Origin of the sequence: Paraflavitalea pollutisoli (assembly GCF_029360705.1) — a bacterium.
GTDB lineage: Bacteria > Bacteroidota > Bacteroidia > Chitinophagales > Chitinophagaceae > Paraflavitalea > Paraflavitalea pollutisoli.
This window is the reverse complement of the sequence record NZ_JARKMX010000008.1, coordinates 2,153,545-2,211,215: the sequence shown is the minus strand read 5'-3', so window position 1 is coordinate 2,211,215 and position 57,671 is coordinate 2,153,545. Positions and strand designations below refer to the sequence as shown.

General features: G+C 50.1%; 45 protein-coding genes and 1 tRNA gene (1 of these 46 running past the window's edge). 23 read left to right on the top strand and 23 right to left on the bottom strand.

Annotated elements, in window-relative coordinates:
* Positions 1 to 143 precede the first annotated feature (143 nt).
* Positions 144 to 734 (top strand): ester cyclase, encoded by a 591-nt coding sequence (locus P2W70_RS22560; RefSeq protein WP_276483795.1) that lies wholly within the window; start codon positions 144 to 146, stop codon positions 732 to 734.
* Positions 735 to 853: 119 nt separating this feature from the next.
* Positions 854 to 1,129, top strand: a complete 276-nt coding sequence (locus tag P2W70_RS22555; protein WP_276483794.1) for a hypothetical protein — start codon at positions 854 to 856, stop codon at positions 1,127 to 1,129.
* 107 nt (positions 1,130 to 1,236) lie between these two features.
* Here the strand turns inward: P2W70_RS22555 and tamL are convergent, their stop codons facing one another.
* The 10 genes from tamL to P2W70_RS22505 all read right to left on the bottom strand — a co-directional run bounded on the left by tamL (position 1,237) and on the right by P2W70_RS22505 (position 14,759).
* Positions 1,237 to 3,534, bottom strand: coding sequence for a translocation and assembly module lipoprotein TamL (gene tamL / locus P2W70_RS22550; protein ID WP_276483793.1), 2,298 nt, complete (start codon positions 3,532 to 3,534; stop codon positions 1,237 to 1,239).
* 34 nt (positions 3,535 to 3,568) lie between these two features.
* Entirely contained in the window at positions 3,569 to 8,740 is a 5,172-nt protein-coding gene (locus tag P2W70_RS22545) for a translocation/assembly module TamB domain-containing protein (protein WP_276483792.1), read from the bottom strand.
* 281 nt (positions 8,741 to 9,021) lie between these two features.
* On the bottom strand, positions 9,022 to 9,513 hold the full coding sequence (locus P2W70_RS22540) for a CinA family protein (RefSeq protein ID WP_276483791.1): 492 nt from the start codon (positions 9,511 to 9,513) through the stop codon (positions 9,022 to 9,024).
* 211 nt (positions 9,514 to 9,724) lie between these two features.
* On the bottom strand, positions 9,725 to 9,907 hold the full coding sequence (locus P2W70_RS22535; protein WP_276483790.1) for a hypothetical protein: 183 nt from the start codon (positions 9,905 to 9,907) through the stop codon (positions 9,725 to 9,727).
* Between the two features lie 39 nt (positions 9,908 to 9,946).
* Positions 9,947 to 10,375, bottom strand: coding sequence for a response regulator (locus tag P2W70_RS22530; RefSeq protein WP_276483789.1), 429 nt, complete (start codon positions 10,373 to 10,375; stop codon positions 9,947 to 9,949).
* A gap of 31 nt (positions 10,376 to 10,406) precedes the next feature.
* On the bottom strand, positions 10,407 to 12,074 hold the full coding sequence (locus P2W70_RS22525) for a sensor histidine kinase (protein ID WP_276483788.1): 1,668 nt from the start codon (positions 12,072 to 12,074) through the stop codon (positions 10,407 to 10,409).
* A gap of 4 nt (positions 12,075 to 12,078) precedes the next feature.
* Positions 12,079 to 13,083, bottom strand: a complete 1,005-nt coding sequence (locus P2W70_RS22520) for an ATP-binding protein (RefSeq protein ID WP_276483787.1) — start codon at positions 13,081 to 13,083, stop codon at positions 12,079 to 12,081.
* A gap of 2 nt (positions 13,084 to 13,085) precedes the next feature.
* Positions 13,086 to 13,511 carry an anti-sigma regulatory factor gene (locus tag P2W70_RS22515; RefSeq protein WP_276483786.1) on the bottom strand — a complete coding sequence of 142 codons (426 nt, stop codon included), beginning with the start codon at positions 13,509 to 13,511 and terminating at the stop codon, positions 13,086 to 13,088.
* Positions 13,480 to 13,887 carry an STAS domain-containing protein gene (locus tag P2W70_RS22510; protein WP_276483785.1) on the bottom strand — a complete coding sequence of 136 codons (408 nt, stop codon included), beginning with the start codon at positions 13,885 to 13,887 and terminating at the stop codon, positions 13,480 to 13,482. The genes P2W70_RS22515 and P2W70_RS22510 overlap by 32 nt, the downstream gene beginning before the upstream one ends.
* Before the next feature lie 14 nt (positions 13,888 to 13,901).
* Positions 13,902 to 14,759 (bottom strand): STAS domain-containing protein, encoded by an 858-nt coding sequence (locus tag P2W70_RS22505; protein WP_276483784.1) that lies wholly within the window; start codon positions 14,757 to 14,759, stop codon positions 13,902 to 13,904.
* 447 nt (positions 14,760 to 15,206) lie between these two features.
* On the opposite strand from P2W70_RS22505, the gene P2W70_RS22500 reads away from it, so the two are divergent.
* The 3 genes from P2W70_RS22500 (at position 15,207) to P2W70_RS22490 (ending at position 23,666) form a co-directional block, all read left to right on the top strand.
* Positions 15,207 to 21,635: a HAMP domain-containing protein gene (locus tag P2W70_RS22500; RefSeq protein WP_276483783.1), complete on the top strand. Its 6,429-nt coding sequence runs from the start codon at positions 15,207 to 15,209 to the stop codon at positions 21,633 to 21,635.
* A 60-nt stretch (positions 21,636 to 21,695) separates the two neighbouring features.
* Positions 21,696 to 22,961 (top strand): ATP-binding protein, encoded by a 1,266-nt coding sequence (locus tag P2W70_RS22495; protein ID WP_276483782.1) that lies wholly within the window; start codon positions 21,696 to 21,698, stop codon positions 22,959 to 22,961.
* A gap of 102 nt (positions 22,962 to 23,063) precedes the next feature.
* Positions 23,064 to 23,666 carry a hypothetical protein gene (locus tag P2W70_RS22490; protein WP_276483781.1) on the top strand — a complete coding sequence of 201 codons (603 nt, stop codon included), beginning with the start codon at positions 23,064 to 23,066 and terminating at the stop codon, positions 23,664 to 23,666.
* A 14-nt stretch (positions 23,667 to 23,680) separates the two neighbouring features.
* Here P2W70_RS22490 and P2W70_RS22485 read toward each other — a convergent pair whose 3' ends face one another.
* From P2W70_RS22485 to P2W70_RS22465, 5 genes are all read right to left on the bottom strand, one after another.
* Complete coding sequence (locus P2W70_RS22485) at positions 23,681 to 24,142, bottom strand: NUDIX domain-containing protein (RefSeq protein WP_276483780.1); 462 nt, start codon at positions 24,140 to 24,142, stop codon at positions 23,681 to 23,683.
* Positions 24,143 to 24,205: 63 nt separating this feature from the next.
* Positions 24,206 to 25,144 carry a magnesium transporter CorA family protein gene (locus tag P2W70_RS22480; RefSeq protein ID WP_276483779.1) on the bottom strand — a complete coding sequence of 313 codons (939 nt, stop codon included), beginning with the start codon at positions 25,142 to 25,144 and terminating at the stop codon, positions 24,206 to 24,208.
* A gap of 146 nt (positions 25,145 to 25,290) precedes the next feature.
* Positions 25,291 to 25,839 carry a DinB family protein gene (locus tag P2W70_RS22475; protein WP_276483778.1) on the bottom strand — a complete coding sequence of 183 codons (549 nt, stop codon included), beginning with the start codon at positions 25,837 to 25,839 and terminating at the stop codon, positions 25,291 to 25,293.
* Positions 25,839 to 26,621: a diaminopimelate epimerase gene (gene dapF / locus P2W70_RS22470; RefSeq protein ID WP_276483777.1), complete on the bottom strand. Its 783-nt coding sequence runs from the start codon at positions 26,619 to 26,621 to the stop codon at positions 25,839 to 25,841. Before dapF ends, P2W70_RS22475 begins: the two co-directional genes overlap by 1 nt.
* A 65-nt stretch (positions 26,622 to 26,686) precedes the next feature.
* The gene (locus P2W70_RS22465; RefSeq protein WP_276483776.1) at positions 26,687 to 27,565 is read right to left on the bottom strand and encodes a nucleoside phosphorylase; all 879 of its coding nucleotides are present in this window, start codon (positions 27,563 to 27,565) and stop codon (positions 26,687 to 26,689) included.
* A 93-nt stretch (positions 27,566 to 27,658) separates the two neighbouring features.
* Between P2W70_RS22465 and P2W70_RS22460 the strand changes: the two genes are divergently transcribed.
* Positions 27,659 to 27,729 (top strand) — tRNA-Cys (locus P2W70_RS22460).
* Positions 27,730 to 27,770: 41 nt separating this feature from the next.
* Here the strand turns inward: P2W70_RS22460 and P2W70_RS22455 are convergent.
* The 3 genes from P2W70_RS22455 to P2W70_RS22445 are packed head-to-tail and all read right to left on the bottom strand — an operon-like array spanning position 27,771 to position 30,499.
* A complete protein-coding gene (locus P2W70_RS22455) occupies positions 27,771 to 28,430 on the bottom strand; it encodes an SEC-C domain-containing protein (protein WP_276483775.1) in 660 nt (219 codons plus the stop codon).
* On the bottom strand, positions 28,423 to 29,481 hold the full coding sequence (locus tag P2W70_RS22450; protein ID WP_276483774.1) for a cyclic GMP-AMP synthase DncV-like nucleotidyltransferase: 1,059 nt from the start codon (positions 29,479 to 29,481) through the stop codon (positions 28,423 to 28,425). The genes P2W70_RS22455 and P2W70_RS22450 overlap by 8 nt, the downstream gene beginning before the upstream one ends.
* Before the next feature lie 4 nt (positions 29,482 to 29,485).
* On the bottom strand, positions 29,486 to 30,499 hold the full coding sequence (locus P2W70_RS22445) for a CBASS cGAMP-activated phospholipase (protein ID WP_276483773.1): 1,014 nt from the start codon (positions 30,497 to 30,499) through the stop codon (positions 29,486 to 29,488).
* Positions 30,500 to 30,593: 94 nt separating this feature from the next.
* Between P2W70_RS22445 and P2W70_RS22440 the strand changes: the two genes are divergently transcribed.
* The 3 genes from P2W70_RS22440 to P2W70_RS22430 are packed head-to-tail and all read left to right on the top strand — an operon-like array spanning position 30,594 to position 32,389.
* Positions 30,594 to 31,244, top strand: coding sequence for a hypothetical protein (locus P2W70_RS22440; protein WP_276483772.1), 651 nt, complete (start codon positions 30,594 to 30,596; stop codon positions 31,242 to 31,244).
* The gene (locus P2W70_RS22435) at positions 31,225 to 31,644 is read left to right on the top strand and encodes a hypothetical protein (protein WP_276483771.1); all 420 of its coding nucleotides are present in this window, start codon (positions 31,225 to 31,227) and stop codon (positions 31,642 to 31,644) included. Before P2W70_RS22440 ends, P2W70_RS22435 begins: the two co-directional genes overlap by 20 nt.
* Positions 31,625 to 32,389, top strand: a complete 765-nt coding sequence (locus tag P2W70_RS22430) for an ImmA/IrrE family metallo-endopeptidase (RefSeq protein WP_276483770.1) — start codon at positions 31,625 to 31,627, stop codon at positions 32,387 to 32,389. Before P2W70_RS22435 ends, P2W70_RS22430 begins: the two co-directional genes overlap by 20 nt.
* Positions 32,390 to 32,596: 207 nt before the next feature.
* On the opposite strand, the gene P2W70_RS22425 is transcribed toward P2W70_RS22430, so the two are convergent.
* Positions 32,597 to 32,917, bottom strand: a complete 321-nt coding sequence (locus tag P2W70_RS22425; RefSeq protein ID WP_276483769.1) for a LytR/AlgR family response regulator transcription factor — start codon at positions 32,915 to 32,917, stop codon at positions 32,597 to 32,599.
* Positions 32,918 to 33,401: 484 nt separating this feature from the next.
* Between P2W70_RS22425 and P2W70_RS22420 the strand changes: the two genes are divergently transcribed.
* The 4 genes from P2W70_RS22420 (at position 33,402) to P2W70_RS22405 (ending at position 36,454) form a co-directional block, all read left to right on the top strand.
* Positions 33,402 to 33,968: a hypothetical protein gene (locus tag P2W70_RS22420; protein ID WP_276483768.1), complete on the top strand. Its 567-nt coding sequence runs from the start codon at positions 33,402 to 33,404 to the stop codon at positions 33,966 to 33,968.
* A 73-nt stretch (positions 33,969 to 34,041) separates the two neighbouring features.
* A complete protein-coding gene (locus P2W70_RS22415; protein ID WP_276483767.1) occupies positions 34,042 to 34,680 on the top strand; it encodes a hypothetical protein in 639 nt (212 codons plus the stop codon).
* A 201-nt stretch (positions 34,681 to 34,881) separates the two neighbouring features.
* Positions 34,882 to 35,463 carry a Crp/Fnr family transcriptional regulator gene (locus tag P2W70_RS22410; RefSeq protein WP_276483766.1) on the top strand — a complete coding sequence of 194 codons (582 nt, stop codon included), beginning with the start codon at positions 34,882 to 34,884 and terminating at the stop codon, positions 35,461 to 35,463.
* A gap of 133 nt (positions 35,464 to 35,596) precedes the next feature.
* Positions 35,597 to 36,454 carry an SDR family oxidoreductase gene (locus P2W70_RS22405; protein ID WP_276483765.1) on the top strand — a complete coding sequence of 286 codons (858 nt, stop codon included), beginning with the start codon at positions 35,597 to 35,599 and terminating at the stop codon, positions 36,452 to 36,454.
* Between the two features lie 225 nt (positions 36,455 to 36,679).
* Here P2W70_RS22405 and P2W70_RS22400 read toward each other — a convergent pair whose 3' ends face one another.
* Together P2W70_RS22400 and P2W70_RS22395 are read right to left on the bottom strand one after the other, a co-directional pair.
* A complete protein-coding gene (locus tag P2W70_RS22400; protein WP_276483764.1) occupies positions 36,680 to 36,865 on the bottom strand; it encodes a hypothetical protein in 186 nt (61 codons plus the stop codon).
* Positions 36,866 to 36,994: 129 nt separating this feature from the next.
* Positions 36,995 to 37,537 carry an RNA polymerase sigma-70 factor gene (locus P2W70_RS22395; RefSeq protein WP_276485385.1) on the bottom strand — a complete coding sequence of 181 codons (543 nt, stop codon included), beginning with the start codon at positions 37,535 to 37,537 and terminating at the stop codon, positions 36,995 to 36,997.
* Positions 37,538 to 37,737: 200 nt separating this feature from the next.
* On the opposite strand from P2W70_RS22395, the gene P2W70_RS22390 reads away from it, so the two are divergent.
* The 8 genes from P2W70_RS22390 to P2W70_RS22355 all read left to right on the top strand — a co-directional run bounded on the left by P2W70_RS22390 (position 37,738) and on the right by P2W70_RS22355 (position 53,878).
* Positions 37,738 to 38,955: a FecR family protein gene (locus P2W70_RS22390; protein WP_276483763.1), complete on the top strand. Its 1,218-nt coding sequence runs from the start codon at positions 37,738 to 37,740 to the stop codon at positions 38,953 to 38,955.
* A 193-nt stretch (positions 38,956 to 39,148) separates the two neighbouring features.
* Positions 39,149 to 42,448, top strand: a complete 3,300-nt coding sequence (locus P2W70_RS22385; RefSeq protein WP_276483762.1) for a TonB-dependent receptor — start codon at positions 39,149 to 39,151, stop codon at positions 42,446 to 42,448.
* A gap of 24 nt (positions 42,449 to 42,472) precedes the next feature.
* Complete coding sequence (locus tag P2W70_RS22380; RefSeq protein WP_276483761.1) at positions 42,473 to 44,263, top strand: RagB/SusD family nutrient uptake outer membrane protein; 1,791 nt, start codon at positions 42,473 to 42,475, stop codon at positions 44,261 to 44,263.
* A 31-nt stretch (positions 44,264 to 44,294) separates the two neighbouring features.
* Positions 44,295 to 45,272 (top strand): BT_3987 domain-containing protein, encoded by a 978-nt coding sequence (locus P2W70_RS22375; protein ID WP_276483760.1) that lies wholly within the window; start codon positions 44,295 to 44,297, stop codon positions 45,270 to 45,272.
* 67 nt (positions 45,273 to 45,339) lie between these two features.
* On the top strand, positions 45,340 to 48,528 hold the full coding sequence (locus P2W70_RS22370) for a glycoside hydrolase family 2 TIM barrel-domain containing protein (protein WP_276483759.1): 3,189 nt from the start codon (positions 45,340 to 45,342) through the stop codon (positions 48,526 to 48,528).
* Positions 48,529 to 48,695: 167 nt separating this feature from the next.
* Complete coding sequence (locus P2W70_RS22365; RefSeq protein WP_276483758.1) at positions 48,696 to 50,771, top strand: glycoside hydrolase family 76 protein; 2,076 nt, start codon at positions 48,696 to 48,698, stop codon at positions 50,769 to 50,771.
* 224 nt (positions 50,772 to 50,995) lie between these two features.
* Positions 50,996 to 52,228, top strand: a complete 1,233-nt coding sequence (locus P2W70_RS22360; protein WP_276483757.1) for a M14 family metallopeptidase — start codon at positions 50,996 to 50,998, stop codon at positions 52,226 to 52,228.
* Positions 52,229 to 52,417: 189 nt separating this feature from the next.
* Positions 52,418 to 53,878 (top strand): alpha/beta hydrolase-fold protein, encoded by a 1,461-nt coding sequence (locus tag P2W70_RS22355; RefSeq protein ID WP_276483756.1) that lies wholly within the window; start codon positions 52,418 to 52,420, stop codon positions 53,876 to 53,878.
* Here P2W70_RS22355 and P2W70_RS22350 read toward each other — a convergent pair.
* Positions 53,871 to 55,043, bottom strand: coding sequence for an MFS transporter (locus P2W70_RS22350; RefSeq protein WP_276483755.1), 1,173 nt, complete (start codon positions 55,041 to 55,043; stop codon positions 53,871 to 53,873). The genes P2W70_RS22355 and P2W70_RS22350 overlap by 8 nt on opposite strands.
* Positions 55,044 to 55,276: 233 nt before the next feature.
* On the opposite strand from P2W70_RS22350, the gene P2W70_RS22345 reads away from it, so the two are divergent.
* Entirely contained in the window at positions 55,277 to 56,461 is a 1,185-nt protein-coding gene (locus P2W70_RS22345) for an MFS transporter (RefSeq protein WP_276483754.1), read from the top strand.
* A gap of 2 nt (positions 56,462 to 56,463) precedes the next feature.
* Positions 56,464 to 56,973 carry a GNAT family N-acetyltransferase gene (locus tag P2W70_RS22340; RefSeq protein WP_276483753.1) on the top strand — a complete coding sequence of 170 codons (510 nt, stop codon included), beginning with the start codon at positions 56,464 to 56,466 and terminating at the stop codon, positions 56,971 to 56,973.
* 27 nt (positions 56,974 to 57,000) lie between these two features.
* Here P2W70_RS22340 and P2W70_RS22335 read toward each other — a convergent pair whose 3' ends face one another.
* Positions 57,001 to 57,671, bottom strand: partial view of a LysR family transcriptional regulator gene (locus P2W70_RS22335; RefSeq protein WP_276483752.1) — the 3' portion only. It continues 214 nt past the right edge of the window; the window shows 671 of its 885 coding nt (coding positions 215-885); its start codon lies beyond the right edge, outside the window; the stop codon is at positions 57,001 to 57,003.

The window sequence follows — 57,671 nt, the reverse complement described above, 5'->3', positions numbered from 1 at the left end:
TCATGGAATTGGTGTACGGTATATTGTGTATAATCAATGACACGGCAGGTATAGCTGTTCCGCCAGGGAGTACAAAGTCAATGATTTTTTACAAGGACGAGAAGCTGGTAGTAGTGAGATTTGCGATTCAAAGTAAAGCAATAATGAAACCAGGTATTACTTCGATCTTTTGGGTGCTTACGCTGCTGGGCGCGGCTATTGGCAGCGATGCACAACCGAATACACCAAATCTATTGACTAAAAAAAGCAAGGAGGATTCCATGAACCCTGTTGAAGCCAACAAGCAAGTTATTCGCAACCTGTATGAAACAACCCTGAACAAACATCAGCTGAACAAGTTAGATCAGTTCGTCGCCGAGGACTATGCCGGCGTTAACGGCGCCCGGGGACCGGCTGGCTTTGCCTCCACATTACAGCCCTTGATCAATGCCTTCCCAGACGTCGAATGGCATATTGAAGAGATAATCGCTGAAAGAGACAACGTAATGATCCGGTGGACCTTCCGGGGAACGCACCTGGCAACCTACCAGGAGCTGGCAGCTACGGGTAGAAAGGTCAGCATTTATGGCATCGGCATCTTCACCTTGAGGAATGGGAAAGCGGTCAGCGGAACATCGTATACCGACAGGCTGGGTTTTCTGCAGGGCCTGGGGGTATTGCCGGCGGATATCGGTGCGCCCGTCCGCGCGCCAGGGGAGCTTAAAAAGTTGCCCGATCCGGCTCCGCAGCAGTAGAGAACTAGAAGAAAAGTTAGCATTTATCACTTTAAAAGTTAGTAATGCTGCTTTTAAAAGTGCGATACTGAATGGGTCGTGGTGTAGCAAAGCTGTTACTTTGGAGATTGTTGACAGCTATGGACCATCGCTATGATGTTGTAAAAGATTTTATAGAACGGGGGAAGATCGTCGAGTTCAAGGAGATATTTACCTATCTGCCTAAAACTGTGCTGATCAAGGACTGGCGCTCCAATAATTACCGGTTGACCCGGTTGATCGATCATCCGCAGCAATTGTCTGTGGAAGAGATCTATGAGATTGCCGCACTGATCAAGGTCGATCCCGCCTTGGTGCTTACGTTGGTGGTCCGGCAGTTCAACAACAATGGAGGCCATGTCTTTTTAACCGCATAAATTGTCTATACCATAACCGATCCTTATCTGGTGATCAAGTACAGCGACCTTTATTGGCATCACCATAATGTCTAAGCCACCCATGCTCCCGGGTGGCTTTTTGTTGGCTAGAACGGATAGCCAATGCCCAGGTTCCAGATCAGGTTGTTCTTGCGCCAGGTGCTATTGCCGAAATCTACCTTGTCGATCACCCAACGCTGTCCGTCGGGCAACCAGGGTTTACGCAGCGGGAAGGCTACGTCGAGGCGGATGATCAGGATACTGACATCAGCCCGTAGACCAAGACCCGCACCCACGGCGATCTCCTTGAGAAAGTTTTTGCTGAACTGGGCGCCTTTCTTCAGTGTGTCATTGTTGTACAACCAGATATTGCCGGCATCGATGAAGGCGGCGCCTTCTATGATGCTGAATAACTTAGCGCGCAACTCCGTGTTGAACTCCAGCTTGATATCACCGGTCTGGTCGGGAACGCCCGATGTGGTAGAGTCGTAATAAGTACCCGGTCCTACGTTCCGGTTCCGGAAGGCGCGGATACTGTTGCTACCGCCGCTAAAGAATTGTTTGATATAAGGTAGTGACTTCGAATTGCCGTGGGGTAAGCTGGCTCCGATGATCAACCTGTTGGCCAGGCTGCTGTTGGTGCCGGTTTGCAGATAGTAGCGTATGTCCAATTCCCCTTTTACATATTGGGAGAAGGTGGCGCCGAAGATCTGGCCCGATTTGCCATTGGCACTGTCGCCGAAGATGAGACCGGCCAGGTTGCCCGATACATCCGCCGTTCCACTGAAATAGAACCCGGAAGCATGTTTTTGTTTATCGACCCGGTTATCGTAGGTGAAATTGTACGTGCTGCCGAGAATGAACTGCTTTTCGATGGCCTTGGCGAGCGTAGGATCTTTCTGCATCAGCGTATCGTATTCGTAGGTCACATTCATGGGTTGCACGTAATTGATCGCGATGGGGTTGAACTGGTGTTCTTTGTACAGGCTTTCCTTCCAGGCATAACCGTAGGAGGCACGGAAGGAATTGAGTGTATAGAGTTTTCGTTTGTTGAGCAGGTCATAGCCCAGCAGGATATTCGTTTTGGGTACAAATGCACCCCGGGTATCCAGCCGGAAGAAAGGGATCAGGAAACGGGGGAAGGTGAGCGCGCCTTCCAGCCCCAGGCGGTACACATTGTATCCACGTTGCGCACTGCTGTACTGTACTTCCGCACCACCGGAAGCGGTAATGCGCAACAGTTCGCCGGCACGGAAGGTGTTGCGGTTGCGCCAGGATACGGCGATATTGCTACCGACCAGGTTGTTGCTTTTGGAAGTTCCATTGATCTCGGCCCTTAGTGATTTCTTGGCGTAGGGGGTCAGGTAATAGTAGGTGTTCAGCTGTGCAAAAGGGGAGTTAGGCACTTTTTCGAACCGGTTCTTTACGAATTTGAATACGCCCATATTGATCAGGCGGGTCAGCGACAGATTGTGGTCGCGGCGGTTATAGATGTCGTTAGGTTCAAATTGCATGGCTGTCTCAAACAGGTAAGGCTTGTATTGTTTATTGCGGTCCACCACCGTATAACCCTTGTGTAGAGTGCCTCCGCGTTTGCTGGTGTCGGATTCCGCATTCAGCCGGAAATTGGTATAGATGACCACATCCTTGATGGTGTACATCTCTGAGGCGGTTTTGGGAATGCCATTCTTCAGGATCACATACATGTTTACCTTGTTGTTACCAATGGTACTGTCGGTTTCTATCAACAGGTATTCTGGATTGAAGTAGTAAAATCCATTGTCTTTGAGGTAGATGTCGATGCGATCGCGTTCTGCTTTGATGATATCCAGGTCAAACGGTTGTCCGCGTTTGAGCAGGGTGTTCTGCTCAGTCTGCCGGATGGTATTGGACAGAAAGCTGCTGTCCATCTGGTAGCGAACGGTGTCGATGATGTATTGTTTGCCAGTTCTGACGGTGTAGGTCGCGCTGGCCTTTTTGTTTTTGACGGTGGTATCGCCCCGTACGACGGCGTTAAAAAATCCCCTGTTCTCGAGGTAATTTTCCAACACGGCCATATTGCGGGAAAGGCTCACCTGGCTGAGCAAGACCGGCGGTTCGCCTGTTTTGTTTTTCAGTTTACCCCGGAATGAAGTTTCGCTTTTGGGATTGCCGGCGATATTGTACACCCACAACTTAAACCGCATACCCAGGAATTTTTTGTTGGGCCTGGGCCGGGTAAGGCTGTTAAGTTCGCTGGTAATGGCTTTGCGTTTTTTGCGGCTCAGGTCTTCGCCTTTCACATTGACGGTAGCACCGGTATAGAGCGCGTCGTTGGCAGGCAGGTACTTGGTATTGCTGCAGGAAGCCAGTATGCTCACCAGGGAGAGGAGGGTTCCGTAGTATATAATTCCTTTTCTTTTCAAGCGGTGTCGATTCTGTGCGTGTTAAATGTTGCTGTTATTCGTTGTTCCCGGCTGTAGGCAGGGTGGGTGGTGGCGGAGGTAACTGTGGTGGATCCTCTTCCTTGGCTTCTTTGCCCGTGGTGGGTACAGTCGGCGGTGTTTCAGGCACCTTGGGTGGTACCGCTTCCTTGTCTTCCAACTGCTGCCGTTGTTTCTGCCGCTCCAGTCGACGGGCTTCCCGTTTTTTGGCCGATTCGAATATTTGCCGGAACCGGTTATAGTCGATCGTAATTACGAGGCCAACCCCTGTCTCCACGATATATCCTTCCAATATACCTTCGTATTCGTTTTTGCGATAGGCACGTACCATGTACCGGCCGTCCTTGCTCAACTGGTAATCGAGCCGCACGTCGCCGGCGATATTGTTGCTCTGGCGATTGGTGTTCTGGGCCCCTTCCAGTTCGAAGTTGCTGCCTACGGTTACTTTAAGGCGGTCATTCAACAGGCGTTTAGATACTTCCACATTCAGGTCCGTCCGGTTCTGGAACTGACCCGTGGTATAGTCTTCTTCCGATTGTACATCGAAGTTGATGTCTACGCCTTCAATAAGTCCCGCTGCCAGGTTGTTTAATTGCTCCGTAAGGAGTTTGCTGACGCTCTGGCGGGCAAACCCTTCTGCCGTGAGGCTGCTGTTTCCGGTTTCAAACGGATTTTCCTGTATAAACCTGTTTAGCAGCAAGAGGGCAAATACCTGCTTATTCAGCTCGGCGGGCTGTTGACGCAATTGTTCCAGCTTTACATTGGAGGCTTCCACGATGCCTTTGTCGACGTCATAGCTTTTGTCTTCCGGTAATTTGATGTCGAAAGCCAGGTCTGGTTTGAGCAGTTTGCCCGTCATGATGAGGAATACCTGGAAGGGCAGCCGTTGCCGGTACTTGTTCCGGTCGGTGGCCGATACATCGCTTCCCAACTGACCAGCTACCAGGTCGATGGGGGCCGTGTTCGCCGTATACATCGCTGTGAGGTCTACGTCGGCTTCTGTTGGCTCGCCCTGCCAGATGATGCGGCTGCCGGATTGAATATCGAACTTGCGTTTCAGGAAGTTGAACGTTAGCTGGTAGCTGCCCTGCTGCAGTTCGTAGGTGCCGGTCAACGTTACCTTGCCGCTGGGGTCGATACCACCGTTGAGGTTGGCTTCGCCTTTTACCTGCAGCAAGTCGCCATTGCCTTCATCGATGATGAGGTTGAGCTCTGCTTCTTTGTTGATGGTGATATTGACGTTGATATCATAATCCCGTATGCTGGCAGTGTTCAGGGAATCGAGACCGCTGCGCCACAGCGAGTCATTGGGAACGGCGTCTTTATCTACAAATCGTACAATGCCTTCCCGTTCCTGCACACCCGGGTCTTCCTGGGGCAGTACGACGGTTAGTTTGGTCTTTTCATTGACTGTCAGTGACCCATCTACTACCGGGTGCAATTCGGTGCCTTTGATGTGCAGGTTGCTATTGAAAAATAAGGCGCCGTAATAAAGGTTGTTATCTTTCTTTGTGCTGTTCAATGCCTGGAAATTGCGGGCATCAAAGTCGAGGTCGAATTTATAATTGCTGAAGTTGGTGGTATACGCAGTGCCATCGAGCGTAGCGGTATTGTTGGCCGAGTCGCGCAATGTAAATTTGTCAAACACGACGCCTTCATCCGTCATTTTAATACCCGTTTGGTCAATCTTGATCGGCGAGCCCAGGAAGGAGGGCGTCAGGATGGCTTTGTTGAAATTAAGTTCCCCATTTACCGATGGTTTATCGATCGTTCCTTTCACGGCAAATTGTCCGGTGGCTGTGCCTGAGGCTTTACGGATACTTCCCATGCTGACGCCTTCGAGGGTATTCATCTGCAGTGTACGCACCGCCACATCGAAGTCGAAGGTGCTCACGTCGGCTACTTTGTAAACCCCTTTTATACCAACATCATTGCCCTTGCCCGTCAAGGTAACATCCGCTGCATAGTTGTTGGCGGTTTCATTGTTGACCTTTACCTTGATATCGCCCAAGGTATCCTTGTTCATGCTCACGTTATTGATGGCGAGGTCGCCAACAAACACTGGCTCCTTCATGATATTGGTAAAGTTGACACCGCCATTCAACTCTCCATCTACGATCAGCGAATCTTTTTGTACGAAGCTGACCAGCGTGCCGATCCGGAACCGGTCGAAGCTGACGCCGAGGGGCTGTCCGGGCTCGCCGGTCCGTGATTGTATGGATAGGCGCTGGTCCATATAGCTGATCCAGAAATTGCTGGCCGTAATGTTGGCAGAGTCGATATGAATATTGTTGTCGTTGCTAGCCAGCCATTCCTGGTAGTTGAGCAACAGGGAGTCGGGCCGTAGGGAAAAATCATAGACTCCTTTATTCGGTTGTGCCAGGTTGCCTTCGAGGTGGTATTTGTCGCGCCCGTTCATGTCTTTCGTGTGCAGGGCAAAATTGATCTTGTTGTCGGCCAGCGTGGCGCGTAGCCTTGTAGCGTATACGACCAGGGATTCACCGCTGCGGAAGGCATCGAAGCCCAGGTTGGCCTGCAGGCTATTGCCTTCCGTGCCGGCCACCAGTTGCAGGTTGTTCAGCTCTGTAGTACCATAAACGACCAGGGGCGCTTTTAGGGTGGCATCGATGCCTTCATCGCTGGTAAAATGTCCATCGAGTCTCACCGGCTCCAGTTGTTTGATATCAGGCGCAAAGGCTTCCATCAAGGGGCCCTTGAATACTACTGCCCTAACCTGGAAATCATACGGAGGAAGTTGTGTGAGTGAGTCCGGGGCATTATTGTAATATTTCTGTATGGAACGCTGCACAACAGAGCCCAGTTCGGTCAGGTGATATTTGCCCCATAACCTGACCCGCGCTATTTCGCTGGTGAGTTTGATCACCTGCCCCGAATCGGGTCGGTGGGCTGCCAGTACTTCCAGCGAATCAGTTTCGATGCGGCGATCGCCCATCACAAGCAGGTTTTTGGTAACAAGTAACCTGCCTTCCAGGCTATCGATGTTGAGTAAGGGAAAATCGGCATCGATCACGCCACGGTATTGTATGTTATCTGTTGTCAGGTGCAAGGGCGCCGTCTTGATGCTATCAACTACCGCTACCACCTTAACGGCCGGGTAAGCGCCGGCCAGGCTGCCAGACGCGTCGATATTCAGGTGGATCGGTTCATTTTGTATGCCTGCATTCACTTTAAATACTTGTTGTGCGATCTCGCCGGTAAGCTTGAAATCATGGTAGCGATATCCCTTATAATCTGCGACCGTTACGAGGCCATCGATATTGGACTGCATCGTTTTGAACACACGTCCTTTGCCTTTTGCTTTTACCTGCAGCGACAGCAAGCCAAGATCAGGTTGTTTCAACAAAGTTTTCAGGTCGAATGATTGGGCTGTCAATACCAGGTCGTAACCCAGGTTGATGGAGTCGGCCGGGTTTTGTACATTGCCTTTGAGGGTAGCGGTACCGAGCGTCGTATTGATGACGAGGTCAGTTTGCAGGTTCTTTTCATTGCCGGCGATCTTGCCCGACAGGTTGAATTGCGAAGGGATGGTGATATTGTTGGGGATGGTGCCTTTGGGCAGCAGACTGTTGACGTCGCGGGCACTGCTGCTGATGTCTCTGATGGTCAGGTTGGCCTGCAGTTTTTTCATATCGGGCAGACCTTTGATATTGCCCGCCAGGTCGAGGTTCGTTTGCTGCATCCCTTTCACTCGCAGGCTGGCGATGCGCAGATCACTCACGGAGCCATTTAGCCGGCTGTTGATGAACCAGGTGGCCTGTGGGTTGGCAAAGGCAGGCTGCTCTGCCAGGAACGGCGCAAAGGTCAGGATATCTTTTACCTGCACCTTGCTGTCGCGAATGTCCATATCGAGCTTCAACTGACCAATATCTTTTTGTAAGGCTTCCAGCGAAGGGTAGGAGACGTCGAGGCTGCGACTGAGCTGGGTGCCGGGTGTTTGTACCACCAGATCGTGGAGGTAAGCGCCTTTGGCAGTGTATTGAAACTCGGTCTCCAGTTTGACAAGGGTAAAGCCTGACTTCTCTTTAAATCGTCCTTCTGTGACGGCGCCACTGATGGTATCATTACCGTAATAAATGTCTTCTGCTGCAAAATTCAGCTCGTTTAGGTCGAGATGCGCGTAGTCCATGCCCTTAGGGGCTTTCGGTGCATTGTCATCATCCATTTTGAAAGCGACCTGTTTCAAGGCCACGCCGTTCACGTTGACCTGCCAGCCGGCTTCGGCCTGCGCCTGTACCTCTTGCTTCACTTCTTTCGCCACCACTTTGGCCGCTTCTTTCTTACCCATCCGGATCGCTGCAATCGTCTTGTCGAGTGTTACCTCGTCGATTACTATACGCTGGTGCCGCAGGTCGAGTTCTTTTAGCTGCAACAGTAATTCTCCGAGGTTGAGGTTGGCGTATAAGGCACTGGCGTCATTGCCGTAATCGAGTCGGCAATCTTCCAGGGCCACCTTTCTGATCTTCAGCTGCATGTCGATCGGTTCGGCCACGTTGGCTGTGTCGGCAGCTGCCGGCTCTACCAAAGGTTTATGCTGGTAGATAGAAGCGCGTAGTCCGCGTAGTTCAGTAGAAGGAACGGAGTAGATGGATTTGTCGAGGTCAAACTGATCGATGCGGGTGTCAAGGTGACCTATCAGTACTTTCATATCACTGCCATTCACCACATCCTGGTATTGCGCCCGGACATTGTTTAGTACAACACGGTCTATCGAAATTTTGAAAGAGCTGGTATCGGTAGAGGGGGCGGATGGTTCTTTGGAAGCAAAGGCATCCACAATAAATTGAAAGTTGAAGGTCGTATCGGGCAGGGTGCGTTTTACCTTGGCATTGAGGTCCTCTAGGTTGATCTCTTTCACGACCAGCTCGCTTTTCAGCAATCGCCACAGGTTGACGTCAAACTTCATTTTGCCACCATAGAATAAGGTGTCCTTTTGTTTGTCTTCTATATAAATACCTTCCAGTACGATCTTCTTGGGGAAGCCGATATAAATCTTGCCCACTTCGATCTTTGTATCGAGTTTTTTTTGCAGCCAGGTGACCGCCTTGCCGCGAATGAAGTTTTGAACGGGGGGCGTTTGAATGAGTAAAATAATAAGGATCAGAATACCGAGGATGATCAGGAAAGTCTTTAACAGGATCCTCCCGATCTTTTTGAGTTTAGCAGGCACAGTGCTCGGTTGTTTCAAAATTAATCTTGCATTTATTTGTAATACTATCAGTTAGGCGGACAGGCAGGTTGTGTAATTCAAAAAGCAAGCCTTTTTCGCGTCGGCTTATTTAGGAGACGGATTGTAAGAAATGGGGAGAACGCTCTACAAAGTAACGAAATATGTAATGGAAATAGGCAAAGTGGTAAAAGGCTTGAGCCGGGAAGGCGGAAGAAGGCAACGAGGGAACGAGGCAGAGAGGCATAAGAGGGAGAGGGGTGAAAGGAGAACGGCGGAAATGATCAGCTTTTCTGTCCGCTGATGCAGGATTCGAAGAGGCGGAGTACCTGTTCGGCGTAATCTATTTGTATGGCTGGAGGATTGTCGGCAGTGGAGCTGATCTTTTCGATGGCCAGTACTTCCGATCGATGGGTGGCCGCCACCCAGGCGAATAGCTCATGAATGCCTTTTTCGGGAACCGGCGCTGCATAACCGGTAATCGCAATGCCATAATCGCTCATGAACATTTTTTGCACCCCCAGGCTCATTTGTAAGGCGATCTTGGCCGACACACAATTGGTCTTGAGTGCTTCGATAGGATCTATCTGTAGGTGACGGGCCTTCTGACCCAGGTTGTAGGCGGTAATACCGCCCTGAAAGAAAAACAGGGCTTCATCGGCCGCGGAGAGGATGGCCTGCACATAACCCGCTGTTACGCTTTCGGCAACAGCCAGGGTTTCGTGGCGTTCGATGAGGATCGCGCGGATAGTATTTGCTTTGTTTTCAAACAACATGGCAGGCAAAAAGTACAGGAAATAGTAAAGGTTAATGATTAATGGTAATAAGGCTAATGGCTAAGTTGGATAGGTTAATGGTCGATGGTCCTCTTTGTAATGACTGGTGCGGGATAGGTTAATGATCAACGGACAATGTGGTACAACAAAGCCGGCGGAGCGGTTGGCGCCACCGGCTTCGATTCAATAAGTGTGTTGAACCCGGTACATCTTACCGCGAATGTTTTGATTTACCATGGTTGTGATGCGGTTTCCTGTTATGGGTGACATCATCTCCCTTCGTATCTTGCTCCTCATTTTTACGGCTGTCGAGGTTGTCACGGATCTCGGGCCTCGGTATGGAGTTATGTCCCTGTTTGCTTTGCTTCGTGTTACTGCTTCTGGTAGTTTTCATAATGATGGTTTTACCAGTAGCGCTAAAAAGATGATGCCATCAGGCTTCGGTATTCTCCTCTTTCACTTCGCTTCCGCAACCGATCTTATGAAACCATTTGGCGATCTCCTGACATTCAGTAAAGGTGGTGGGCTTTATGATATAAGCTGCTGCACCGATCTCTTTACAACGTATGCGTTCGATATCGTTGATCGAGGTCGAATAGATAATAACGGGAATGGATTTGTAGACATCGTGCTGCTTCAGGTGGGTCAACGTTTCCCGGCCATTCATACGCGGCATGTTCAGGTCCATCACGATGAGAGAGGGGAGTTCTTGTTCGTTCAGCTCATCGAGAAATTCGATGGCTGATTCACCGTTGCTGGCAAAACGCAAAGCTTCTCCGATCCCATTATCGTTGAAAGCTTCACGCATCAGAAACTGATCTTCCTCATCATCCTCTACCAGTAGTATTGTTTTTTCAGCCATGGGCACTTTTTTTAGACAGAGCATTCTGTGATTATAAGTGGACTTTTGTTGTTATATCTTGTTTTTCGGAGGACTGTACCAACTTTACAGCCAGGTTTTCTTCAAAGGGTAAGGTGATGATGAAGGTGGCGCCGTGACCCGGCTGACTGCGCGCTACAATGGAACCTTTGTGCATATCGATGATCTTCTGGACAATAGAAAGGCCGATACCGGTACCCTCAAACTCTTCGCGGCTATGCAGCCGCTGAAGCATGCCGAAGATCCTGTCTGCATATTTATCTTCAAACCCAATGCCATTGTCTGTGAAATGGATCATAAGCTTGTTGCCGGCCGTTTCACTACGTACCTTGATCTCGGGTGCAAGGCCGGGGCGGGAATATTTGATGGAGTTGGACAACAGATTGGCGAAAACCTGTTTAAGGTGTTGGGGACTACAGCGAAACACCGGCAAGGCGGCCACTTCCACCCGGGCATGTTTCTCCTGCAGTTGCATGTCAAAGTCATCCAGTACGCTTTGAAACAGGTCGTTCAGGTCGGCTGGTGCATGTTCCTGACTCTCTGCAGACAGGCGGGTAAATAGCAGGAGATCCTCAATCAGTCGCTTCATACGGGTGGTGGCCCCAATCATATTGTTGAGAATTGTCACCATGTGGGCATCCAGTTCGGGGAATTTCCGTTGCAGGTAATCACTGTACACCAGTATTTTACGCAACGGTTCTTGCAGGTCATGGGAGGCTACGTAGGCAAATTGAGCCAATTCTACATTGCTGCGGTTAAGTTCGTATAGTTTATTTTCTAATTCAGACTGATATGTTTGTAATTTGTTTTGAATGTCCTGTAATTCCCTGTTGTCTTTTAGCGTCTGTTCTATCAGTTTCTGGTGATGGATGTTTACTGCATAGCCAATCCAGGTGAAATGGCCGTTTTGGTCTTTCACCGGCATCGTGGCTGCCATATGCCATACCCATTCCGTCGTAGACTGGCTCCGCAAGCGGTATTGCATATTCATCGGTTGCAAGAGGGGCGTTTCATTTTCCCAGATGATCCTTGCCTGTTCCCAGTCATCGGGGTGCATAATATTCGCCCAATGGGCTTCACGTATTTGGTCGATCGTGGCGCCGGTAAAGTCAAGCAGCCAATGATTGGCGTAGGTTAGATCGCCGTCAGCATCCAGGGTAAAGATCATCAGCGGTACCGACTCCGACAGCTGCTTATACTTGAGTTCACTTTCCTGCAGTTTTTCGGCCAGCTGCTGCAGTTGGATATTCTTACGTTTGATCTCGTCATAGGGAGATAGGGGATATTCATTGCTGAAACTGCCTGCCCAGAGTTTCACAGCGGCTTCGGTGAGTTGTTTGTTGGGAGGCGTGCGAAAACCGGTTTCTATACTTTTTTCGTGTACGATAAAACGGTCCGCAAGTTTGCGGGCATACTGCAGGTTAGCGTGATGTTTGTCCGATACCGGGCTGATCCCCTCAATAATCGCAACAATCTGTTTGTCCTGTACATGCATACCGAGGCGCAGTACAGGGCGTACCAGGAAATCGATCCCGTACCGGCATATCTCTGACACGGCCGTCGCAAAAGTGGTTTGACCGGACAAGGATAATCCTGCCAGTTCGCCCAACTTCATCGATCGCCGGTGGGCGAGGATAATGTCCATGTCATTTTCTAGACTGAGACGGGTCAATTCATACATACTCTTAATTTAATTTGCCAACCACGACAGACATATCATCGGTTTGGCGGGCAAAATCCTTATAGATCGCGGCTGCCAGCACGGAAGGGTCGTATTTCAGGATGCCCGGATACCTAATGATCTCCCACTGTGACCGGATGCCATCTGAACAGAGAATGATATATTGCTGTCCTTCGGCTACGAAGAACTGGTGGTCCTTCATGGTGCCGGGAATGTTCATACCGATAATACCATTATAACTGATCAAGCCTTTGGATTGTGCACCGCCGTAAACCTTACAGGATATATTGCCCACACCGCATACCTGTACCGCCTTTGATTGCAGATCGAGAGTCAGTATCGTGGCAACAAGTCCCCGTGTACGTTTTACGTCGAGATGCAGCTGGCGGATGATCTCTGCCGGCGTCCATGCATCACTTTGGAGAAATGCCTGACCAGCGGTCTGCACTGCTTTTTGTGCTTCCGGACCATGTCCCAGGCCATCTGCTACCATCACACGTATTCTTAAATGATCCTGCTGCAATTGCCACCCATCGCCACTTACGGTTTCTCCGGGTTTCGCGACTACGAGGCCCCGGAAAGTAAATTTTGGGGGCTTTTTATAAGGTGGTGGCTTTTGATAGATCCTTGCCAGCAATATGGTACCCCAGCCTTTCAAAGAGTATATTTCGCAGGTGTCGGCCAGGCGTTTGATGGCCCCCAGTCCCTGCCCCAGTGTACCGGAGGTTGATATTCCATCTTCCAGCATCCTGGCAGGGTCTGCCATTCCTGGTCCTTTGTCGATGGCGATCAACTCTAAGTATTTATTTCCGGTTTCCTCGCCGATCAAGGCCAATAATTCTCCTTCTTTTGCATACTTGAGCAGGTTTGAGGTTATTTCTGCCACAATGATATCCACTTCATCGACACGTTTGACCTCCAACCCGGCGTTGGAGACCATCCGGTGAATATCTTTTTTGATCAGTGCAGTATAACTCCTGTCGGATGCATTGAAGCGCACATGTGCCATAATCAACCGTTCTTCCACTTTAATATGATCACCGTCGTTCCCTGATTAGGAACGCTTTTGATGTCGAATTCGCTGACGAGCCTTTTGGTACCCGGCAGGCCCAGCCCAAGGCTTTTGCCCGTAGAGTAGCCGTCCTGCATCGCTTTTTTAATGTCTTCAATACCAGGGCCTTTATCGGAGAAGGTGAGGCGAATGCCGTTTTCGCGGCCTTTACTCACCACTTCTATCAATACTTCGCCACCGCCTGCATACCTGAGCATATTTCTGCTCAATTCGCTGGCGGCTGTGATGAGCTTGGTTTGATTGACCAGCCCCATGCCGATCTTCGTCGCATGTTCCTTGACGCGGTTGCGGAAAGGAACAACATCCTGCTCGAGCTTCACCACCATGCGGTCTTTAGTCAGCGTCACTAATTGCGTCGTCATCATCGTCTTCGGGGTTTAGGTCAAGATCAATTCTGTTCCGCAACAACTCCATGCCCCGTTCGACATTCAATGCCGTAAATACACCCTGGAGGGGAAGGCCCAGTTCAACGAGTGTGATGGCTACTGCCGGCTGCATACCTACGACGACAGTTTCGGCATCCAGTATCTTCGACATATTAGCAATATTGCCGATGATCCTGCCCATGAACGAGTCAACGATCGATACAGCTGAAATATCGATCAACACTCCTCTGGCTCCTGTTTTATTAACCATCTGCACCAGATCCGCTTCGAGATTCACGGCAAGACGGTCGTACAGATCAACCTGAATGGTTACCAACAAGAAGTGTCCCATCCGAAGAATAGGAATCTTTTCCATGCTCAATCTGTTACTTATTGTTGTTTTTGTTTCTTTCTTACTTCCAGGTGTAATTGGCTGAAGGCATGCCGCAGGGCGCTGGCCAGGCTGGCCTTCGTCGTAATATTCGACAGGTCGATGCCAAGATGTACTACGGTCTGGGCGATCTCCGGACGGATACCGCTGATGATGCATTCTGCACCCATGAGGCGGGTCGCACTTACCGTTTTGATCAGGTGCTGGGCTACCAGCGAGTCTACAGCCGGTACGCCGGAAATATCGAGAATGGCAATGCTGCTACCAGTCTCGACAATCTCTTGCAACAAATTTTCCATCACCACCTGGGTACGGGAGCTGTCGAGGGTGCCGATGATGGGCAGGGCCAGGATACCATCCCACACGCGTATCACCGGGGTTGAGATCTCCGTGATCTCATTGGTCTGGCGATAGATCACTTCTTCGCGGCCTTTAATGAATGTTTCGAAGGTGGCGATGCCAAAGCTATCGACGAGCTTGCTGATACGAATAGTTTCCGCGTACATTGCAGCGGGGTCATCGCGCATCTCTTCCTGGATCACCTGGAGCAGGCTATCCTTCAGGCTAAAGATATAAATACCCGTTTCCCGGGGTGAGAAACCCTGCTTGGCGCGCGACAGGCTGATACCTGCCAGGATCTCGTAAACCGGTTCAAACTCCGAAGATTCTACATTCCCCAGGTTTTTTTCTGTGATCGATTGGACCAGCGCCTGGACCAGTTCTTCTGATTGAATGCGCAATTCCTCATTGCTAATGAGGTCATCGCGCAACCCCGCATCGGCCAGTTGCTTTTCCATCCAGATCTCCAGGATCTGCTTTTTTTTCTTCTGAAGCGTTTTTACAAGATCGGCTTTCATATCTAATAGTTATAAATGTTAGACAATAGGTAATATGAACATAGGGGTACCGGAGTACTGTAAGGTTGGTGCGAAAAATTTTTCATGAATGGTTCAGGGCAATAATTGTAGAAAGGTGCTTATCCTGTAGAAAAAACGTGCCGATTTGTTAAACAAGGCTTTGCACGATGTTGACAATCGCTCAAATGCAGGCTGGCTTTGTTTAAATCGATTCAATAAAAGTTATGATGTAGCAGAAAAAGGCAATATGATACAGGGGTGCAAATGGGACAAAATGTATATTTTATTGCTCGAAATGGGGAATTTTGTTTAAGCTGGCTTTTTGCTTTTTCGCTACAAGTCAATACCCGTCTACGTAAGTGATTTTCTGTATTTCTGGCATGATTTGTTATATGTTAAAGGCTTCTTTAATAAACTTTTGCTATGACCCGCCCAAAAACTAAGTCCATGCCAGCCAAAAGCAGCGCTACCCGTACTGCCAAGGCGAGCGGAAAACCGACTACCAAAACGGCAACCCGCACCGGGAAAACAACTGCCTCCAATGGCAATGGCTTTGCCCATGTTTCCCCGCAGGTAGCTGAGCAGTTTGACCTCCGTGCCTTGTTGCACGTGCTCACCGAAATGAAGAATGGTAATTTCAGTGTGCGTATGCCGATCGACGAAGTCGGGCTCAACGGCAAGATCTGCGACACCCTCAACGACATCATTTCCCTCAATGAAAAGATGATGCAGGAGTTTACCCGCGCCGGCAGTACGATCGGTAAGCAGGGTAAGCTCACCCAACGCATTGAAGTACCCCATGCCAAGGGCGCGTGGAGTACGGGTATGGATTCACTCAATACGCTCATATCGGACCTGGTGCACCCGACCATCGAAATTGCCCACGTAATCTCGCTGGTGGCCAAGGGTAATCTCTCGCAGGAAATGCCACTGGAGATCGGTGGACACTTGCTGCAGGGGGAATTTGCGCGTATTGCCAAAGAGGTAAACGACATGGTGCGCCAGCTCAACCTCTTTTCAGTGGAAGTGACGCGCGTTGCGCGTGAAGTGGGATCGGAAGGTAAACTGGGTGGACAAGCGAAAGTAAAGGGTGTAGGTGGTGTGTGGAAAGACCTGACGGACTCGGTCAACCAGATGGCGAGCAACCTGACGGGCCAGGTGCGGAACATTGCCGAGGTAACGACGGCCGTAGCAAAAGGCGACTTGTCGAAAAAGATCACGGTAGATGTAAAAGGAGAGATCCTGGAGCTTAAGAATACGATCAATACGATGGTGGACCAACTGAACTCCTTCTCTTCCGAGGTGACCCGCGTGGCCCTCGAGGTGGGTACGGAGGGTAAGCTGGGTGGCCAGGCCCAGGTAAAAGGGGTAGCCGGTACCTGGAAGGACTTGACAGACTCGGTGAACCAGATGGCGAGTAACCTGACAGGTCAGGTGCGTAACATCGCTGAGGTGACAACGGCCGTAGCAAAAGGTGACCTTAGTCGCCAAATCACCGTGGATGTAAAAGGGGAGATCCTCGAGTTAAAGAATACGATCAATACGATGGTGGATCAGCTGAACTCTTTCTCTGCGGAAGTAACGCGTGTGGCGCGTGAGGTGGGGTCGGAAGGTAAGCTGGGCGGCCAGGCCAAGGTAAAAGGGGTCGGTGGGGTTTGGAAAGACCTTACCGATTCGGTAAACCAGATGGCAAGTAACCTAACGGGGCAGGTGCGTAACATTGCCGAAGTAACGACGGCGGTGGCGCGCGGTGACCTGGGTCGTAAGATCACGGTAGACGTGAAAGGAGAGATCCTCGAGTTGAAGAATACGATCAATACGATGGTGGACCAGCTCAACTCCTTCTCGTCGGAGGTCACCCGTGTGGCGCTTGAAGTGGGTACAGAAGGTAAACTGGGTGGCCAGGCACAGGTAAAAGGCGTAGCCGGTACCTGGAAGGATCTTACCGATTCGGTAAATGGTATGGCCAGTAACCTGACTGGTCAGGTGCGTAATATCGCAGAAGTAACGACCGCGGTAGCACGCGGTGACCTTAGCCGTAAGATCACGGTGGATGTAAAAGGAGAAATTCTCGAGCTCAAGAATACGATCAATACGATGGTGGACCAGCTCAACTCCTTCGGATCGGAAGTAACGCGTGTGGCGCGTGAGGTAGGATCGGAAGGAAAGCTCGGTGGCCAGGCGCAGGTGCCCGGTGTGGGTGGCACCTGGAAAGACTTAACGGATTCCGTGAACGTGATGGCCGGTAACCTGACCTCGCAGGTACGGAACATTGCGGAAGTAACCACAGCCGTGGCGACCGGTGACCTTAGCCGTAAGATCGATGTGGATGTGCGGGGTGAGATCCTCGAGTTGAAGAATACCATCAACACGATGGTGGACCAGCTGAGGGGCTTCGCTTCGGAAGTAACGCGCGTGGCGCGTGAGGTGGGTTCGGAAGGTAAACTGGGCGGACAGGCTGCTGTGGAAGGGGTCGGTGGTGTATGGAAAGACCTGACCGACTCCGTAAACGGTATGGCGAGTAACCTGACGGGTCAGGTGCGTAACATCGCAGAAGTAACGACGGCGGTAGCGCGTGGTGACCTTAGCCGTAAGATCACCGTGGACGTAAAAGGAGAGATCCTTGAATTAAAAAATACCATCAACACCATGGTGGACCAGCTCAACTCCTTCGGATCAGAAGTGACGCGGGTAGCCCGTGAGGTAGGATCGGAGGGTAAGCTTGGTGGCCAGGCGGATGTGCCGGGTGTAGGTGGTACCTGGAAAGACTTGACCGACTCTGTTAATAAAATGGCCTCCAACCTGACCTCTCAGGTACGGAACATCGCGGAAGTAACGACGGCGGTGGCCAACGGTGACCTTAGCCGTAAGATCGGGGTGGATGTAAAAGGCGAGATCCTCGAGCTGAAGAACACGATCAATACGATGGTGGACCAGCTGCGGGGTTTTGCGTCGGAAGTAACGCGGGTGGCGCGTGAGGTAGGTACGGATGGTAAACTGGGTGGCCAGGCCAACGTGCCGGGTGTGGCTGGTACCTGGAAGGATTTGACCGACTCGGTAAACCAGATGGCGGGTAACCTGACGGATCAGGTGCGTAACATTGCCGAGGTGGCCATTGCGGTAGCGAATGGAGACATGTCGAAGAAGATCACGGTGGATGTGCGCGGGGAGATCCTGCAGCTGAAAGAAACCCTCAATACGATGGTGGATCAGCTACGTGCCTTTGCGTCGGAAGTAACGCGGGTAGCGCGTGAGGTGGGTACGGATGGTAAACTGGGTGGCCAGGCCTTCGTGCCGGGCGTTGCCGGTACCTGGAAGGATCTGACCGATTCGGTAAACCAGATGACGGGTAACCTGACGGCCCAGGTGCGAAACATCGCCGAAGTGACGAAAGCGGTGGCGAGTGGAGACTTGAGTAAAACAGTACAGATCGACGTAAAGGGTGAGATCCTTGATCTGAAGAATACGATCAATACGATGGTGGAGCAGCTCAACTCTTTCGCCTTCGAAGTAACGCGGGTAGCGCGTGAGGTGGGTACGGAAGGTAAACTCGGTGGCCAGGCAGAAGTGCGTGGTGTGGCCGGTACCTGGAAAGATCTTACGGACTCAGTAAATATGATGGCCTCCAACCTGACCAACCAGGTGCGGGGTATTGCGAAAGTAGTAACGGCGGTGGCCACCGGCAACCTGAAACAAAAGCTCTCGATCGTATCACGTGGTGAGGTGGCTCAGCTCACCGATACCATCAATGAAATGATCGATACCCTGGCGGTGTTTGGCGATCAGGTAACAACAGTGGCCCGTGAGGTGGGTGTGGAAGGTCGATTGGGTGGCCAGGCGAGTGTGCCGGGTGCATCGGGTATCTGGAAGAACCTCACTGAAAACGTGAACCAGCTGGCGCAGAACCTGACGACGCAGGTGCGTTCGATCTCCGAGGTGGCGAGTGCGGTGACCAAAGGTGACCTTACCCGAACCATCCGTGTAGAAGCGAAAGGGGAGGTGGAAGCCCTCAAGGATACCATCAACCAGATGATCAGCAACCTGAAGGAAACGACCTTGCGCAACCAGGAGCAGGATTGGTTGAAATCGAACCTGGCACAGTTTGGTCAGATGCTGCAGGGGCAGCGTGACCTGAGAACGGTGACCCAGCGTATCCTGTCCGAGTTGGCGCAGGTGGTGAATGCACATTATGGCGCCTTCTACATTTTACGGCAGGATGACGATACCCAAAGCGCCCGACTGAGCCAGTTTGCCGCTTATGGTTATGTGACCGATAAGAATGTGCCGACCGAATTCGCGATCGGCGAAGGACTGGTAGGTCAGGTGGCCCATGAAAAAGAAAGGATTATCCTCAGCAATGTACCCGCCAATTATATCAAGATCAATTCGGGCCTTGGTCGTGCCAAGCCGGCCAATATCATCATCGTGCCGGTGTTGTTTGAAAACAACGTGAAGGCGGTGATCGAGCTGGCCTCGCTCGATGCCTTTGGCGAAACGCACCTCGACTTCCTCAGTCAGTTGACGGAGAGTATCGGTATCGTATTGAATACGATCGAAGCGAATACGAGAACGGAAGAACTGCTTACCCAGTCGCAGTCACTGGCGGGTGAGTTGAAGATACAGCAGGAAGAGTTGCGTCGTACGAATGACGAGCTGCAGGACAAAGCCTTGCTGCTGGTGAAGCAAAAGAACGAGGTGGAGGCGAAGAACAAAGAGGTGGAAGAAGCACGCCGTTCGTTGGAAGAAAAAGCGGAGCAGCTGACGCTTACCTCGAAGTACAAGTCGGAGTTTTTGGCGAATATGTCGCACGAGTTGCGCACGCCGCTGAACAGTTTGCTGATCCTTGCCCAGCAGTTGTATGAAAATGCGGAGGGTAATCTGTCGGACAAGCAGATCCGCTATGCGCGTACCATTCACTCCTGTGGTGATGACCTGATCCAACTGATCAATGATATCCTCGATCTGTCGAAGATCGAGTCGGGCTTTATCACTGCTAACTTTGGCGCGGTGCGGTTTTCGGAGATCGCTTCCTTTGTGGAAACGACCTTCAAGCCCATTTCGGAAGCGCGGCATTTGCGCTTTACGATCGAGACCGATTCCAGGCTGCCGGCATTGATGGAGACCGATCTGCAGCGGTTGAACCAGATACTCAAGAACCTGCTGTCGAACTCGTTTAAGTTTACCGAGAAGGGTGAGGTGAAATTGCGTATCTACGAAGCCCGTAAGAGCTGGAAAGCAGGTACGCCTACCCTCGACAACGCATCGAAAGTAGTGGCCTTTGCCATCAGCGATACGGGCATCGGTATCCCGGTAGAAAAGCAAAACATCATCTTCGAAGCCTTCCAGCAGGCGGAAGGCTCTACGAGCCGTAAATATGGTGGTACCGGGCTTGGGTTGTCCATTAGCCGTGGCTTGGCCGAACTGCTGGGTGGTACCATCGAGCTCGAAAGTCAGCCGTCGTTTGGTAGTACCTTCACGCTCTTCCTGCCGATCGAAGCGGCCGTGGGATTGGCGCCGAAAGAGGAGAAACTGTCAGCCTTGCGCCAATACCAATTGGGAGGCGACAGTGGCGAGATCGATACGCTGATCAATTCTATCCGGGCCACCACGGAGCCCAAAGAAGGGCAGGGGATGCAGGGTATGGTCAACGAAATGATCAATGATACCGGTGATGACCGAAATGCCATTCAGCCTTCCGATAAAGTATTGCTGATTGTTGAAGATGATCTTCGATTTGGTAAGATCATCATAGATAAAGCGCATGGTCGTGGTATGAAGGCCATTGTGGCGACCAATTATATCGAAGTGTTTGATTTTATCAACCGGTTTCTCCCGATTGCCATTACGCTCGATGTGAAATTGCCGGATACCAGTGGCTGGAAGGTGCTGGATCTGTTGCGCAATGACCTGAACTATCGCCATATTCCCATTCACCTCATCTCGGGCGAAGAGAACCGGGAGCTTGCCTTGAAGCGGGGTGCCCGGAGTTTCCTGCTGAAACCGCTGGACAATGAAGAGCTGAATGAGTTGTTTGATGATATCCTGACCTTCCACGAGAAGGATATTAAGCGGGTACTGGTAGTAGAGGACAACGAGCTCGATTCTTCGCAAATCGTCAAGATGCTGCAGGGCGATCATATGGAAGTGACCCTGGCCGGTACCGGTAAAGACGCGGTTGCTCAGATCACCGATAAAGAGAAGAATTTTGACTGTATCATTCTTGATTATACATTGCCGGATATTTCGGGTACGGATATTGTGAACAGGGTGGCGGAAAATAAAGAGAAACACACGCCTGTGATTATCTATTCGGCGAAGGACTTTGCGAAGAAGGAATTGCAGCATTTGGGACGTACCTCCAACAGTATTATCCTGAAAGGGGTCAACTCGCTGGAGCATTTGCTGGAAGAAACGGTGCTGCACCTGCACATCAACCACAAAGACCTGCCGCAAGAGAAGAAGCGGGTGATCGAAAATGTGCGGATGAAAGAAGATATCCTGACGGGTAAAAATGTGTTGGTGGTGGATGACGATGTGCGCAACCTGTTTGCCCTTACGACGGTGTTTGAGCGCTACAATATCAATGTGATCACGGCAGAGAGTGGGAAAGAAGCGATCAATATCATCAATGAGGAGAATCCGAAGATCGATATGGTGTTGATGGATATCATGATGCCGGAGATGGATGGATACGAGACGACGCAGAAGATCCGGCGCGAGCACAAGAACAGTTTGCTGCCGATCATTGCGGTGACAGCGAAGGCGATGAAAGGGGACCGGCAGAAATGTATCGAGGCGGGTGCTTCGGACTATATCACCAAACCTTTGAAGATTGATCAGTTGTTGTCGTTAATGCGTGTGTGGTTCTATAAATAATTCTATTAATCCGTACCCTGTGATGGCTACCGCTAATCAACTGAACTTTAAAAAAAGCACATGCAGCAAAAGATCTTATTGGTAGACGACCGCGAAGATAATTTGCTTTCCATGGAGGCGATCCTGGAGCCTGGAGGATACCATTTTGTCAAAGCGACATCCGGCCGCCATGCGCTGAAGATCCTTCTGACGGAATTCGACTTTGCCCTTATCCTGATGGATGTCAAGATGCCCAACCTGAGTGGGTTCGAGACGGCGTCCCTGATCTACGAGCGGGAAAAGCTGCGTCATATACCGATCATATTCATCACGGCCAACAACTTCGACGAGGACAATATCTTCAAGGGGTACCGGAGTGGCGCGGTGGATTATATTTATAAGCCGATCAATCCCGATCTGCTGCGGGCCAAGGTGGGGGTGTTCATCGATCTGTACCAAAAGAACCACCGGTTACAGATCCAGGAGCAGCGATTGAAAGCCATCAACAAGAACCTGGAGAATGAGATCGCGGAACGCCGTGCTTCGGAAGAAAAGGTGCGGCAACTGAACCGGCAATTGCTGGCCAATATCAGCTTGCTGGAGTCGGCCAACCGCGACCTGGACCGGTTTGCTTTCATGGCTTCGCACGACCTGCAGGAGCCGCTCCGGAAGATCCGTACGTTCAGCGATTTGTTGGCCACCAAATACAAGGAGGTACTGGATGCAGATGCCAATACCTATATCAGCCGCATACAGAGTGCGGCCAGCCGCATGCAGGCCCTGATCAAAGACATTCTTGCCTTCTCCAAACTGACGGGTGAGAAAGATACCTTTGAATTTACCGACCTGAATATTTTGTTGGATGAGGCATTGGTAGACCTGGAAAGTATGATCCGCGAGAAAGCGGCGCAGATCGATATCGTATCGCCGTTGCCGGCGCTGGAAGTAAAGCCTGGCCTCATCAGACCATTATTTTATAACCTCATCAGCAATGCGCTGAAATATAGCAAAGACGATGTGGCGCCGCGGGTCACGATCCGTTATGAGTTGACCTCCGGTCAAAACGGAAAGTCCGATCCGAAGGAGCATGGTAAGTACTGCCGGATATATGTGGAGGACAACGGTATTGGGTTTGACCAGATCTATGCGGAGCAGGTATTCGAGATGTTTCGCCGGTTGCATGGCAATACCGCTTTTGAAGGAACAGGTATTGGCCTGGCGCTTTGCAAAAAGATCGTCGAGAAACACCACGGCTTCATCACGGCTACCAGCAAGGCCGATGTGGGTACTACCTTTACGATCACACTACCGGTTTACCAGCCGGTGAAGGTGAGTTTGCAGGGGTAGGGGATTGCACAGGGGGATTTAGTCAAGGTGTCACATTGTAGAAGTTTGCGGGATGTAGCTAGGTAAAGTAAACCAGGTTGGCGTATGTAAAAGATTTTGACTATGGGCAAGGGTGAAATCAAACTTATTACCGCGCTGAAGAAAGTCGGCTTTAGGACAACAGGAATATATGATCTGTTTAATCGAAAGACGTTGCCGTCTGAAGCAGTGCAAGTTATTTTACAGCTATTTCCGGAGGTTTATAAAGATCACCGCGGGCATGGTGGAGATTTATTGCGTTCATTGATCGCGGCGGAAGAACCGTTTGATCCAGCCCCACTTATTGAGTTTTTCGAAGATGGATATTTTAATAAAGTGGTTATGTGGACGGTTGGACATGTGATTGCTGTATCAAAAACAACAGATATTTCAAATTGGTTAAAGCATCAACTGTTGAAGGAGTATGCCACCTTTGAAAGAGCCTCATTGGTCCAAGCTCTTCCGTTAAAGGGAGGCTTCCGGAATTCGAAGGAATTGATAGTTGTCCTGAAGAAGATCTATGATAAGTATCCAATTGAAGTGCTTGAACTGCTTAAAAAGCATGGAACAATTGATGATATTGCTTTCTTGCAGGAAAAGCTTAAGCCGGTCATGCGACCGGAAGCAAAAGATGTTGAAAAACTCATTGCTCGATTAGAAAAGAAAGCCGTCTCCAAAAAGAAATAGCCAATCAGTGCTGTTTATTTCAGGGTTGCCTTCAATAAATCCGCCACGATCTTATCGATCGGCAGCGTAATGTGTTCACCCGAAAAATCATCCCAGTCGATGAACCGGAAGGTTTCGGTTTCGCCGGTGCGGTGGTAGAGCTCCATTTCGCGGTCGTCGAAATCGAATTGGCTGGTGCGTAGGGGAGCCTTGATCGGTTCGAGTGCGTGGGCAAAATAATAGATGGCGATGATCTGTTGATCGGGGGTGAAGGCGCTCATCTGAAAAAAGTCGGTGGTATAAATATGATCGCCGATACGAACATCGAGGTCCATCTCTTCTTTGAACTCCCTTTTCAGGCAATCGCGGGTGCCTTCTCCAAATTCTAATCCACCACCCGGAAACTTGGTATAATAACTTCCGCGTATGTATTCGTCTGCCACCAATACCTGTTTCTGCTCGTTCATTAAGATACCGTATACCCGTACGTTGAACATATACCTGATGTTGAGGGCATAAACTTAGTACTTATTTGGCAAAATGCTATTGGCTAAACTGCACTAGAAGATCTTCCGCTTCAGGAAGAACCAACCGATCACCAGGGAGATGATGAGGGAGAGGAATACCGGTATGTAAAACGCGTACGGTGAATCCTTGTAGGGGATGGGCACGTTCATGCCGTAGATACTGGCCACCAGTACGGGGAACGATAATACGATCGTGATCACCGACAGGCGGCGCAACACTTCGTTCTGGTTATTGGCGATGATACTGGCAAAGGCATCCAAAGTACTACTCAGGATGTTGGTATAGATATTGGCCATTTCTAGGGCCTGTGAGTTGTCTACGATCAAATCGGCGAGAAACTCTTTCTCGTCTTCGTTGAGGCCCAGGAAATTGGTGCGCTCGATCTTCATCAACAGCATTTCGTTGGAGCGCAGGGCCGTCACGAAATACACCAGGCTTTTCTGGATACGCATCAGTTGCAGCAATTCCTCATTCCGGTTGGCGGCATACAGGCGTTGCTCTACCAGGTTGCGGCGATGGTTAATTTCCTTCAATGACTGCATATAGGTCTGAATGATCTTTTCAAAGATTTTCAGGGCCATCATCTTCCGGTTGTCGGGGTGACGGTTCTGGAAGGTATGCAGGAATTTCTTGATGGCTTCGTTGTCGAAGGAGTTGACCGTCACGATCTGGTTGTGCGTGAGGATGATCACGATGGGGATGGTGATGTACTGGGCGTCGCTTTCGTTGAACGAGTTGTTCTCCGTAGGCGTTTTGATGACCACCAGCTTCACGTTGTCATCTTCCTCAAAACGGCTTCTTTCGTCGATATCGAGTGAGTCGGTCAAGAAGTCGAGGGGGAGGTCCAGCTGATCGGCCAGTTCGGAGAACTCTTCCTGCTTCAGCGGGGGCAATACATTGACCCAGGAGCCATTTTCGGGTTTGTCGATGGCGACCGTCTGGTGGTTGATATTTTTGAAGTACTGGATCATTTTGCCGGCGCAAAGGTAGGGGGAAATGTAGTTCCGAATTGCGAATTCGGGTTGTTGAAAACATTAATTGTGCTTGCTTTGGAGCCTTTTACCCAGATGCCGGAATACGGCGGGGAGGGCAGGTGTTAAAAGCAAAACCAGGGTGCTTAGACCCTGGCTTTCACGCTATTAAGATGGTGATCGGTATTGTAGATGGTAAAATAGCACAGTTCCCGCAGGGTGATCTTACCCAGGAGGGGGTGTTTTACCACATAATGATCGAGTTGGGATTCCTTTTTCCAGTTCTTACCCAGTGCCTGCAGGTAGATGGTGGTGAACTGACGCCATTGCTTCACCAGCTCCTCCTTATTGGAATTGGGCTTGAAATGCTTGGGGACATAGCGACCGGTGGCGGTGCCGCCGGCAGCCAATACGGCCTTGTAATTGGCGATCAGGTCGGGCAGGGATTGCGATACCCGGCCGGGTTTGCCGCCAAACAGGCGAACGAGAAAACGGGGCAGGGCATAGGCGGCGGTGGCTGTTTTGATACAGATGATCAGGTGCTGCATGTGTTGTGCAACCGACCAGTCTCCACGTGTTTCATCGAAAAATACTTCGGCGGGTAATTCTTTGCAAAAAGCAGTAAACCGTTGGAAAGCTTTTTCCGAATCGCGCAGTATCTCTTCTATGGTCAGGGTTTCCGGATAATTCGTCATTATAGCTCGATCCCTCCTTCAAATACTTTTTCTGCGGGACCGCAAAGCCATACATTGTTGTACGTATCATCGGCGATCCGGTCGTATTCAACCGACAGTTTGCCGCCGCGCGTCAGTACCGTGACGTCGTTGAAACCACGTTCGTTGTGGTAGCAGACGAGGGCGCTGGCCGTTACACCGGTGCCACAGGAGAGGGTTTCGTCTTCCACGCCACGTTCGTAGGTGCGTACAATGATCTCGTCTTCGCGTTTCTGCTCGACGAAATTGACGTTGATGCCTTCTTTGGCGAAAGTATTGTTGTAGCGGATGTCCATTCCTTTCTTATATACATCGAACGACATCACATCGGGAACCATTTTAACGTAATGGGGGCTGCCAGTATCGAGGATGAAATCGCCGTGCGATTCTTTGATGGCATTTACGTCTTTCATTTTCAGGCTTACGGTGCCATCGTCGTCGATCTCGGCTTCGTGGTCACCATCAACGGCGATGAAATGGTAGGCGTTGCGTTTGATACCCTGGTGGTAGGCAAATTTTACGAGGCAACGGCCGCCATTGCCGCACATGGTGCTTTCGCGGCCATCGGCATTGTAATATTTCATTTCAAAATCGTAACCTGCTTTCGTATTGAGCAGCATGAGGCCGTCGGCACCGATGCCAAAGCGGCGATCACATAAGAAGCGGATCTGCTCGGTATTGAGCTCGTTGTAGGCTCCGTCCCGGTTATCAAGGATGACAAAGTCGTTGCCGGTTCCCTGATATTTGTAAAATTTCAGTTTCATCAATATATTTCCTCTACGGTTTTGCAATTAATCAGAGTCCAAAATTACTAACAATCAGCCAACTATCATAACGCGGCCACCACTTCCAGTGTTTTGGTAATGAGGCCCTGAACGGCCAGACTGCCATCTTTTGAGAATTCTTTAACGACCCGGTTGGCTACAATGGCGCTGAGCGAGAGGCAGTGGTGCCCCAGGAGGCGGCCCAGGCCATAGATGCCGGAGGTTTCCATCTCAAAATTGGTGATGCGGTGAACGCCGTAGCTAAATTCGGTCAATAGGTCGATTAGATTGGGATTGCTGAGGCCAAGGCGGAGTACACGGCCCTGGGGACCGTAAAATCCGGGGCAGGTGACAGTTATGCCCGCATGAAAGCCATCGCCCGCAAAATGCTTCATGAGGTGGCCGCTGCAGGAAGCTATATAAGGCTGCGAGATGCGGCTGTGGAGCTGGGTTTGGGTGATAAAGGCCTGGAGCAGCTGTTTTTCGGCGTCGTTTTCCTCGTGGCGGTAGAAGTTGAGGAGGTTGTCGATACCGAGGCCGTAGGTGGAAACCACGTAGCTGTCGACCGGAATATCAGCTTGCAGGGCCCCGGAGGTGCCCACGCGTATAATATTTAAGGTAGTGTGTTCGGGTTTGATGGTGCGGGTGTCGAAGTCGATGTTGACGAGGGCGTCGAGTTCGTTGAGGACGATGTCGATATTGTCGGGCCCGATGCCGGTGGAGACGACGGACACCCGGTTGTTCCCAACAAACCCAGTGTGGGTAACGAATTCGCGGTGCTGGCGCTGGAATTCGATGCGGTCAAAATGCTTGCTGACCTGGGCTACGCGGTCGGGATCGCCGACGGTGATAATGGTGCCGGCAAGCTCTTCTGGACGTACATCGAGGTGGTAGATAGCCCCCCGATGATTGATAATCAGTTCCGATTCCGGGATACGTTGCATAAAAAGTTGTTAGGATACTTGTCAAATATCCAACAAATATCCTACTTTTGCACACCCCATTCGAACCGATGGTAAGGATGTGGGAAAATAGAGGGTCCTGTGGCCGAGCGGCTAGGCAGAGCTCTGCAAAAGCTCCTACACCAGTTCAAATCTGGTCGGGACCTCCCGGAAGGGATCACTGAAAGGTGATCCCTTTTTTTATATTTTAAAGGCCATAACGTTTTGCTATAAGTATGGCATGCTGAAGTAAGTGTTCTTTATCCAACTCCTTTAACTGTTCGTATGCAATTCTGTGACAGTGACGGTATTTTAAACTACTACCGCAGAAACATAGACTAGTCCGCAATGGGCGATTGTGTTCCGCGATAAAAATGATCAGTCTTACGGTAGTATAAACATCATCTCCTGTCTGGAGAAGATCGCTGTAATACTCCATCAATCCCCTAATTCCATGCGAATATTCCCCGTTGACATAATATCCTTCGACCCGCCGATGCGTTTGATTGAACAGGTAGGGCATGACCTGCTCACTAATGTAGGTGCATAGATTGATTCCTTTTTTGCAGCGAATGATCTCTTCAGGAGGTACGGTAATGCAACAGGTGAACGTGTCTTCATTAATATGCCAATCACCAATACGGGGAATCTTTCCGCCGGTTTCGTAAAGATCCGGGAACCGGTTGGGAAACAAGTCTGTAGCATGAATTTCCACCTCATACTCATCCCATTGTTGCCCGTCCCGGTCAATAACTGACAAACGACCAGCTAAAATAGTCCGCTCATTCACCTCTTTTTTTTGCAGGGTGGGGTAGCGCTTAATGGCTTCGTCTAACTGCTCCAGAAAACACAAATATCCTTTACTCATTTATGCGGCTATAAGGTTTGGATGTTCCTGCTCCCGCAGCAAGGCTGGTTGTTGCCTTGACATAAGGTGCAACATTAAGCTGTTGCTTTTCCTGGCATTTAAAGCGTTTGCCAAGGCTTTTCCTCCAGTGTTCACAAGCAATAGTGTGATCTTCTTCTGTCAGTGCTTTTTTAGCGTTATCGATAAAATATTGAAGGTAACGCATGAATGCCTCTTTGTTGTTATAGCTAGCCAGTAGGTCTTCTCCCTGCGGAGATGTAGGGCGCAGGCATTTGAAGTCTTTGCGCAAGGCACTCTCTATCAAAACAAGGGTCTCTTTCAACGAAATATCATCCCTGTCATGCGGATAATAATTGTTTGCAACCAGGATCGTCATAACCAGCCCGCAGGGCATCTCCTCCCTTCTTAAGTCACCCCAAGCTTTAAGGTATCGTACTATTCGTCTGATCTGGACGTCATTTTTACGCACATCACCCAGCCATCTTTCGTACTCCGAAAAAAGCTTTGCCTCATAAAGAAACCCCTTCTTGAATCCCGACTGGGCCTTTTCTTCAAACCAGGCAATAAATTCAATCGGATTGCTCAGTATCCAGCCTTTGGATTTTACTGCGAGATCCGGGCATTCCTTATTGCCAGCATAATAGATAGGGAGGTCAATATGAAACCCCTTCTTTTCTATTACGCGTACGCAGGTGTCCTTGTCGATCACCTCTTTGGAAGAATCGTAGTTGCCAATTGCATCAATGATTGCCTTATGGAAAACTGTTGGCGCAGGTCTTTGGCTGGCAGGCAATTTACCTATAAAGTATACACCGTCGTCCAGGTCATAGTCGTCGTTTTCAGGTGCAATAATGGTGTCCATCTCAAAAGACCCCTGACTTTGGAATTCAAGCTCTTCGTATGGTTTTTGAGCGGTATTCTGATGTAGTTTGTGGCGGCTGCTGATGCGTGCTCGGAGTTCGTTACGTGAGCGAATCAGTTCATCCCTTTTCTCATCTGATAGTCGTATAACCTGATTATACTGTTTGAAGGTCTCGTGTAAGTGTGCCATAGTCTTATATATTATATAGTTTTTTGTTATTGAAAAATGCGGCAATCGTTGGGTCTTTTTTGGCCATGGTACCCCTATCATTACCCTTTCCCCTGATGAACCGTATGGCCTTGGTTCGGGCACAATCCAATTTTACAAGATGTTGTTGCTCTGCAGATACCAGTTCCGATGGAATACGCACGTATTTGAACTTGATGTCGTTCATTTCGCATAACTTCTGAAGGAAGTAGTCCGTAAAGACGCTCTGCCCATTAAGGGAAGTGTCGAATAGGTCGGCGCCCCAGCGTATAAATGACCGGTGTCTGGAAAGCCCTACTGATTTACCGCCGGTATTGCTGAGGCTGCTAACGGACAGCACCTCTACGGCATTGAATGGCTTGTCTTTACCGACGAAATAGGTTAAGGCTTCAATAATCCCCACAAGAGTGGGGTTGTTGGCCCAGACACCACCATCAATGAACTGTTTATGGTCGTATCTTGGAATCTCACATAGTGGGAAAAACGTAGGTGCTGCCGAGGTGGCTAATGCAACGTCGACCAGGAGAGTGCCATTATCACGATCCAGAAGGCCGTGGTCACGTTTGAACACCCAAGGGCGCGCATCCGTGACCGAATAGGATGGAATGCAGATCAGGTTCTTTAAATCGCCGACCTTCTTTTCCTGGAAAAAGGCTTCCAGAATCTTCTTTAACGGCCTGTCGGAGTACTTGCCGCCCCATAATGCCTGGCAGATTCGACGTCCAAAGGGTACGATGCTACGTGGAAATATCTTCCTCCCTTCATCGGCGTAGAGCGTACTGATCTCTGTTGCCGGTTTTCCAAGGGCAAGTCCCAGAGCGATCAACCCGCCGGTGGAGGTGCCGCAGATCATATCGAAGTATTCTCCACAGGGGCCAAACCGTTGCTCCAGGTGCTCCAGCACTGTAGCTGAATAGAGCCCTTTTATCCCGCCACCATCTATACACAAGATCTTGAACGGTCTGTAATCTTCTTTTGTTAATAATTTTATCATTTTCATTATATTAGTTACCAGGAGCTTTTGTCCGTTATTATTACCTAACCGTCGTCAACTGAAATTACCCGAAAGGGAAAAAGAAAATTTTTCGGTTATAATGGATATAGAAACTGGAGAATACTTTGAAAGGAACCATCAAAAGCTGGATGGTTTACAAAATGTAGAGGCTGCCTGGGCAGCCGCTATAGAGAAATGCCGGAGGGAGGTGTGTATCCGTCTGGCTAAACGAACCCATTTTGGGGCTCACTCCGCCACAAGGTTGGGTGCGGAAGCTATTGATTACTATGTCGGATATGCCATTGAAGCCGTGCTCAACGGATCCTGGCAGTGGAAGGACGGACACACGCTTTCACAGCAGCTTTGCCGGATCGCTGGCAGTGTAATTGATACAGAGGTTAATAAGTTTAGGGTTGAGCAGAAGAATGGTGAGCCAGAGGTGGTTTATGGGGGCGTTTTTGACGATCTGGAAACATACTTTTACCAGCAGGAAGAATTGCCGGAGGGGGGGAGTGATATGGACCAACTGATCCTTGATCAGAAAATCCAGGCGATAGAAGCCATAATTCAAAGGGACACTGAATGTGTACTGTTCTGGGATTGTATCAAAGAAGGCATGAAACCGGCGGAAATTGCTGCTATAATGGAAAAGACGCCTAAGCAAGTTTATAAACTACGCGAAGTTTTTATCAGGAAAATTCAGTCTTCTCCTTATTTTGAATCGGATTACTATGCAAAAGTCAAACGCTGAGATATTAAACCATCTGTACGGCCTGTTGCTGGACATGAATTTTCATGAGCCTGATGAAGATATTTGGGAAGGGGATAGTTATGAACAAGATCCATTCATTACAAAGCATTTACGGCAAATAAAGCTTCGGACTGCAAAATTAAAAGCAGTGCGGCAAAAGTCGCTATATAGTAACCTGGTTGCGGAGGTAAAACGTCTAAAGGAATTCGGTTTTGATAAATTAAAACAAATGCTTTCTCAGCGGGAGATGCAGCAATTACAACCGTTATTTAACCGATTTGAACAACTTACCGAAAAAGATAAAGGTTCCATAGCCGAAGATCAAGAGCTGCTGCATTTGTTTAGTATATTAAAAGATAAGCTTAGTAACTCCCAATCCGATGAGTCGTCCAAGCCGTGAAGCACAACTGCTATTAGATGAATTGGGATGGTCCACTCCGGGTGACCTTACTATCGAAGAAATGGCCTATGCATGTGGGCTAATGGTACAGCGTAAGGATATGGAAGGTAGTGATGGGCATATTCTTATGAATGGAAATATGGGTATTGTTAATGTTAAAGCGGCGATAAATTACCAACCGAAGATTAATTACGTGATTGCCCATGAAATAGGGCATGCGCGGCTCCATAAGCACCTTTCTTTTTTTACTGACAACAAGCTTACCCTGAATGAATGGTATGCCAAGGGAACACATGAAAAAGAAGCGAATGAGTTTGCAGCCGAATTGCTGATGCCTGAGACGTTGTTTAAAAAGAAAGTCAGTAAAGAGAAGCTTAGTGTAAAGTTGATCGAAAATGTAGCTGCATATTTCGGTACTTCTAAGACTGCCACTTTTTTACGATACCGGGAACATGGGGAATATCCGGTTATGGTTGTCTTTATCGAAAACGGCGTAATTAAATGGAAACAACACTCAAATGACTTTCCTTATAAATGGTTACCTACAGGTACTCCATTACCATCATACACAGTAGCCGGTGATCATCATTATAGAGGGGTTATAGAGCCGACTCCGGAAAAAGTACACGCCATTGAGTGGTTCCCTGAAGATTACACGGCACAACGAGAACCAAACCGTAAACTTTGGGAACAATGTTTTCCTGTAGGTGAAAAAAGCTTGGTAACATGTATATGGACTGCATGACGGGAAAAAAGTATGTTATTTATTTTTAGTTTTATGTATTTAGCTGATGAAGGTTTTCGACTATATATCATATGGTACTACAAAACTGACAACTCTATACAGAATTGCATATGCAAGCCGGTTCGAGAAAACAAGCCAAGAAGGAATCAAATTAATGCCACACGGCTCATCACGGAGCATAAATAGTTAATCCGATTGATACCCGCCTCACTCAATAATATTCAACTGCTCGAACACAGACTTGTAATAGCGCTTCGCGATGGGGATTGGGTGTTCACCAATGGTTAAACAGTCCTTTTCGATGTTATTGATGTAAAATATCGATACAGCACAAGAGCGGTGTGTTCTGATGAACATATCTGGCGGAAGTTTTTTCAATGCGGCTGTGAGTGTTGTTCGCACCATACAATGCGTTTGATCGGAAAGAAAGATTTTGGTATAGTTTCCTTCGGTAACCAAGGCCATGACCTCTTCGGGGTCAATTCTGCGGAGCTTTTTTTTAAGCCAGACAAAAAACGGTTTTTGCATGCTATTGGACAATCGTTGATGGATTTAATATGTATTCAATATATGTATTGTTTTGAATATATCCGAAAAAAATCGCCTCTTTCTACAGAGTAGGACCTCTGTTCCTCCTCATTGCCTTCTCGGGACCCGAGGGGCTACAGAGGTGGAATCGAGGAGGAACAGAGAAGAAGGCGTGTAAAACCTCCCGTTCATCACACCACATACCGGCAACCATCACAGGATTTTAGTATCTCCATCCCCGAAAAAATATAAATCCGGGTAAAACTGCCCGTTCATCCCAACTATCGTCGAAGGTCATCACAAGATCGGTCGAAGGCCACCCCATTTTCAAGCGGATGGGGTTTGTGCCGCTGTACTTTTGTGTCATCAGTAGCGGCAGGAGGGGTTTGGCCCAGGGCTAACGGGAGGGCTAACCTGTTAACCTTCTCCTCCGGCAGCTACCGGTACCCAATTATTTCTATTAACACTTAAAAATCAATTTTCAATGGCACAAGTTAACAGTATCGTTTCAGGGAAATTCAGCGGACAACTCGGTAAAGAGATCGTCTTTCGCGATTGGGCTGGCAAGACAGTCGTCGCCAAGTCGCCTAAAAGCAGGAAGGGCGCTCCAAGTGCTGAGCAAGCTGAGATACAGGAAAGGTTCCTATATGCATCGAAGTTCGCAAAAGCTGTTGTCAATAATGACGACAAGGGCATGGCTGAGGCCTATACAGCAGTATTGCGCCCCCGTCAGAATGTTTACGCCAGGGCTGTACAGGACTTTATGTCTTCCCCCGTGGTAAGCAAGGTCGACGTGCGCAATTACACAGGGGCGATCGGCAATACGCTTAAGGTCCGCGCGATCGATGATTTCCGGGTGGTCAGTGTGCGGGTAGAGATCTATGCTGCCGCCGGTACACTGATTGAGGCCGGAAATTCTACCCTTGATTCCAATGGCATCGATTGGATCTATACCGCAACGAAGGTCAATAGTCAACTTCCTGATAGCAGGATCGTGGCTATTGCCACCGATGTGCCCGGCAACGAGGGTGCGATGGAAGTGTCCATCTAATCTTGCAAAACAGGCAGGTGCCCCGAAACAATCGGGCACCTGCCATTTTATGATCCGCTTAAATATTTATACCATGAGTAAGTTAGCCAAGCGTCATTTCTGGGATTGGTTCCAACGCCATCAGCACGAATACCGGGAATTGCTGAAGCAACCTAAGAAAGAAGTAATGTACCGACTGCGGGAGTTGGACGCCCACTTGCGGGCGTATTACAAATTCCTGGGGTATAGCTTATCAAGCCCTAATCAGGGCATGGCCAAGCTGACAATTACCGTCTATGGCAAAGCAAAATATTTTAAACAAGTGGAGGCCTTCGTGGCTACGGCGCCGGTCATACCGGGTTGGAGCATCCAGGCGCTCGAAGATGCGATGCCTGCCGATTTTTTGCTTGACAAGCAAATCGGGCAACTTGGGATCGATCCCCTCGAGTGCAGCTTTTCTTTTAAGGATGGTGACCAGGAAATAATAGTAGTATATCACCCGTTGTGTACAGATAACAACAGCGCTGCCTTTCTGCAACTGGCTTTTGCTGCGGTCTACAACCTGTTGGGGGAGCGTAGCTATGGCCTTCAAATAGATACGGTAGAAGTTGATAATCTTTCCTGTGCAGACCTATCGAGTCTGCATCCGTTAGAAGAACTTCCCTTGCATATCATTAGCCACTCATCTTGCATGGCAGTGGATGGCAGTGGGCTATTGATGAATAGAGATTGAGGTTTTATGTTGATCTTTTTCAAGGAGCGTCCTCGGATGGAGGACGCCCTTTTTGTGCGAGAGGGTGAGCATAAAATAAATGCTGGACAATCATATGCGCATAGGAGATATTATATACTGGTGCCGGTTGCAGGCGGTGTTGTAGTAGATTTGGCGTCGTGTTCATGCTTCCTTATACCTGTTTTTGCTATTTTTGACCCCATGTATGACGTTTTTCAGCAATACCTGGACGGGAAGATTTCGTTGACTAGTGAGGAGGCTTCCAGTATTCGCGAATGTGCAATCATTAAAAGGATCAGGAAGCGGCAATACCTATTGCAGGAGGGCGATGTTTGGCGATACGATGCCTTTATCGCGAAGGGATGCCTGCGCACTTATTCCATCGATGAGGCCGGCATCGAGCACATCATTGGGTTTGGTATTGAAAACTGGTGGATTGGTGACCGGGAAAGCTTGCTATCGGGCCAGCCTTCCAGGTTCAACATCGATGCGGTAGAAGACAGCGAGGTCATCCTGTTTACCCATGCCAACTTCGAGCAACTTTGCATGACCATTCCGGCTTTTGGCCAGTTGATCAACCAGATACTGCAAAGAAGTTTCATAGCCTCACAAAATCGCATCCAGGCCGCCCTTAGCTATACCGCAGAGGAAAAATACCGGGCTTTCCTGGATAAATACTTTGCGTTTGCCAACCGCTTGCCCCAAAACATGATTGCTTCTTACCTGGGCATCACGCCCGAAACACTGAGCCGCGTCCGGAAAAACGCCAGCAAGAAGTCCTGATCCCATACAAGGGGCTACTGCATTTTGTCTTGATGTATGTCAAGTAATTTCTTGCGCTACCTCAATGTGCAGGGGCAGCGGTTATCTCATTTTTGTGCTGTCAAAATATTTAAACAGTCAAAAAAAGATAATCATGTCAAAGACGATTTTTATTACCGGTACAAGTACAGGATTCGGAAAACTGACCGCTATTACGCTGGCAGCGGCAGGTCATTCAGTCATCGCGGGGATGCGCAACACCACTACTAAGAATGCGGCTGTGGCCCGGGAACTGGGCGAGCTGCCCAATATAGAGGTGGTTGATATCGATATCAGCAGTGATGCTTCAGTACAAGCGGCTTTTCAGCATGTGCTTGCCAAATACGGCAAAATTGATGTGCTGGTCAATAACGCGGCCGTGAGCGGTTTTGGATTACTCGAAGGCTATTCCCTCGACCAGGTTCGTGCCATGTTTGAGACGAATTTTTATGGCGTATTGCGGACTTACCAGGCTGTACTGCCTTCCATGCGGGCCGAAAAGAACGGGTTGATCATCAACATCACAACAGGCGCCAGCGGACATACACTACCTTTTATGATTCCTTATATGGCTTCTAAACTGGCCGTAGAGAGTATTACCGAAGGCATGCAGGATGAGCTGGCAGGCTTTGGTATTGAGAATGTCAGTATACAACCGGGTGTGTATCCCACAGAAATGACCAATGGCTCCAAGGCAGGCTTACCGGCAGATAAACCCGAGATCGTTGCAGCCTATGGTGAAGCGGCCACGGAACAGTTCAATGCACTGGGAACAGCCTTGTTCGGCAAGATGGCCCAATTCAATATGAACCCCCAAACCATCGCCGATGGCATCCTGCAATTGGTTGACAAGAAGAAGGGCACACGTCCACTGCGTTTCCCCCTGGATGCGATCGCGCAGGGTACCGATAAAGAATTTATCGAGTCCCGTGCCGCCATCAAGGCAAAATGGTTGGCTGCCTACAGTAACTAATGCATGGCTGCAGCAGCGATCCGTTTACACCGTTTATAATCGGTTTTGACGGGAAGTGCGGCCAATTTGGTTAAATATTGAGTAAACGCCCGGAAATCGGGCGTTTTTTTTATGCTTTGTTTCAAAAAAAGACGACCGTTTATAAACGGTATGTATCGTGATGGGCGTCGGTAAATGCCGCAGCTTTGGACTATAAAACTGATTGATATGACTATAACAGCACAACTACTTCAACTGTATGCAGTCGGCATTCCGGCCCTGTTTGGCTGGTTGATTGTCTTCTATATGCCTGGATATGCCGTAAGGTCCCCGGCCACCCAGGCGGTCTAGGGTGGGGGAGAGAAAACCTATACCCATCGCCAATCTTAAAAATGCCTGCGCCAGTGCTTGCTGTCCTGAAGTATTTTTCAAGGTATCGTCCTTAGTAGTTGAAAAACTCGTTGCTGTTTGCCAGGGATGGCCCGTTGAGTTACAAATAGCTTAGGTAATTGTTTGCGAGGGTCTGACAAAACACGCAAAGTGGTAGTAGAGACAAGGAGGTTATAACAGGGTGAACAACGCTTTTTTGCTGATGTTCATGGCTACCCGAAGCAGCCGGATAGCCTTTCGCATATGTTGCTCTACCGTATTCTCGGATATGCTGAGCCTCCGGGCGATCTCTTTATTGGATAATTCTTCTTCACGCCGCAACCTGAACACCATTTGACATTGGGGAGGCAGTTTGCCAATCTCTTCCTGCAGGCGGCGTTCCATTTCCCGGGTATCTATATAAGTCTCTACATCATTGGCGGTGTCGTGTTCATGCCGGTACTGCGACATGTCCTGCAATTTCTGATGCACCAGTGCATGGCGGTAATGATCCAGCAGCCGGTTTTTCAGGATGGTATACAGGTAGGCAGGCAGACTGTTGATCTGATGCGCGGTGTCCTTGATCTTATAGAAGGTAATAAATGTACTCTGTACCAATTCTTTGGCGATCTCGCGGTCATCCGTTTTCTGCAGGGCGATGGTGAGCAAAGTCACCGCGTGCTGGTGATAGAGGCTTTCAAAAGCCTGTTCGTCTCCCTGTTGCCATAACGTGATCAGGGCCTGGTCACTATGTTGTTGAGGAATGTTGATATTGCAAGTGTTAATCGTCGCATGACAATATTAAACATTTTTTTTAATTCCAAACAAGCCTCAAGCCCGCTAACTATAACAATTTAGCAGGTAATAATACGATCGGAATTATTTTTAGGACGGAGTAACGGCGGGCGTTCCCTGGCACGTCTTATTAACGCTACGTGCTGCAACTGCTTCAAAAGCTGTTGGTTAAAACACCTCGCAACTCTATGGACCAGGATCGGCTACAATACCTGATCAACCGTCATCAATCGAACCAGGCCACCCCGGAGGAAGGGGAGGAGTTGGACAACTGGTTTCATAGCTGGAACCCGGGGTCACATTCCATGGATGCCTGGCTCCGGGAACAGGGCGGCCATGAAAATTTATCATCACTGCTGTACAATGATTTGCGTGAGCGCATGGCGCCCGCTACTCATAGGGGCATCTCGTGGATGTGGTACAGGGTAGCCGCTGCGGCCGCCGTGCTGGCGGTCATATTATTGGTGGTATTCAACAACCGGCCTGCGCCCGCCACGGGCATTACGCAAAAACAGGATACGGCCACCGGAAACACGGCAGGCAGCCTGATCAAGCCCGGCGGTGATAAAGCTATACTCGTGCTGGCCGATGGACGTGTGATCGATCTCGGCGACAGTCAAACAGGTACGATCGCCACCCAAAGCAATACCAGCGTAGAGCAGGTACAGCAGGGGAAGATTGCCTACAAAACAGGTGTCAAAGAAGAGCCACAAGCCCCCCTTACCTACAACACCCTTCGTACGCCCCGGGGCGGGATGTATAAACTGACCCTGTCGGATGGGACCGAAGTGACGCTCGACGCCAGTTCTTCCATTACCTATCCCGTTGTATTCCGGGGAGAAGCCCGGCAGGTGGAAATTACCGGACAGGTTTATTTCGATGTAATACATGATGAGCGACGACCCTTTTTTGTAAAGGCCAAAGGCCAAACCATCGTGGACCTTGGTACCGCTTTCAACATCAGTGCCTATGACGACGACAACGATCTCCGGGTAACGCTGGCGAGTGGCAAAGCTGCTATCCGCACTGCTGCCAGGTCTGTTGACCTGGTGCCCGGCCAGCAGGCCAGGGTGGTAGATGGTCAATCTTCCATTGCCATCCGGCAAGTAAACGTAGCAGATATCGTAGCCTGGAAAGAAGGCTGGTTCATGTTCCGCAATGAGCCCATTGAAGCAGTGATGAAGCAGGCCGCCCGTTGGTACGATATCGAAGTAGAGTACCAGGGCGACAAGTTCAGCAAAGAATTAGGCGGCAGTATTTCGAAGTATAAAGACATCAGCGAATTGCTGCAGAACCTGCAGATCACTGGTGGTATCAGGTACAGGATCGTGGGGAAGAAAGTGATCATCTACCAATAGCCAATTAATAGCAAGTAATAGGATCGGTTAATGACCAATGACATCGATGTCCCTGGTACCGGGTATCATTTGTTCTGGCCATAAAGCCCATCCGAGCGTTCCGATATATATGACAAACCCGTTCTTACATTTTAACAATTAACTGCTGTCAGTCGCGAAAGGCTTGTTCGCCACTGATTAAAACATTCTTGCCATGAGATTTGCACTACTGCTGTTGACTGCAGGCATGCTACTATGCTCCTCATCCTTTGCGCAAAAGATTACTTTAAACCGAGACAAGATCCCGCTCACGGAAGCGTTGGCCGCTATCCAAACACAAAGTGGCTTCAGCGTTATGTTCGACGAAGCCCTCATCCGGAAGGCCCAGCCTGTAAACGTTCATGTACGCGATGGCTCTGTAGAGGAAGCCTTGCGTCAGTGCTTCGACAACCAACCCTTTACTTATACCATCAACAACCGGACGGTGCTCATTACACCGAAACCTGCATCGACTGAAGCCGTGGCGGCGGTGGTGACAGGGAAGGTCATCAGCGGGCGCAACGAGCCCTTGCCCGGCGTTACCGTTTCCACCAAAAGCGGTACGGCGACCGTTACCTCCGACAAGGACGGGCTGTATTCCATTAAGATCACCGAAAGCAATCCCGTGCTTGTATTCTCCTATGTGGGATATACTACGCAGGAAGTAGTCGTCAACAAAAGCACCGTCATCAATATTACCCTGCGCGAACAGGCTACGGGCCTCGAAGATGTAGTGGTAGTAGGTTACGGCCAGCAAAAAAAGGTGAGCCTGATCGGCGCCATCAGTACGGTTAATGCGCAAGACCTCAAACAGCCGGTTGCCAATATGACCAACCTGCTGGCTGGTCGTGTAGCCGGTATCGTAGGAGTGCAGCGCAGTGGTCAGCCAGGTTATGACAACGCCGATATTTACATCCGGGGCATCTCCACCTTTACCAACAGCAGGCCGCTGATTTTAGTGGACGGTGTGGAGCGGGATTTTTCGAATGTCGATCCTGAAGATATTGCCAGCTTCAGTATACTGAAGGATGCCTCTGCAACTGCGGTATACGGTGTGCGTGGCGCCAATGGCGTGATCATCATTACCACGAAAAAAGGAAAGGTTGGTAAGCCCCTCATCAATATGCAATATGATCAGGGTATCACACAGTTTACCCAGTTGCCAGAGTTTGCTGACGGCGTCACCTACATGCAGATGGCAAATGAAGCCTATCACAACAGCAATCCCAACGATCCGCTTCCCAAATATACGCAGGACAGGATCGATAAGACGATCAGCGGAGTTGATCCCGACCTGTATCCCAATGTAGACTGGTTTGCCGAACTGTTCAAGAAAACAGGACAGAACCGGCGTGCCCGGGTGAATGCCAGCGGTGGGTCGGACAATGCCCAGTACTATCTGTCGCTCGGTTATTATGATGAAAATGGTTTGTACAAAACAGACGATCTGGCAAACTATAACTCGGCCATCAAATTTACCAGGTACAACTTTACCTCTAATCTTACCTTAAAAGTGACCAAGTCGACCAAGGTTGATTTTGGTGCTGCAGGCTGGATCAGCAACGGTAACTTTCCCGGTAGTTCCGTGGGCGATATCTGGGGTGCTGCCTACCTGCTGCCACCAATCCTTATTCCCAAGGTATATTCCAATGGTTTGTACTCGCAGTTGCGGACAGGCGATATCTTCAATCCTTACAACAGGCTAACACAAACGGGTTATGTAACAGAATTCAGAAGTCAGTTGTGGAGCAATATCCGGGTAACCCAGGACTTGGGCAAGATCTTGAAAGGACTGTCGGCCACAGCGATGTATTCATTCGATAACTACAATACCCATACCATCCGTCGTACGAAATCGGTGGACGGCTACCTCGCACGTGGTCGTGATTCAGCCGGCAAGTTGTTGCTGGATCAAACCTCCATCGGTACCAGCTTTCTGGGCTATGAGCGTGCAAATGGTGGGTCACGTCAATACAACCTGGAAGCTTCGGTCAACTACATCAATAAATTTGGCCTCCATGATGTAACTGGTATGTTGCTCTTTAATCAGTATGATCGATCGGACGCCTTTGCGGGTGATTTCATTGGATCTATTCCATTCCGGTTTATGGGTATAGCCGGTCGTGCTACCTATGGTTATGACGGCAAATACCTGGCAGATATTAATTTTGGTTACAACGGCTCTGAAACTTTTGCTCCCAACAAACGGTACGGTTTTTTCCCGGCCTATGGTGTTGGCTGGGTTGCTTCACAGGAAGACTTCTTCGAACCGCTCTCCGATATTGTTCAGTTCCTGAAGGTCAAATACACCTATGGAGAAGTCGGTAACAGTAATATAGGTGGCAGACGTTTTGCCTACATATCTACTGTAGGTGGTGGCAATCGTTACCTCGACGGTAACTATACCTACGGACAAAACGGCACTAACCAGACCATCAATGGATTGGATATCGGTGACTATGCTGTAAATGTGACTTGGGAAAAAGCCATCAAACAAAACCTGGGGGTGGAGCTCAAGACATGGAACAATGCACTGACATTGCAGGTGGATGTATTCCGCGAAGACCGTAAAGCGATCTTCCGTCAGCGCGGTGATGTGCCGAATTATGTGGGGGTATTGTCATTGCCTTATGCCAACCTGGGAGAAGTGCACAATCGCGGTATCGATGCCTCGATCGATCTGAACAAGCAGGTCGGTAAAGATTGGATGATCGGACTGCGTGGTAATTTCACCTGGACGAGAGCCAAAGTGATCGACGATGCCAACGCGCCCTGGCCTTATCCCTGGCAGCAAAGGATCGGCCGCAAGTTTGGCCAACGTTTTGGTTATACCGATCTGGGCCTGTTCAAGGACGACAAAGATGTAGCCAACAGCCCCTATCAAACCGGTACCAACAAAGCCGGCGACATCAAATACAAAGACATGAACGGTGATGGTAAGATTGACTCTTACGATCAGGGTCCTATTGGCTATGGCGCCTTTCCCGAGATTGTATATGGCTTCGGACCTACTATTTCCTGGAAAGGATTTTCCATCGCAGGCTGGTTCAAAGGGATCAGCAATGTTGATATCTCGCTCAATGGCGATGGCCTGCAGCCCTTTAGTCAGGGAGGAGAGCGAGGCAATCTGATGAAACAGATCACGGATCGCTGGACACCCGATAATACGAACCCGCGCCCCCTGTATCCCCGCCTTACCTATGGTAATGACAATATGAACTATGCGAACAGCACCTGGTGGGTGAAGAATGGGGCCTTCCTTCGTCTGCAGACCTTGCAGCTTTCCTATGATTTTGCCCGTTCATCTTGGCTCAAATATGTCGGTATGTCCAACCTCAGTGTATATTTTATCGGATACAACCTATGGACAAAAAGTGAGTTCGATATGTGGGATGTGGAGTTGGGAGATGGCAAAGGGGCCACCTACCCATTGACGAAGACATTCAATTTCGGCATCAAGTGCTCTTTCAAATAGAGACCTTCCAAATAACTACGCTATATGAAAAAGATAACAGGCTATAATTTACTGCTTATAGGCACCCTGGTCACGTTGGTTACGAGTGGTTGCGACAAATACCTCGAGCAGGTACCCAATGACCGTATCACCATCGAGCAGGTGTTTCAAAAGAAAGGACCTTCCGAACAATACCTGGCCAATGTGTACAATTACGTGAATGATGATTTCAGTCAGTGGGAAGGCAATCCCTGGGGAGGCAATTCGGATGAGATCGATATTACCTGGTCCAAGTACCCCACCTATGCCCTTAATATCGGCAATATCAGTGCGGGCGCAACGCTGTTTGATACCTGGGGTAACTACTACAGGGGCATTCGCTCAGCCACCTATTTCATCAACCACATCGACAACAATGCGGAGATACTGGCACTGAATGGTCAATCCCGGATCGATCAATACAAAGCAGAGGCACGGTTTCTGCGCGCCTATTTTTATTTCCTGCTGATGCGGCAGTATGGCCCGGTAGTGATCATTGGGGAAACAGAGATACCGGCCGATGCTTCTGCTGAAGCCATGCAATTGCCCCGCAGCGCATTCGATACCTGTGTGGACTATGTGGCCAGCGAATTGGATAAAGCAGCCGCAGTATTACCACGAATTCCTTCCAATAACGGTCAGGCCAGCGACATCGAATATGGGCGTGCTACCTTGGGTATGGCCCTGGCAGTAAAAGCGCGCTTACTCTTGTATGCTGCAAGCCCGCTGTATAACGGCAATACCGACTTTGCCGGCTTTATAAATAAAGATGGGAGTCAGCTGATCAACCAAAGCTACCAGGCCGGTAAATGGAAAAGGGCGGCGGATGCGGCTAAGGCCGTGATCGACCTGGGATTGTATAGCCTGTACAAAGATCCGGGCAATGACCCCATCAAATCGGTGCAGGGCGCGCTGTTACAGGCCTGGAATGCGGAGCAAATATTTAACCGCAAGAACAACAATATGCCAACCTGGGATGTGCATTGCATGCCTAGGCAAGCCGGTGGCTGGAATGGCGTAGGCGTAACGCAGGAGCAGGTAGATGCTTATTTCATGTCGGATGGAAAACCGATTGGAGAATCTGGGCTGTATACCGAAGCTGGTTTTACAACCGTGAATGGCGTTCAGGTATCCAATATGTACATGAACAGGGAACCCCGGTTCTACGCGTCGGTCACCTACAACAATAGCATGTTCCAGGGCGGTAATATGCAAAGCGCCAAAGCGATCAGCTTCTTTGCCGGTAGCCCCAATGGCAAGAATGGACATCCCACCGACTTTACGAAGACCGGTTACCTGGTCCGTAAAAATGTGGCTACGCAAACCAATGCCGGATCTGGTGGTAATGGCACCAGGTACGCACGCCCCTTGTGCCTGTTCAGGCTGGCAGAAGTGTACCTCAACTATGCCGAAGCGCTGAATGAATACGACCCGGGGAATGCAGACATTGCCAAATACCTCAACCTGATAAGGGTGCGCGCCAATGTGCCTGAATATGGATCGGCCAACCTGTCCATGCCCGCGAGCCAGGCTGATATGCGGGCGAGGATCTGGCAGGAACGCAGGGTAGAACTGGCCTTCGAAACACATCGCTGGTTCGATATCAGACGCTGGAAGATCGCGCCACAGGTAATGGGCCCCATGCACGGCATGAACATCAACAAGGATGACAACAGTTTCTACACGCGAGTGGTGGCCAGTGAACACCTGTTCCGCTTCCCAGCCTCTTATTGGTTCCCGATCAGTCAATATGATATGGACCGGTCGAAACTGGTGGTGCAAAATCCCGGATGGTAAGCTCTTTATTAACTCAATCAAGTGAACGATCATGCGCAATCAATATATGTCCCGCTTCGTTTTTCTCGTGTGTTTGGCCGCTTGCCTGGCGCTGAATGCCTGCAAGGATGACTACAACCTGCCTTATCAACCTATTGAAAGTTATACCAGGATTTATATGGCCCAGTCGGTCAACGGTCCGGTGGTGAGGACGCTGAAGATTACCACAGAAGAACAGTCACTGGTATATGGTGCCAATTACGGCGGCCAGGGGTATCCGGATGCCGATATACCCGTTGAGTTTTTTATCAATGATGCCAAGTTGGATAGTTTCAACAAGGCCAACCGGACAAACTACGCCTTACTGCCTGCCAGCTGTTATACCCTGTCAGCCACCAGTGCGGTGATACCTAAAGGAAAGTTGAACACTGATCCACTGAGCGTGACCTTCAAGACCAGTGGAGCAGGAGCGATGAATGCGCTGAAAACTTATGTGCTGCCCATCGGTGTGACCACCAAAGCGACACCCGTCAATGAAGCCTTGCGTACCACCTTCTTTGTGGTGAAAGCGCAGCCCGACTTAAAAGATTATCCCAATTATGATCGTGCAGCCTGGAAGATTATCGCCTTTTCTTCGCAGGAAGCAACCGGGGAGGGGGCGAACAATGGCCGCGCCATTTTTGTACTCGACAACGACCCTTCTACCTTTTGGCATACACAATGGCAGGGCGGCACGCCCGGCCCTCCCCATTCGCTGACCATTGACCTTGGTGTAGAGCAGGTATTGCACGGCTTATCATTCCTGAGCCGCCAGGTGGATGGTAACGGTAAGGCCAACGAGGTAAATGTGCAGGTAAGTACAGACAATACGGTGTGGACTGATGCTGGCACCTTCAGCCTGCAAAACAACAAAAATCTGCAGCCTGTATTTCTCCCGGAGGGATTCAAGCCAGCCCGCTACTTTAAAGTGACCATCAATTCGTCCTATAGCGCTTCGTATACCTACCTGGCGGAATTGAACGCCTTTTAATTCGTTAGTGAATCGCGACAGGCCGGCAAGGGCCGGCTGTTGCATTTTTGAAACAGTATAACCAGCTATGAGCAAAGCCCCTTTTAGAAGAAAAGTAGTCCGGATCTTATGTGTATCCCTTGCGGTCTTTGTAGGCGGTCATTCAATGGCGCAGACCGCGCCCTTCAATGGCCTGTCGGCCACCGACACCGCCTTCGTACCCAAAGAAATTGAAGATCCCGAGAATACCGGGATCAACCAGGAAGCACACCACGCCACACTGATGCCGTATGCTTCCCTGCAGGAAGCCCTGGCAGCCAGGCGCAGCGCGTCCTCTTACAGTCGTAGCCTGAATGGTCAGTGGAAGTTTCACTGGGTCGATTGGCCACAGAAGCGCCCGGTGGATTTTTATAAACCGGCGTACGATGTGTCGAAGTGGAACGACATCAAGGTGCCGTCCAACTGGCAGGTGGAAGGATATGGAACTCCTTACTACAGCAATTTCAATTATATCTTTCAGAGTGATTACCCCCGGGTGATGAGCACACCACCTGTAAAATTCACAGCGTACAAAGAGAGGAATCCGGTCGGCAGTTATCGTCGCAACTTCACCGTACCGGCGGAATGGAAAGGCAGGCGGGTGTTCATCACTTTCGATGGCATCGATGCTGGTTTCTTTGTGTGGGTGAATGGTGAAAAGGTAGGCTATGGTGTCAACAGCCGCAATGCCATTGAATTCGACCTTACCAAATACATCAAGCCCGGCAACAATGTGTTGGCCGTAGAGGTATACCGGTTTACGACGGGCAGTTACCTCGAAGACCAGGATATGTGGCGGTTGAGCGGTATCTTCCGCAACGTAACGTTGTGGAGCAGCCCGCAACAGCACATACGCGATTTCTTCATACGGTCCGGATTCGATCACCACAATACCGGTGTCGCTGCAGCCTTCACCAAAGTGAAGAACTATGGCAACACGCCGGTGGCGGCGCGTGAGCTGGAATTGGCGGTGTACAAAGGGGGTACACTGGTGTCGAAATTCAAGACACCGGTCAAAGCTTTGCAGCCAGGCGAAGAAGCTAATGTGGAGCTGGCAGTGCTGATCAAAGAAGTAGAAAAATGGACGGCGGAGACGCCAACCTTATATACGAGTGTTATTTCCCTGGTAGCGGGGAATAAGGTCGTAGAGTATTTGTCGGCCCGTACCGGGTTTCGGAATATGAGCATACAGGGCCGTCAGGTAATCGTGAATGGTACGCCCATCAAATTGAAAGGCGTGAACCGCCATGAGAACTGGCCCGATGATGGTCATGCGGTGACGGAAGCGCAAATGATCCGCGATATCCAACTCATCAAACAGGCCAATTGTAACCACGTTCGTACCTCGCATTATTCCAATGATCCGCGTTGGTATGAACTCTGTGATGAGTATGGTATTTACCTGGTGGCAGAGGCCAATGTAGAATGCCATGGTGCCATGAACCGGTTCAATGAAGAACCAACGATCAAGGCGGCCATCATCGATCGCAATTTGGCGAATGTAGAGAACTTCAAAAACCATCCTTCGGTGATCATCTGGTCGCTCGGCAATGAAAATGGCAGCGGCGGTACCAATTTCCGGGCGGCGCTGGATGCCATCCATGCCATCGACTCTACCCGTATTACCCACTATGAAGGATTTGGTATCGGTAAACGTAATCCCGCGGGTATGGACAGCCAGATGTATACCGATGTGGAAAGCCTGGAGAGAAGAGCAAAAGATACTACACTCACCAAGCCATTTTACCTCTGCGAATATGCGCATGCCATGTTCAATTCCATGGGCTCGGTAGATATTTACAACGACCTGTTCGATAAATATCCCGCCTTGTTGGGTGGCGCCATCTGGGAATGGCAGGACCAGGGCATCTACAACAAACGTGATCCCAAACATCCCATTACCGCCTTTGGTGGTGGTTTTGGCGAGTATCCCAATGACCAGTATTTTATTCATAAGGGTGTAGTCTTCTCCGACCGTTCGCCCAAACCACATTTTCCGGAGCTGAAACATGCTTACCAATGGGTTACTATCCGCGAAAAGGACATCGCTCAACAACTGATTACCCTCAAGAATCGCTATCAGGCTACCAACCTGAAGAGCCTGGTGGCCTTATGGATGCTGAGTGAAAACGGCACGGTGATCGCTTCGGGTAACCTGGCCGTAGGTGATGTAGCGCCTGGTGCGGAAAAAGACATCCGGGTACCTTATTCGGTAAGCCCTAAACCGGGTGCGGAATACTTTCTGCGCATATCCTTCCAGTTGGCCAGCGCCGAAAAATGGGCGCCCGAAGGATATGAAGTGGCATGGCAGCAATTGGCGTTGGCATCGACCCCACCTGCACCGGCTAAACCTGTTGTGGGCAAAGGAGTGACCTTATCGGAAACGGCGACGTCGCTCCTGGTAAAAGGCGCGGGCTTCAGCCTGGAGTTTGATAAATCGAAAGGAACTTTCTCCCACATCGAAGAAAAGGGACAGTCTATCCTGCAACCCGGTGGAGGCCCCCTGCTGCACCTGTGGCGGGCACCCCACCAGAAAGATGATATGTGGGCTTATCCCGATTGGGAGAAGAAAGGACTCACCAGGCTGGTATGGGTAGCATCGGAGGTCGCAGGCCGACAGGTAACACCTGGTTCGGTGGAGATCAAAGCGACCCTTACCGGTACCGGTTTGCAGGGCTTCACCGTACAACACCGTGTGACGTATACCATTGATGGTGCGGGCGAAGTGCTAGCCGTGAATGAAGTGACCAGCAGTGATCCCAGTTTACCCGTAGCGAGATTGGGGGTACGGCTGTTTCTCGACAAGCGACTGGATCGCTTCGACTACTTCGGACGCGGTCCGATGGAAAATTACGGCGACCGTAAAAGCGGATTCGATGTGGGGCACTATGCCAGTAGTGTGCAGGCGCAAATGACACCGTATGAAAAACCGATGGAATGCGGTAACCATGAAGATGTGCGTTGGGCAAGGGTTCAATCGGCCCAGGGTGCTGGTCTTACCGTAGCACAGGAAGGTTCTTTACTACAGGTGGCAGCCCTGCCTTACAGCGATGAAGAAATGGCACCGGTCGAATACAAGATCGACCTGCCGGGCAGTAAGGGCACCGTACTGTGTGTAAGCTACAAAACACTGGGCGTAGGGTCACATGGTTGTGGCCCAAGACCCCTGGAGCCTTACAAAGTATACCTGAAGCCAACTACGTTCAGCTATCGGCTGAAATTGTCGGGCGGCAAGTAGAAACATTGACATTGATAGAAAACCAGGTCCGCTGTACGGGTGAACTTTTTGTTCACGGTACAGCGGACCCATTTTTACCTGAAAATATTCGGGAATACACTAAATGTATACTATGATTATTACGGATGAATGATTGCTGTATTTTATAACCAAACAATAATTGCCACATGAAGTCGACAAACCTTTTCCTATGTACTGGCACCGTATTGCTGCTGATAGCGGCGGCTACTGTCCAGGCTCAGACAGCCGGTATCGAATCCGGCGCTATTTACAAGATCCGTTCTAAAGCCAACAACAAATTGCTGAACGTGAGCAACGCCTCACTGGCCAATGGCGCCAATGTCGATATCTGGACCGATACCGACAGCGATGCCGAACGATGGCGGGTAGTGTTCGTGAACGGCAATAATTACACCCTGCAAAACATTGGTACCGAAAAATTCCTGCACCTGGCCAGTGCCACGCCGGCCAATTCGGTCAACGTAGACCAGGGTGACAACAGCAACAACAACCAGGTGCGCTGGAACATCGTCAACAATGGTGATGGCTCCTTTAGTATTCGCGCTGCCGCCAATACCGGCTTTTCTGCGGATATTGTGGCGAGCGGTTCGGCAGATGGTACGGATGTGGCGTTGTGGACCAACCATACCAATAGCAACCAGCGCTGGAGTTTTGAAAAAGTGACCGACCGGCCTGCTGCGCCTACAGCTGCTATCGCCGATGCTTTATTTACCGCCTGGAAAACGAAGTACTACGATGCGCGTACGGGCAATCAGGTCATTCCCAACGAAGGTTTCTGGGGCGTAGCCGAGATGATGGAGATCGTGGTGGATGCGTACGAAGTAACCGGGCAGACCAAGTACAAAACCCTCTTCGATGAGATGTTTGGCTTGTTCATCGCCAAGGAAGGACAGGATTGGATGTGGAATGAGTACAATGACGATATTACCTGGATGGTGCTGGCCTGTGTACGCATGGGGCTGCGCAGCAGTAACCAAACCTACCTCAACAAAGCCAAAGATCAATTTGATAAAATGTATGCCCGCGCCACGCGCGACAATGGCAACTGGCTGGTATGGAAGCAGGGTACGGCAGGCACCAACTCCTGTATCAATGGGCCGGCCATGGTGGCTTGTATGTACCTGTACCAGGCGTTTAATGATATTGCCTACGTCAACAAGGCGGTGACTTTGTACAATTGGTCGAAGGTAAACCTGTTTGAGCCGGCTACAGGTAAGGTGTACGACAACAACAACAGCGGTACCATCAATTACTGGAGTTCTACGTACAACCAGGGTACCTATTTGGGTGCTTCCGTCATGTTATACAACCATACCAATGATGCGGCGTACCTGACCAATGCGATCAATATTGCACAGTACACCAAGGTGAATATGTACAATTCGGGTGTCATCAACAATGAAGAAGGTCCGGACCTGAATGGCTTCAAAGGCATATTCCAGCGTTATGCCCGGCGGTATATCGTCGATTGCAACCGGCCCGACTTCATTTCCTGGCTACAGTTGAATGCGCGCGTGGCCTACAACAACCGCAATACAGAGAACATCATCCAGACACTGTGGGGTACGCGGGCCGCGCAGGGTACTTACTACGCTGGATTCAGCGCTTCCACGGCCGTATCCCTGCTGATCAATACGCCTTATTCCGCAACAACCAACCAATATGCGACTGTGTATAAGAATTGTAACTATTCGGGTGGGGGCGTGCCCCTGCGGTTGGGTCGCTATACGCTGACCGATCTCATAGCTGCAGGTGTGAAGAATGATGATATTTCGTCCATCCGGGTAGCCTCGGGTTACCGGGTCATTGTATATTGGGATGATAACTATACCGGCAGCTCGTTGACGCTGACGGCGGATGATGGTTGCCTGGTCGACAATGGCTGGAACGACCAGGTGTCTTCCCTGGAAGTGGTGGCCACGGCGGCAGCGCCCTTGTCGACGGTAACTACGACGACAGCTACAGTGGAAGAGGCTACATCGCCAACTAATAAAAAACTACAGGTATTGCCGAATCCTGCGTCGGATGTGTTGGTATTGAGTTATGTGGCCGCTAAATCGGCGATCGCAATCTACGATGCGCATGGCCGGTTAGTATTGCGGCAGCAGGCGGGTGCCCAGAGCGGCCCTGTGCGCCTGAATATTCATGCTTTGCCCGCGGGCGTGTATTTTGTACGGGCGGGTAAAACCACCGATAAGCCTGTGCGGCTGGTGAAGCTGTAACCATACCATCTATCTTTTTAAGAAGGGCTTTGCAGTTGAGATCACGGGTGCCGCAGTCTGCCATTGTTGCGGGGACTGTAGCGGCTTCGGGAGCGCTGCAAAGCCCTTTTCTCCTGTTCCTACCCGGTGAGCCATAAATAGTAGTCTACTTAATGAGTGGGGTGATGTATATTTGCCGGAACCTGTTCCGTACAGGCATTCGTAACCCGGATTAACCCCTCATTATGCCCAAGATTATTGCTGTTGCCCTGCTACTATTGGTATTACAATCTACGAACGCCCAATCTCTGCCTCAAAACGCTGCGCGGTTGGTACAGACGTATAATCGCCCCATTCAACAACAATGGAAGGGCGTGTTTTCTTTCCCGGGTGGGGACGTATGGTTTAGTAATAATTTTCCCGGTGCCCGGGTGAGCGGCGTGGCCAGAGTCAACGACTCACTGTATACCTTACTGATCACTTCCGAGAATACACCGGTCAATGCCAGTCCCTGGTATGCCTTTAAAGTATGGTCAAAACGACCACAGCAAATCGTCATAAAGCTAACCTATCAGCAAGGTGTCAATCATCGCTATGCACCATGGATCAGCAAAAATGGGCAGGATTGGTCCTTGCTGACACAGGAATCGGAGCGTGATTCAGCTACTCCTGACTATTCCTTCCACTTGCGGGTGGGGGCCGATACTACCTGGGTAGCCGCGCAGGAACTCAGCACCTCAGCGGATGTGCAACGCTGGGCCAACCAGGTCAGCAAAAAAGCAGGTGTACCGGTCACTGTCATCGGAAAGTCTCAATGGGGTAAGCCGATCAACGCCTTGAAATGGGGCAATCAGCAATCCTGCAGCCGCATCTTGCTGATGAGCCGCCAGCATTCACCGGAGGTAACGGGACAGATCGCACAAAAAGCCTTTGTAGAGCGGCTGCTGGAGAACGACGCTTTGGCGAAGCAGTTTCGTCAGCGCTTTTTGGTTTACTTGTTACCCATGCTGAATCCTGATGGGGTAGATGAAGGCACCTGGCGGCACAGCGCCGGTGGCGTAGACCTGAACCGGGATTGGTACGCTTTTAACCAACCGGAAACAAAAGCAGTACAACAGTATTTGCAACGAGAGCTGGCGAACACCGATAACAAACTATTGTTTGCCCTGGATTTTCACTCCACCCAGGAAGAGATCTTTTTCATCGTTGACCCCAAGCAGAAAAGCCTGTTGCCTGGTTTTTCACAGACGTGGATCCAGGCCACGCAGCAACAGGTTACTGATTTAAAACCCGTCATCCGCCCACTGGTGAGCGAAGGCCCTTCCTATACTTCCCTCAGTTATTTATTTCAAACATATGGCACGGAAACCATTGTACATGAGCTCAGCGACAATTCTCCCCGGGAATGGCTGATCCGCAAAAGCAAAGCATCAGCAGTTGCCATGATGCAGTTGTTGTTAAACCAGGTTCCAGAATAAGTTGTTTTCCGGTGGTCCTTGACTATTGTTAAAGTGGCCAGTCTTCCGGCTGGCTCCCGGATTAGCCTCTTCAGCCCCGTATTTCGACGGAACCCATCTTTTTCACATGAACATGTGGGCGACTGCACGCGTACGGGCAGCAAGGGCTGTGTAATTTCGTGGTATTATACGACCATGAATACAGCAGCTATGAAACGTTTATTGACCGTATGCCTGTTGTTGCTGACTGCTATAGCCGGCCACGCACAGGCATTTAAGATTTATGTACACCTCGATACGGCGGCCCACCTGGCGCAAACCGGTAGACTTTATGTGTTTTCCGTCACCGATACCGCTTATGGTGTGCAGGACCCCGATCCATTTCGCCCCACGCCCAGTTTCTATAAAGATGTACGCAACTGGCAACCGGGTACCGTACAGGAAATTGATGGTGCTGCCCGGGCTTATCCCATTCCCTTCGATCAGCTCAAACCTGGCTTCTATAAGTTTGCCGCTATACTGGATGTAGACACCATCGAGCGCAACAATACCACTACACCGGGCAACTGGTACTCGAGAGACGTGAAAGTGGAAGTAAGGGCGGGCAACGAAGCGCATATTCACCTGGCACGACAAATTCCTCAACGCCCATTCCGGGAGCGTGATTCCATCAAGCTGGTAAATTTCCGCAGTGCTTTGTTATCGAAGTTCCACCGGAGCGATCGGTTCATCAAAGCCGGCGTCGTGCTGCCCGCCAGCTACAGCCAGGACACCAATCGTCGATACCCTGTCGTGTTTATCATTCCGGGATGGGGTGGTACCCATTATGACATTCTGGGGCCACAGGCGGCCCAGCGATATGGTATTGGTACGGGCAAAGACAAGATCTATGTTTACCTGAATCCTGAAACACAAACCCGATTTGGCTTGCATGCCTTTGTCGACTCAAGGGTGAATGGCCCCTGGGGCAAGGCCTTGGTGGAAGAGCTCATTCCGCACCTGACCAGCCAATACCGTATCGATCGCGACCCGTTGCAACATTTCGTCATGGGGCAAAGTTCCGGAGGCTATGGAGCTTTGTGGTTGCAGTTGAACTATCCCAAATCCTTTGGAGGTTGCTGGGCGGTATCGCCCGATCCGGTGGATTTCAGCAATTTTACCGGCGTCGATCTGTACGAGCCCGGCGCTAATCTGTACGTCGACAAGACTGGTGCGGAACGTCCATTCTTTATCGTCGACGGCAAGCCGTTGGGTACCCTGAAAAAGTTTGTGGCCCTGGAAGACTTTCTCGGCGACGGCGGTCAGCTGCAATCATTCGAAGCTGAATTTGGCGTGCCAGATAAGCAGGGAAGACCACAGCTGATGTACAATCGGGCTACAGGCGCCATCGATCCAAAGGTAGTGGCAACCTGGCAAGCCTATGACCTGGGCCGCTTTTTACTAACCCACTATAAGAAATTGGCCAAAGACCTCGATCAGAAAGTGCATGTGTATGCCGGAGCCGATGATAACTTCTTCCTCGATAAAGCGGTGCTGTTGTTTAGGGAGAAAGCCGCTCGGGTGAATGCGGCTATGGCCATCGAATTGTTTCCAGGTGCCAATCACTGGACGATCTGGAATCCGGCCTTTACCCAACGGGTGCAACGCGAGATCGACCAGCGGATCAAATAGCGAGGGGCTTTTTGATGGGCTGCATGGTAGCCACATTGACAATGGCTGTAATCGATAACAGGGCCATGAAGGTGGTTGACCAGGCCCAGCCGCCCGCGTCGTAGAGCTGGATGGCGAAGAAGGCACCCAGGGCCCCGCCAACAAAATAGCTCGTCATGTACACAGTATTGATGCGGCTATTGGCTGTATGATCCAGCGAGTAGATGATGGCGATATTGGTGACCTGCGTAGCCTGCACGCCAATATCCAGGAGGATGACCGTTATCCAGATGGCGATGATCGTACCTGGAAACAATTTCAACGCAATAATACTAACCAGTGTCAAGCTGGTGGAGAATAGCAGGGAGCGATGCGGCGTGCCTTTGTCGGCTAATTTACCGAACACGGGTGCGACGAGGGCGCCCGCAGCTGCCAGTAAACCAAACAGGCCGATCTGTGAGGGCGCGTAATGGAAAGGTGCTCCGCTCAAGTAGAAGGTAAGGGTGACCCAGAAGGCACTGAGGGTGCCAAAGGCCAACATGCCGGTGAGCGCTGCTTTACGCAGTGGGGAGAATCTGCCCAGCTGTGCAACAGTAGATCGCAGCAGTCCGAAGTAGGTGCCAGTGAAGCGGGTAGGCACGGTGGGAAAATCTGCCTGCATGAGTAGGGCTGTAGCCATTACCAGGCCCGACGACAGGATGTACACATACTGCCAGCCCAGCCAGTTCGTCACGAACCCACTGAATACCCGGGCTACCAGGATACCGATCAGCAGGCCGGTAAATATTTGGCCGACCACTTTACCCCGATGTTCCTGTACCAGACTCGCAGCCATGGGCAGGATAACCTGTGCTACCACGGCAAACACACCAATGAGCAGACTACCCGCATACAGGACGGATAGATTGGGCGCGAAGCCTATCAATAGTAAGGAGGCGATCAAACCGATCTGCAAGTACAGGATGAGTTTTTTACGCTCGATCATATCGCCAACAGGCGTCAGTAAAAACAGACCGATACCATAACCGATCTGCGACAATACGGAGATGCTGCCGGCTTTTTCTGTAGTGATATCGAAGTGCTGCGCGATCGCTTGCAGGATGGGCTGACTGTAATAGACATTGGCCACGGCGATGCCTGCCGTGGCTGCCATGATGAATATTTGCGTGCGTGTTAAGGTAGTCATGGTACAATGGTTGGTTCTCGCAAAACTATCGTAACAGCTGGGCTGGCAAAGCGGCCCGTCGACGAACAGGCATTTGTCGTCGATTTGAGGGTAGGGAAGTGCTTGGTGTCATCCATCGGTTTTATCGATCATTTCCATAGAAAAAGACCATTTTACCAATTTAGCCTATTGTCGGACTTTTGTGGCCGACAATGAATAGTTCAATACATAAGCCAGAAGCATCCCTACCCGGTATGTGGCAGATCGCACTGCTGGGCGTTGCGCAGATCCTGTTGTGGGGCGGTTCTTATTTTTTGCTCTCCGTGCTGGCTGCCCCGATCATGGAAGATAGGCAGTGGTCGTACCAGCAGATCTATGGTTGCTTATCACTGGCCTTGTTGATTGCTGGCCTGCTGTTGCCGCGGATTGGCCGACTGATCGATACGGCAGGGCTGAATGTTGCCTTGCAAAATGCAGGCATCGTGATGGCCGTTGGCTTGGTATTGGTAGGACTGGCACAACATTATTCTTTATTTATTACCGGCTGGGTCATTATCGGCTTAGCGATGGCCATGGGCTTGTACGACGCACTGTTTGCTTCACTCGGTAAGCAATATGGGCACCAGGCGCACAAAGCGATCGTGCAAGTAACCTTGATCTCTTGCCTGGCCCCTTCCATCTCCTGGGCATTCTCCTCTTTCTTATTGCAGCAGTTCGGTTGGCGTAATACCTGTTTTGTGTATGCGTTGTTGCTGGTATTGGTGATATGGCCCATCCACCGGTATGTATTTCGGGTACAGGATAATCGTATACTACCTGTGAAGGAAGCGGCTCCCGCTGCGGTGTTGTCGCCCTCACTGTTCCGGTCGCCGGTATACTACCTGATCCTCTTTAATTTTACCATTGGCGCATTGCTCAATACGGGCATTGTAATATATCTCATCGATATATTATCGGCCAGGGGCATGGTCATGGCGAGTGTGCTTGCCATGACAGCCCTGTTGGGGCCCAGTCAGGCCGCTGCACGGGCTATTGAACTGATATTGCCCGGGAAATCTGTGTTGGGTAGTGCGGTCTGGTCGGGCCTGGCGCACCTGGCAGGTATTCTCCTCTTGCTGGGAGGGGCCTATACGGCTGCCCTGGCGGTGGTGCTCTTTGGTCTAGGCAATGGTATGCGTTCCATTTTAAGGGGTACCTTACCGCTGCACGTTTTTGGCAAGGAAGGTTATCCGGTCATCATCGGCCGGCTGGGTCGCCTGCCGTTGATAGCGCAGGCCATTGCTCCCTTTGCCGGTGGATTATTGATTGCGCGGGCGGGCATGACTGCCTTCCTGGTGACCTGTGCTTCGCTGGCCGCCATTAACCTGGTGGCGGTTATCTTTATCCGGCGATTGGTGCCGCAGTCGCCCCGTGAAAAACAAGAAATGATCAAACAATGAATATGGACTATAATTTCAGAAAAGCAGTATCGGAAGACCTGGATGCCATCTGGGAGATCCTGCAGCAGGCTATTCTCCGCAGAAAGAAAGATGGTAGTCAGCAATGGCAGGATGGTTATCCTAATCCAGTCGTCGTGCAAAAAGACATCGACAACGGAGCCGGCTATGTATTAATAACGGGTGATGTGATTGTTGGTTATTGCGCCATTCTAGTCAACGACGAGCCGGCTTATGCGGGCATCGAAGGTAAATGGTTGACGGAGGGTGATTTTGTCGTGTTTCACCGGGTGGCCATTGCTGAGCAACAGTTGGGTAAAGGCCTGGCAAAAGTATTGTTTGGTTTTATTGAAGATTATGCCAGAACCCACGGCATTATGAGTATCAAGGCGGACACGAATTTCGACAACCCGGCGATGCTGAATTTGTTTCAAAAGCAGGGATATGTGTATTGCGGCGAAGTGTATTTCCGCGGCAGTGCGAGAAAGGCTTTTGAGAAGGTGTTGACTGCTTAAGCGGATCACCAATTATTGACGGGCCGTTCAGGTTTTTCCACGTTCATTGATCTGTTTGATCAGTTGTTGGAAGGCCTTGACGGCCTTTTTTTCATAAGCGTCTTTTAGGGTAATGATCTTCGCTGTTCGTACCAGGCTCTTGTCTTTGATGGGTATGGCGACGAGGTCTTTGTCCCAGACACTCGTTTGTACCAGTATGCTGTGCCAGTGGCTGGTTTTGACAAGGTCGAGTACCGTGGGTACATCATTCACGGCGATCGAAAACCGTGGGTTGAGCTTTTTCTTATGAAATGCTTTGCTGATGATATGGGCGGTGCTGTAGCCACGTGTGGCAATCACCAGGGGTAACTGACAGATCTCTTCCAGGGTTACTTGTGATTGCTTCGCTATGGCCGACTTCCTGGAGGCTACCAATACCATGGGAGAGCTGAAGAGTGTCTGGTAGGTAAACAGCGGCGCTGGCGTGTTTTCATGAAAGGCGAGAATGAAATCCAACTCGAAACGGGCCAGTTTTTCATACAGGTCATGCGATGCTTCGTATTCTACCTGAACTTGAATGCCGGGGTATTTGGCGGCGAATTGCACCAGGGCCTGGGTAAAGAAGTTCCTGAGCCCATACGCTACACCAATGGTAACCGTGCCGGTTTGCAGGTCATTCAGTTCACGGATCATCAGTAACCCATCCTCCGCTTTTTTAA

Coding starts and splice junctions, on each gene's coding strand:
- P2W70_RS22560 (WP_276483795.1), top strand. CDS start 144: ATGAAACCAGGTATTACTTCGATCTTTTGGGTGCTTACGCTGCTGGGC.
- P2W70_RS22555 (WP_276483794.1), top strand. CDS start 854: ATGGACCATCGCTATGATGTTGTAAAAGATTTTATAGAACGGGGGAAG.
- P2W70_RS22540 (WP_276483791.1), bottom strand. CDS start 9,513: ATGTTGTTTGAAAACAAAGCAAATACTATCCGCGCGATCCTCATCGAA.
- P2W70_RS22535 (WP_276483790.1), bottom strand. CDS start 9,907: ATGAAAACTACCAGAAGCAGTAACACGAAGCAAAGCAAACAGGGACAT.
- P2W70_RS22530 (WP_276483789.1), bottom strand. CDS start 10,375: ATGGCTGAAAAAACAATACTACTGGTAGAGGATGATGAGGAAGATCAG.
- P2W70_RS22525 (WP_276483788.1), bottom strand. CDS start 12,074: ATGTATGAATTGACCCGTCTCAGTCTAGAAAATGACATGGACATTATC.
- P2W70_RS22520 (WP_276483787.1), bottom strand. CDS start 13,083: ATGGCACATGTGCGCTTCAATGCATCCGACAGGAGTTATACTGCACTG.
- P2W70_RS22515 (WP_276483786.1), bottom strand. CDS start 13,511: ATGATGACGACGCAATTAGTGACGCTGACTAAAGACCGCATGGTGGTG.
- P2W70_RS22510 (WP_276483785.1), bottom strand. CDS start 13,887: ATGGAAAAGATTCCTATTCTTCGGATGGGACACTTCTTGTTGGTAACC.
- P2W70_RS22505 (WP_276483784.1), bottom strand. CDS start 14,759: ATGAAAGCCGATCTTGTAAAAACGCTTCAGAAGAAAAAAAAGCAGATC.
- P2W70_RS22500 (WP_276483783.1), top strand. CDS start 15,207: ATGCCAGCCAAAAGCAGCGCTACCCGTACTGCCAAGGCGAGCGGAAAA.
- P2W70_RS22495 (WP_276483782.1), top strand. CDS start 21,696: ATGCAGCAAAAGATCTTATTGGTAGACGACCGCGAAGATAATTTGCTT.
- P2W70_RS22490 (WP_276483781.1), top strand. CDS start 23,064: ATGGGCAAGGGTGAAATCAAACTTATTACCGCGCTGAAGAAAGTCGGC.
- P2W70_RS22485 (WP_276483780.1), bottom strand. CDS start 24,142: ATGTTCAACGTACGGGTATACGGTATCTTAATGAACGAGCAGAAACAG.
- P2W70_RS22480 (WP_276483779.1), bottom strand. CDS start 25,144: ATGATCCAGTACTTCAAAAATATCAACCACCAGACGGTCGCCATCGAC.
- P2W70_RS22475 (WP_276483778.1), bottom strand. CDS start 25,839: ATGACGAATTATCCGGAAACCCTGACCATAGAAGAGATACTGCGCGAT.
- dapF (WP_276483777.1), bottom strand. CDS start 26,621: ATGAAACTGAAATTTTACAAATATCAGGGAACCGGCAACGACTTTGTC.
- P2W70_RS22465 (WP_276483776.1), bottom strand. CDS start 27,565: ATGCAACGTATCCCGGAATCGGAACTGATTATCAATCATCGGGGGGCT.
- P2W70_RS22455 (WP_276483775.1), bottom strand. CDS start 28,430: ATGAGTAAAGGATATTTGTGTTTTCTGGAGCAGTTAGACGAAGCCATT.
- P2W70_RS22450 (WP_276483774.1), bottom strand. CDS start 29,481: ATGGCACACTTACACGAGACCTTCAAACAGTATAATCAGGTTATACGA.
- P2W70_RS22445 (WP_276483773.1), bottom strand. CDS start 30,499: ATGAAAATGATAAAATTATTAACAAAAGAAGATTACAGACCGTTCAAG.
- P2W70_RS22440 (WP_276483772.1), top strand. CDS start 30,594: ATGGATATAGAAACTGGAGAATACTTTGAAAGGAACCATCAAAAGCTG.
- P2W70_RS22435 (WP_276483771.1), top strand. CDS start 31,225: ATGCAAAAGTCAAACGCTGAGATATTAAACCATCTGTACGGCCTGTTG.
- P2W70_RS22430 (WP_276483770.1), top strand. CDS start 31,625: ATGAGTCGTCCAAGCCGTGAAGCACAACTGCTATTAGATGAATTGGGA.
- P2W70_RS22425 (WP_276483769.1), bottom strand. CDS start 32,917: ATGCAAAAACCGTTTTTTGTCTGGCTTAAAAAAAAGCTCCGCAGAATT.
- P2W70_RS22420 (WP_276483768.1), top strand. CDS start 33,402: ATGGCACAAGTTAACAGTATCGTTTCAGGGAAATTCAGCGGACAACTC.
- P2W70_RS22415 (WP_276483767.1), top strand. CDS start 34,042: ATGAGTAAGTTAGCCAAGCGTCATTTCTGGGATTGGTTCCAACGCCAT.
- P2W70_RS22410 (WP_276483766.1), top strand. CDS start 34,882: ATGTATGACGTTTTTCAGCAATACCTGGACGGGAAGATTTCGTTGACT.
- P2W70_RS22405 (WP_276483765.1), top strand. CDS start 35,597: ATGTCAAAGACGATTTTTATTACCGGTACAAGTACAGGATTCGGAAAA.
- P2W70_RS22385 (WP_276483762.1), top strand. CDS start 39,149: ATGAGATTTGCACTACTGCTGTTGACTGCAGGCATGCTACTATGCTCC.
- P2W70_RS22380 (WP_276483761.1), top strand. CDS start 42,473: ATGAAAAAGATAACAGGCTATAATTTACTGCTTATAGGCACCCTGGTC.
- P2W70_RS22375 (WP_276483760.1), top strand. CDS start 44,295: ATGCGCAATCAATATATGTCCCGCTTCGTTTTTCTCGTGTGTTTGGCC.
- P2W70_RS22370 (WP_276483759.1), top strand. CDS start 45,340: ATGAGCAAAGCCCCTTTTAGAAGAAAAGTAGTCCGGATCTTATGTGTA.
- P2W70_RS22365 (WP_276483758.1), top strand. CDS start 48,696: ATGAAGTCGACAAACCTTTTCCTATGTACTGGCACCGTATTGCTGCTG.
- P2W70_RS22360 (WP_276483757.1), top strand. CDS start 50,996: ATGCCCAAGATTATTGCTGTTGCCCTGCTACTATTGGTATTACAATCT.
- P2W70_RS22355 (WP_276483756.1), top strand. CDS start 52,418: ATGAAACGTTTATTGACCGTATGCCTGTTGTTGCTGACTGCTATAGCC.
- P2W70_RS22350 (WP_276483755.1), bottom strand. CDS start 55,043: ATGACTACCTTAACACGCACGCAAATATTCATCATGGCAGCCACGGCA.
- P2W70_RS22345 (WP_276483754.1), top strand. CDS start 55,277: ATGTGGCAGATCGCACTGCTGGGCGTTGCGCAGATCCTGTTGTGGGGC.
- P2W70_RS22340 (WP_276483753.1), top strand. CDS start 56,464: ATGGACTATAATTTCAGAAAAGCAGTATCGGAAGACCTGGATGCCATC.